Genomic DNA, 57,671 nt, shown 5'->3' on the forward strand with positions numbered 1-57,671 from the left:
CCGCCCCGGCCCGCCGAACCGCCCCGGCCCGCCGAACCGCCCCGGCCCGCCGAACCGCCCCGGCCCGCCGAACCGCCCCGGCCCGCCGAACCGCCCCGGCCCGCCGAACCGCCGCGGTAGGTCCGCCACCACCCCCGCCGCCATCGCGTCCCCCTCGACCACTCGGATGCGCCCTTGACAGGACGGCGGGGGTGCGCGGAGGTTGCGCCGGGGTCGGGACCGATCCGGGGCGGGCCGCTCGACGGGCACGCCCACGACGGGAGGCCGACGCGTACCGACAGCCCTCCGGGCTCACCCGGCCAGCGGTTCGCCGCACGCGCCGCAGAACTTGTACCTGCCCTCCCACCGCTGCCCGCACCTCGGGCAGACGAGTTCCGGCACGGCGGCCGCGGCCGGGTCGTCGGCGACCGGCGGCAGCTCGACCGCGGGGCTCATGCTCGACATCACCGAGCTCATCCCCACGTACAGCAGCTCTTCCGCCGTGAGCCCCGCCCGGATGCGGACGTTCCCGTCCGCCGGGTCGCCCACCACGTCGACCAGCCGCAGCAGCCGGCCCAGCACCTTCTCGTTGTTCAGCGACGTCGCCAGCGCCACCGCGCGCCCCCAGTGCCGGGCCGCCGCGTCCAGGTCGTGCGCGTCGTGCGCGTCGCAGCCCGCCATCACCGCCTGGCCCAGCTCGGTCTGCCGCGTCACGTGCGCGACCTTCGGGTCGATCACGCTGGACAGCTTCAGGTCGTTCGTCCACTGCGCCACCACGACGGCCGGGTCGCCGTCGCCCACCCGCACGAAGTCCGTCGACCCCGGCTTGCGCACCTCCAGGTCGACCCGCGCCAGCAGCACGTCGTGGTTCAGGGTCACCGTCCCGGCCGACGACACCGCGAGCCGCAGGAAGAACTCGCGGGTCTCGGCGCCCCACGACCCGGTCGCGAACGCCGTCTTGCGCTCCGCCAGCGGGTCGCCGACCAGCGCGGCCTCGGTCGGGAACGTCTGCCGCAGGAAGGCGACGGACGAGCGGAGCGTCGTGGACACCACGAGCCGCGCCTCGGGGATGACCTTCTCCATCGCGGTCCGGGTCATGGCCTCGAAGTCGGCGACGAGGTCCTCCGGCTGCCGCACGGCGTCCGCGGTGCCGTGCAACGCCTCGGCGATCCGCAGCAGCTCGCGCTTGTCCCAGTCCGCGCCGACACCGCGCGGGTCGCAGGTGTACATCCGCGAGCCCGCCGCCAGCTCCGCGTCCAGCTTCTCGTCGCCGGGGTTGTTCTGGCCGTCGGTGAGCAGGATGACGTGCCGCACCGCGGTCGGGTGCCCGGACAGCAACCGGCGCGCCAGCCCCAGCCACTCGCCCATGCGCGTGCCGCCGCCGGCCTTCAGCGCGCGCACGGCGTTCTTCGCGGCACGCCGGGTCTCCGGGGTCGCCGCGACCAGCCGGGGCCCGGTCGGGTACACCACCCGGGCGCCGTGCGTGCCCTCGACCACCGCGAACAACGCCCCGTCGCGCAACGCGTCGATCGCCGCGCTGGTCGCCCGCTGCGCCGCCGCGATCTTCTTGTGCGGGTAGGCCATCGAGCCGGAGCAGTCGATCGCGATCACCTGGGCCACCTCCGGCGCGGCGGCGCCGCCGACGAGGCCCTGCGTGGACACGGTCAGCACCGCGTCCATCTCGTCGTCGTCCGTGGACAGGTAGGGGTTCTGGCTCACCGACAACGAAAACCCGGACTCCATGGCTCCCTCTCAGCGGCTCGTGATCGGCCGGTGGTGGTTCGCGCGGTCGACCAGCAGCGAACGGTCCGCGCGGGTGGCGGCCTGCCGGGCCAGCGCGCGGTACGACTCCTCGACCCGCAACCGCAGCGGCGTGGCGTCCGCGCCCGCGGCCAGCGCGACGGCCAGCGCCGCCTCCCGCACCACGGTCTCCAGCCGCACGCGCGACTCGCCCGAGGGCGCGCCGCCGTCGAGGTACAGCTCCCGCAGGCGGGCGGTGGCGGCGGCGAGGTCCTCGTCGGTCGGCCGGACGACCCGGTCGCCGGCGCGGATGTGGCCGCTGAGCACCCGGACGGCCGCGATGTGGGCCGCGTCGAAGTACCGCGACGCCTGCGGCGTCTCGTCCAGCAACGCCACCGCGCCCGCCCGGTCGCCGCGCGCGAGCCGGACGCGGGCCAGCCCGAACACCGCGCTCACCACGGACCGGTCACGCCGCCACACCGCCTCGTACAGCGCCTCGGCCCGGTCGAGGTCCCGCTCGTGCTCCGCGCAGTACGCCAGCGCGAGCTTGGGCGCGTCCTCGCCGGGCAGCCACGAGTACACGTCGTCGAACGCCTGCCGCGCCGCGTCGACCTCCCCGTCCGCCAGCGCGATCAGGCCCTCGTGCCACCGCACCCGCCAGTCGCGGCCGAGCAGGCCGCGCGCCTGGGTCAGGCTCTCCCGGGCCGCGGCGACGTCCTGCGCGGCCAGCGCCGCCCGGCAGCGCACCAGCGCCGTCTCCGGCGAGGTCAGGTTGGCGCTGTCCAGTCGCGCGATGAGGCGTCGGGGGTCCTCGGTGTCGGCGGCGGCGAGCACGTCGGCGGCCGGGTCGCCCGCGGTGGCGCGCGGCACCGGCAACCCGACCGCGACCACGGCGGCCGCCGGCCTGCCGTCGGGCAGTTCGGCCTCGGCGAGCCGGTCGACCGCGCGGTCCGTCCACGTGGCCAGCGCCGGCACCGCGCCGAGCCCCGCGTCCAGCAGGGTCGTCGTGTGCACGAACACCGTCGACGGCTCCGGCCGCGCCACCCCGTCGCGCAACGACGCCACCTCGCGCAGCACGCCGCGCAACTGGTCGGCCATCTCCGCCGCCGAGCCGTAGCGCTGGTCCGGGTCGAGGTGCTTGGCCCGGTCGTAGGCGCGCTGGAACGAGTTCAGCCCCACCGCGAGGTCCGTGCGCTCGGGCTCGTCGTGGTCGGCGGTGGCGTAGTCCAGCCGCCGCAACATCACGCCGAGCGTGTGCAGGTCCGACTGCACGGTCAGGCCCCGCTCGGCGATCTCCCGCTCGTCCACCTGGTACGGCCGGGTGCCGACGATCTTGCTGGTGCGGTCGCCGATCCGGCGCACCGCGCCGAGGTCGATCAGCTTGACCCGGTTCGCGCGCTCGCCGTACTTGCCGGACCGGATGATCACGTTGTCCGGCTTGAGGTCGCAGTACAGGAAGCCGCGCTCGTGCAGGTAGTCGAACGCGGCCAGCAGTTGCAGCCCCGCGGCGATGACGTGCTCGGTGCGCAGCGGCTCGCCCAGCGGCACCCGGCCGCGCGCCGACAGGTCGGCGACCTCCTCCAGCACCAGGCCGTCCACGTACTCCATCACGATGTACGCGCGGTCCTCGCCGGTGTGCGCGTCCGGGTGGCTGACGAAGTTGTAGATCCGCACGATGTTCGGGTGGTCCAGCAGCGTCAGCGCCTGGCGCTCCTTGGTGGAGATGTCCAGGTCGGCGACGTCGATGAGGCCCTTGAGCACCACCGGGTTGTCGTCCAGGTGCGTGTCCCTGGCCAGGTAGATCCAGCCGAGGCCGCCGCGGGCGAAGCACCCCACCACGCGGTACTGGTCGGCCACCAGCGCACCCGGTTCCAGGCTGGGCAGGAACGAGAACGGCGTGCCGCAGGCCAGGCAGAACCCCGAGTCGCGCTGGGGCAGCGCGCTCCGGTCGGGGCACTGCTCGTTGGGGCACAGGCGGGTGCGCACCGGCACCCGCGGGTCGGTGATGATCCGGCTGGTCGGGTCCTTGAAGTCGAAGACGGGCAACGACATCGGGTCGCCGGTGTGCGTCCGGCGGCCGGTCGTCGCGGCGCTGCTCGCCGTCCGGCCCGACGCCCGGCCCGACGCCCGGGCCGCCGTCCGGGCGGGCGTGCCCCGCCGCACCGCCGCCGGTTCGCCGCAATCGACGCAGAACCCCGTGTCGTCCACGGTCCCGCCGCACTGCGCGCACGCCGTCATCCCCGATCCCCTCCCGTCAACCGCCGCCGCACCGCCGCCTCGCACGCCTGCACGGCGCCCAGCGCCACGGCCAGGTCGACCGGGTCGGCGTCGAGCGCCGCGTGCGCCCTGCGCAGGTGCCTGTCGAGTTCGAGGTCCTCGGCGAAGCCGGCCGCAGCGGCGCGCGCGTGCGCCGTCGCCAGCCGCCCGCGCAGCACGGACAACTCGTCCTCCACGTGCCGCCGCGCCGCGCGCTCGCGTTCGGCCCGCGTGATCGCCCGGTCGAACCGCGGCAACTTGTCCTCGACCAGCCGCCAGTCCGTCGCGGCGGCACGGCGCAACGCGCTCAGCCCGAGCCGCAGCTTGGTGGCCGCAGTGTCCGGCTCCTCCGCCATCAGCGCGGACACCCGGGCGACGAACCCGTCCAGCCGCGTCACGACCGCGGCCCGCGCCAGCTCCCGCGCCGCGGCCAGGTCCGCGGCGTCGCCGTCGCGGAAGCCCAGCACCAGCCGCGCGCCGCTGGCCACCATCGGCCGGCCCACGTCGTCCAGCAGCGACCGGGGATCGCGGGCCGCGTCGACGCCGTCGATCACGACGGTCATCGGCGGCGTGCCCGCCCGCACGCGGTCGGTGCTGGAACCGCGGCTCACCAGGCCGGCCCGGTCCACGATCCGGCGGGAGACCTCCTCGGTGGTCAGCCCCTCGACGTCGATCGCGAGGTCGGGCGCGGGCGACTCGCCGACCGCGGACAACGCGACCGCGTCCTTGAGGTGCAACAGGTCCTGGCCGACGACGAGCAGCACCGCCCCGCCGTCCTGCCTGCGCCCCAGCCAGTCCATCAGCGCCCGCACCCGGTCGTTGTAGTGCGCCGCGCGGTTCTTGAACCGGGCGTCGATGCCGTCGTCGCCGACCACCCAGCGCGACAGCACGGGCAGGTGGCGCTCGATCGCCGCGACCGGGATCATCCAGGACAGCCCGACCCCGTTCTCGTTGTACTCGCTGACCACGATGCCGAGCACGTGCCCGTTCTCGTCGTCGGCGACGCCCGCGCCGCTGAACCCGCGCTGCACCCGGTGCCCGCCGGCGCCGTTCATCTGCTGCCACTCGGCGCCCGCCATGCCGGAGAGCGTCATGGTCGCCCACGCGCCGACCTCTTCCAGGCCGCGCGGGTAGCCCTGGGCGTGCACGGACCTGTTCCACGACATGGCGACCTCGCGCAACGTCGCCGGGCGCACCCCGGGCTGCGGCGTCGCCAGGCGGAGCAGCGCCACGTCACCGCGCTCGTGCTGCGGCTCGACGTGCTCGACGATGTGGGCGCTGCTCGCGGGCATCCCCGGCAGGGCGACCATCTCGACGGCGAGGTCCTCGGCGGCCAGCGCGACGTGGGCGCACGTCAGCACGTGCTCGCTGTCCAGCAGCACGCCCGCGCCCAGCACGCCGCGCCGCCCGCGGCACCGAAGCCGCACCCGCCACTCCTCCGCTCCGTGGGGGAACGGCCCGGCACGGCCCTCACCGGCGATCATGGTCGAACCCTAGGCGCGGGCCCGGGGCGGCGATCACCCTTTGGTGGCAAAACGCCCGAACGGCCTAGGAACCCGCGCGGACCGCCGTTGACGAGGCGGTGTTCGGCCTGTGACGCAGGTCTCATCGCGCTGATGTGTATCAGCGCGTCGTCCGCGCGCTCTGGTCCAGTGTGCTCGATTCCTCGCGGGGTGGCATGGCCACCGGTGTCCGGTTTGGTGTGCGGCGTCCGTTCGGTCGCTCTTGGTGCGGACTTCCGAAGTCGTCCGGCGAACGGGGGAGCGGCACGGCTCGTCGGGCGTCTACCCGGGGTGGGGCGCACCCGGCGACCGGGGTGCTCCAAGTGGACGATCGCCGGTAACGGCGGTCCCGCGGCCGGCGACTCGGACGGGTGTGCGCGGTCGGCGCGCCCCACCGCCACTTCGTTGACGGTCGGGGAGGCGTCGTCAAAGATGCACAAAACGGATGATCCGTCGGCGCCACGAAAAGTGGTGCGACCGTCGCGATGGGTGGTCGCCGCTGTCGGTTCGACTTGGGGGGTTTGATGTCAGCGGGGTGTCCCGCGCTGTCCGAACGGGGGGAGCGCGGCCACCATTGTCCGGTCCACGTCGGACCGGGCGGTGCAGCAAGGGGAAATTATCCTCCATTGCCTGAAGGCCCTCAGGCAGCCGTCCAGGAATCCGTCCGCCCGAGCCGGGGCGGACGGGTGTTCCGCAACCTCTCCGCCGCGTGTTGCTGAAGATGGAAGGCTTGACGTGAGTAACGAAGTGCACTATCCCGGGGCCGGCGCCGCGTCGGTCTCGGTGCTGCCGTTCCGGGCCCGGTCCGCCGGGCGGGAGGTGTTTTCCGCCCTGCCCTTCGAGACGGGCTTACCGGGCGACCGCGCCACCTGGCGCACGCTGCTGGACCGGGTCGACCTGCTGTCGGTGCGCGAGCGGGAGGTGCTGCTCCTGCTCGGGGCCGGCGCCTCCAACCGGACGATCGCGACCAGGTTGAACGTCGCGGAGCGCACGGTGAAGGCGCACGTCGCCCAGGTGATGGCCAAGCTCGTCGTGGAGTCGCGGCTCCAGGCCGGGCTCGTCTCGCTCGTGTTCCAGTGGACCCGGGACGGTTCCGCGCTCGTCGGCTCGTCCATTCCCGGGGAGTCACCGACCGGGCACGGAGAGTCCGCCTGAGCGGGTTCGTTAATTGTTTCGCGAGTAGGTAAGACCCTCGTTGCAATGTGGCATCGGGGGTCGCCGCGGACCGCTCCCGTGCGGTAGTGGCGCATTGCGAAACCGCGGTCACCTGTATTGGACCAAAGTTCCATTGATCCGGCTCCGGTCGACCGGCAGGCTGGTCTCACGTTTGTGGAGTGGCGCGACCGGATGGGGGTCTCTTTGTCATGCGTTCCTACGGGTCCTATATCGCCGGTTCAGATGTTCCCTCCGAATCCTGGGTCTACACCGTCAGGGCGTCCGCGCTCCTGGACGACTTCATGCCGAACCTGAAGGTGAAGCGGGAACTCGAACGGGGCAAGCGCGACGACGGGGATTCGCTGCCCAGCATCGCGGCCCGCTGCGCGCTGACGAGCGACGACCACCTCCTGGAAGCCCTCGAACGGGCCAGGGAGGCGGCGCCCGCGTGGGGCGCGTTCCCGTTGGAGACCCGCATGCGGCTCGCGGAGCGCGTGCACGAAGAGGTGTTGCGGCGGCGGGAGGAGTTCGTCGACGTCCTGGTCGCCGAGGGGCACCCGCGCCGGTTGGCCGAGTGGGAGATCGCGGGCGTCCTGCAGGGCACCGCGCCCGAGACGCTCGACCTGTGGCGCAGGCAGATGCGCGAGGAGCGGCGGATCGGCCCGCGCACGCTCGTGCTGGTGCGCAAGCCCGACGGCGTCGTGGTGCTCAGCCCGCCGCAGAACGCCGCCGCGTCGAACTCGGTCCTCGGCGTCCCCGCGCTGGTCGCGGGCAACGCGCTGGTGGTCAAGGCGCCGCGCAGCTCGCCCTTCGGCGTGATGTTCGTGTGGCGCGAGATCGTCGCCCCGATCCTGGAGGAGCTGGGCGCGCCGGCCGGCACGCTCAGCCTGGTCTGCGGCCAGCCCAACAAGATCATGAACCAGTGGCTGGAGAGCCCGCTGGTCGACGACATCTTCTTCTTCGGCGGCAGCGAGCGCGGCATCCAGATCGGCCAGGACGCGGTGGCGCGCGGCAAGAAGCCCGTGCTGGAGCTGGCCGGCAACGACGGCTGCGTCGTGTGGAAGGACGCCGACCTCGACCTGGCCGCCGAGGCGCTGACCGAGAGCTTCTTCGGCTCCGGCCAGATCTGCATGGTGCCCAAGTACGCGGTGGTGCACCCCGAGGTGGCCGACCGGCTGCTGGAGCGGCTGGCGAGCCTGGCCGCGAAGATCCGGCCCGGCTACCCGGAGGACCCGGAGGTGCTGCTGTCGCCGGTGATGCGCACCGACGACTACTTCAACCACCTCAACGAGGCGACCGCGGCGGGCGCGCGGGTGATGACCGGCGGGCACCGCGTCGAGCTGGACGGCACCGTGTCGGACACCGGGCCGTTCATCGCGCCGACCGTGCTGCGCGTCGACGGCCTCGCCGGCGCGCGCGAGCTGTCGGCGGTGCGCGAGGAGACGTTCTTCCCGCTGCTGCCCGTGGTCGTGCCGACCGAGGACGACGGCACGCTGCTGGACCAGGTCATCACGTTCCTCAACGGCAACAAGTACGGCCTGCGCAACTCCCTGTGGACGACCGACCCGGAGGTGATCGAGGCGGTGGCGTCCAGGGTGACCAACGGCGGCCTGCTCAAGGTCAACGACTCGCACATCGGCTTCGTGCCGTGCCTGTCCACGCACGGCGGCACCGGCCTGACCGGCGGCCCGTTCGGCGAGCTGAACTACCCGCTGCTGCGCACGTCGCACCTGCAGGGCATCAGCATCGCCGAGGGCGTGCAGCCGCGCACCGCGGTGTTCGAGTCCGCGGCGTCGGCGGAGGTCGTGCGATGAGGCTGCTGTCGAGGGAACGCGAGGCGTGCGAGCGCCACCTGCCCGGCCTGGACGACAAGCTGGCGTCCATCCCGCTGATGGAGCTGGAGTCGCCGGACAGCCCCGGCATCGGCCTGTACCGGTCGGCCGGCGGCGCGGGGCTGCTCATCCCGACCGTGCACGGCGGCGGCGGGGCGTCCGCGGTGGACGCCGTCCGCGTCACGCGTGCCGTGGCCGCGCGCTCGCCGTCGCTGGCGGTCGCCACGACCATGCACCAGTTCTCGGTGGCGAGCCTCGTCGCGCTGGCCGAGTCCAGCACCGGCCTGGAGTGGATGCTCCTCGACGGCGTCGCCCGCGACCAGCGGCTCATGGCGTCCGGCTTCGCCGAGGGCCGCACGTCGAGCGGCATCCTGACGCCGACCATGAAGGGCGTCTGGGACGGCACGAACTGGCGGGTCAGCGGGCGCAAGCAGCCGTGCAGCCTGTCCCGCTCGATGGACCTGCTCACCGCGAGCGTCGCGCTGGAGCACCCGGAGGAGGGCACCCGCACGGGCATCGCGCTGATCCCGGCCGCCGCGCCGGGCATCTCCGTCACGCCGTTCTGGGGTTCCCCGGTGCTGGCGGGCGCGGAGTCCGACAGCGTGGTGCTGGAGGACGTCGAGGTCCACCCCGACCTCATCGTGGAGCTGACCACCGGCCTGGACGGCGAGCTGGACGACCTCCAGACGCTCGGCTTCGTCTGGTTCGAGCTGCTGGTGACGGCCTGCTACCTCGGCGTCGCGATGAACCTCGTGGAACGGGTGCTGACCGCGGCGCGCGGTCCGGCGCACGAACGGCTCGGGCTCGCCATGGCGGTCGAGGGCGCGGCCCTCGCGCTCGACGGCGCGGCCCGCAACCTGGACGAGGGCGACGGCGGCAACGACGGCCTGGCCCGCTCGCTGATCGCCCGCTTCACCGTCGCCGACACCGTCCGCGCCACCACGGCCAAGGCGGTGGAACTGCTGGGCGGCATGGCCTTCGCGGGCTCGCCCGAGGTCGGCTACCTGGCCGCGGCGTCGAACGCCATCGGCTTCCACCCACCGTCCCGGCACAGCTCGGCGGACGCCCTCCTGGGGTGGTTCTCCGGGCGTCCCGTCGTCATCGACTGACCGCCCACCCGGGACACCTGAGGAGAACACGTGACAGCCACAGTCGGGCAGGGGCTCGACCACCAGGAAGTGCTCGACCTCTACCGCCGCCACCTCTCCCGCGGCCGCGCGAAGATCTCCGAGGTCTTCGGCACGCAGATGGAGGTGGCCTCGCGGGGCGCGTGGATCGAGACCTCCGACGGCGGCCGCTACCTCAACGCCGGCGGCTACGGCGTCCTCATCCACGGCGCCCGCCACCCGCACGTCGAAGAGGCCGTGATCCGGCAGATCCGGACCAACCCCATCGCGAGCCGCATCCTGCTGGAGCCGGAGGCGGCGCGGGCCGCGGCGGCGCTCGGCCGGGTCGTGCCGGACGGCCTCGCGCACGTGCACTTCGCCGGGTCCGGCGCCGAGGCCACCGAGGCGGCGATCAAGCTCGCCCGCACGCTGGGCCGCACCCGCCTGGTGTCCACCACCGGCGGGTACCACGGCAAGACGCTCGGCGCGCTCTCCGTCACCGCCAACGGCCTCTACCAGGACCCGTTCCGCCCGCTGCTGCCCGACGTCGCGCACGTGCCGTTCGGCGACGCCGACGCGCTCGCCGCCGAGCTGGCCACCGGGCCGCAGGCGTGCGTGGTGCTGGAGCCGATCCAGGGCGAGGGCGGCGTGGTCATCCCGCCCGAGGGCTACCTGCGCGACGTGCGGGCGATCTGCGACCAGCACGGCGCGCTGATGGTCCTGGACGAGATCCAGACCGGCATGGGCCGGCTCGGCGCCTGGTGGGGCGCGGACCGGGAGGGCGTCACCCCGGACATCATGCTGGTGGGCAAGGGCCTGTCCGGCGGGATCGTCCCGGTGTCCGCGATGGTCGCGACGCCCGCCGTGTTCAAGGCGTTCGCCAAGGACCCGTTCATCCACACCTCGACGTTCTCCGGCGCGCCCATCGCGATGGCCGCCGCCCGCGCCGCCGTGGAGGCCATCGAGCAGGACGGCCTCGTCGAGCGCGCGGCCGTGCTCGGCGAGACCCTGCTGACCGGGATGCGGGAGGTCGTCGACCGGCGCTGCCCGCACCTGGTGCGGGAGGTCCGGGGCGTCGGCCTGCTCATCGGCGTCGACATGGCGGGCCCGGGCCTGGCCGGGGCGCTGCTCGCCGAGATGGTCGACCGCCACCTGATCGTGAACTACTCGCTCAACGCCGGGGCCGTGCTCCGGTTCACGCCGCCGGCCGTGCTGACCGACGACGACGTCGACTTCCTGCTCTCCGCGTTCGACGGTGCCTGTGCCGAGCTCTCGGCGCGCTACCCGACCGCCGATTCGACAGGAGCAAGCTGAAGTGCGCCACGTAGAGGTCCACGCGTTCATCCGGGGTGTCGACGCCGGGACCGTCTTCGACACCCTCGCCGACTTCCGCCACTACGCCGAGCTGGTGGACATCGTCCGCTCGGTCGAGATGGAGACGTCGCCCGACGGCTCCACCGTCAGCCACTGGGTCGTGGAGTTCCGCAACGGCCTGCTCCAGTGGACCGAGGAGGACTGGTTCCGCCGCGACGAGCTGCGGCTGGACTTCAACCAGACGGACGGGGACTTCGACGAGTTCTCCGGCGGCTGGGTGCTCGACCCCACGCCCGACGGCGTCCGGACCGCGTTCGTCACCGACTTCGACTTCGGCGTGCCCTCGCTGGCGAGCATCGTCGAACCGGTCGCCGAGCGCGTGCTGAGCGACGTCATCCAGCTGATCCTGATCGGCCTGTTCGGCGACGCCGCCGAGTTCCCGGAGGGGACCGTCGTCCCCGAGCGCCACGCCGCCGCCGTCAGCGCCTGACCGACCAACCGCAGGAGGGAAAGACCATGGGCAACGCCCGCAGCGACCTGTACCGGGCCCACGCCGCTCCGAACACGGTGCCGGAGGGCAAGCTGCTCACCGACCTCGCGCCGAAGCAGCTGTTCCGCGCCACCCAGATCGCCCTCGCCAAGTCCACCCTGTCGCGCAAGCGGCTGCCGGTGAAGCTCGACCTGGAGGAGTACCGCTCCCCGGAGTTCCGCTACGACACCGAGTCGGCCGAGCGCTGGCAGAAGCTGCTGGAGGACGTGCCGCTCAACAGCGACGGCGTCCGGTGGATCCACGAGGACGACGCCGTGCTGTTCTACGGCATCCGCCACTTCGAGATGGACTACGACGAGTTCGTGTCCCGGGTGGACATCAGCCGCGTCGGCGACGCGTTCCGCGACGTGCTGGGCATCAACACCCAGGTCCTGCACCGCGACTCGGCCGGCCGCCCGACGCTCCAGATCGAGCGGATCGCCGCGCTGGCGCAGCCGAACTACACGGCGTTCCTCGGCAAGGACGAGCTGGACGTCTACAAGCTCGAGCACATGACCTACGAGCCGGACGAGGTCCGCAACTGGATGCGGACCGTGTGCAGCCCCAACGCCTCCACCTCCGCGGACGACGGCTACCTCGGGTTCCGCCGCGCCGCGGGCGGCGGCACGGACATCGTGTTCGTGGCCCGCCAGGCGTTCCCGCGGCCCCGGATCATGGTCGCGCTGCGGCTGGACCGCTGGGAGTGGTTCCGCACCAAGCTCACCGAGGCCGCGTACATGGACTTCTGGAACGACACGGTCGACAACATCATCGCCCGCTACGAGGGCCAGGAGATCGGCATCGGCCGCCCCAACCGGGGCAAGGGCTCCGCCAAGCGCGTCGCGGCCGCGGTCGGCGTCGTCGGCGCCGCCCTCTACCTGCGCAACCGCCGTCGGGCCGCGAAGCGCCGCTGAGCGACCCCACCGGTGACGAGAGAGGAGGTCCTGATGGAGTACCCGTACGCGTTCCACATCGCCCTCGACGGCAACGGCCTCAACGGGCTGGAGGGACGGGCCGGCGTCTGCATCTTCCGGTACGACCCGCAGAGCGGCCGGTACGCCTACGACGTCGAGTACTACGACGGGATGGCGGGCGGCCACGCGGTCAGCGTGAGCCCGGACCGGCGGGTCGGCTTCCTCGGCAGCACCGGCCAGCACCTGATGTTCTACGACGCGGCGAACGGCGAGGAGATCCAGCGGATCTCCACGCTGCGGTTCGAGCCGACCGACTCGTCGATCAAGGGCAGCACGCACGTCGCGTGGATCAACGACACGCAGGCCGTCGCCGCGATGGGCGACGGCCTGTGGTTGACCGACCTCCAGCGGCTGGACAAGGCCGAGCGGCTCGGCGACCACGGCGTGAAGCTGCCGCACGCGATGAAGACCACGGCGTCCGGGCGCTACCTGGTCTACGGCGGCATGGACCACCCGGGGCGCGGCGAGGCGTGCGAGGTCGGCATCTTCGACCTGCACACCCGCACCGCGCGCCGGGTGGCGCTGCCCGCGACCTGCTGGCACGTGGTGGCGCACCCGGTGGAGGACCGCTTCTACGCCCTGTCGTTCCGGGTCAACCCGCAGGACGGCCGGGACTGGCACGAGTGGAGCATCGCCCAGTTCAAGGAGTACGCGTTCGAGATCGACGCGGAGACCGGGCAGGTGCTGCGGCACTGGTCCGCCGGGCACGACACGCCCGCGCACATCAACTCCGACGTCTGCATCTCCGACCGCGAGCTGATCTACTGCAACGGGGCCAGCGGGACGATCGTGATGATCGACCTGGCGAGCTTCACGACGTTCCGGGTGCTCGACGAGCGGCCGAGCCTGCGTGCCCAGCTCCGGGCCGGCCGCCAGGTCGCGCGCACGCTCGTGGACACGTTCAGCCGCGGGTCGGCCGTCACGCAGGGGCACCACTACCTGCGGGCGCTGCGCGTGGCCCGCGGCGCGATGGTGGACTCGGTGTACGCCTGCCAGCTCTCCGCCGACCAGTCGCTGCTGTTCACCGCGAACCGCGGGCTGAACCAGGTCACCGTCTACAACTACCCGGAGAACACCGTCCGGCTCCAGGTGCGGATGCCCGAGCTCCAGGAGTTCGACAGCGGTCTGCGGTGGTGGAGCGACCCCCGGCTCGGCTTCCACCACAGCACCCTCATCAGCCCCCCGAGTGTCGCGGCGGAGCCCCGCGACCGGGCACTGTTGACCACGCGGCCGACGGTGGCGACGCCGGAGCAGGTTCCGGCCAAGCCGCCGCGCGCGCCGCGGCAACCGCGGGCGAAGCAGCGCCCCGGCGCGCCGCGCTAGCGGCCGGACCACCACCGCGACCCACCAGGAGCCACCCCGATGGACCGCCTCACCGACTTCCTCTTCCGGAACGGCAAACCCGTGCTGGTCGCCTGGGTGCTGCTGGCCGTCGTCGGCGGCTTCTTCGCCCTCGGGCTGGAGGGCCGCGCGGTGCCGGGCGGCGAGGCGTCGGAGTCCAGCCAGGCGGAGGCGGTCGCGCGGGAGCTGAGCGCGAACGGCGTGCCCTCGCTGTTCGTCGTCGTGACGGGTCGTGCGGCGGGCGACGACGCGGCGGGGCGGGCCGCGCTGGAACCGATCAGCGCGGCCATCGCGGGCACGGAAGGCGTCCGCGAGGTCAAGCCGCTGCCGCTGCCCCCGCCCGACCCCGGATCGGGGCCGATCGTGGTCCTCGGGGTCTCCGCCACCGGCGGCGTCGACGGCTCGATCGACGTGGCGAACAAGCTGCTCAACGACGAGGAGGAGCTGACCGCCGAGGGCAGCGAGGTGTTCCTCGGCGGGTACGGCGCCCACCGGGAGGAGCTGGTCCAGCTCTCCCGCAGCGACCTGCTGCGGGCCGAGCAGGTGGGCCTGCCGATCGTCCTGGTGGTCCTGCTGCTCACCTTCGGCGCGCTGTGGGCCACCGTCGTCCCGCTCGTCATCGGCCTGTCCGCGCTGGTCGGCGGCCTGGGCGCGGCGGGCGCGCTGGCGTACGGCATCCCGTTCTCGGAGTACGTGACGAACGCGGCGTCGATGGTGGGCCTCGCGCTCGCCGTCGACTACGCGATGTTCCTCGTCCAGCGGGTGCGCGAGTCGCTGCTGCGCGGGATGGGCGTGGACGACTCGGTCCGGCACGCCATGCGCACCACCGGCACGGCGATCGCCTGGTCGGGGATCACCGTGGTGGTGGCCGAGGCGACCATGTTCCTGGTCGACTCGCGGGCCATCCGCACCGCCGGGCTCGGCATGATCCTGGTGACGGTGGCGGCGATCGTGGCCGCGCTCGTCGGCGCCCCGATCGTGCTGCGGATGCTGGGCCTGCGGGTGCTGCGCAGGAAGGACCGGCAGCGGCTGCTCGCGTCCGGCGGCGCGGTGGCGGTGGACGCCGAGGTGTCGGGCTTCTGGGCGCGCTGGGGCAAGCGGGTGACCGACCGGCCCGGCCGCTGGCTGGTCGGCGCGACCGTGCTGATGGCGTTGTTCTGCGTGCCCGCGCTGGACCTCGCGGACCGGGTGGACCTGCCGTCGGCGAGCGCGATGCCGTCCGACTCGCAGGTGCGGCAGGCCACCGAGGCCGCCGCGGCCGCCTACGGGCCGGGGGTGATCTCGCCCGTCGAGATCGTCGTGCGGGCGACCGCGGACACCGCCCGCACGCAGGCCGAACGGGTGGCACAGGTGCTGTCCGGCGACCCGGAGGTGCGCGCGGCGGCGCCCGTGCCGCTGGACCGGCCGGACGTCTACCGGGTGAGCGTGGCGACCGTGCACAGCCCGTCCGACGACCGGACCCACGACCTGGTGCGCAGCCTGCGCGACGGCGACCTGCGCGGGCAGCTCGACGGCGTGGTGTACGAGGTGGGCGGCGAGACCGCGATGCGCATCGACGCCACCGACGCCCTGTTCGCGAGCCTGCCGCTGATGTTGGCCGTGCTGCTCGGGCTCGTGCTGATCCTGCTCGTGGTGGCGATGCGGTCGATCGTGCTGCCGATCAAGGCCGTGCTGCTGGTCGTGGTGTCGCTGGGCGCGAGCACCGGCGGCCTGCTGCTGCTGTCCACCACCGAGGTGGGCGCGGCGCTGATCGGCTGGTCCGACCCGGCGGACCTGCACCCGATCGTGCCGATCACCATCGTCGCGATCGTCATCGCGCTGTCGACCGACTACGAGGTCATCCTGATCTCCCGGATCGCCGAGCTGTTCCGGGGCAGCGGGGACAACACGGGGTCGATCATCGACGGCGTGGCGCGCACCGGCCGGGTGATCAGCAGCGCCGCGGCGATCATGATCGCGGTGTTCTTCGGGTTCGCGCTGTCGGACGTGACGCCGCTCAAGCAGCTCGGCGTGGGGCTCGCGTTCGCCGTGCTGATCGACGCCACCGTGGTCCGCGGCGTCCTGGTGCCCGCGAGCATGCAGCTCATGGGCCGCTGGAACTGGTGGTTCCCGTCCTCCCCGACCCCGCGGCCCGCCCCGCCGGCGGAGCGCCGCCCCGAGGTCGTGAGCGGACGCGCGTCCTCGTCCGACGACCTGGTCTGACCCTCCCCGCACTCGAAGAAAGGTTCCGGGACCGTGCCCTCAATCCTCTCGGCCGTCGCCCGCGCGACGCGGATCGTCTTCGCCAAGCCCACGGTGGACCGGGTGGAGCCGTCCTTCGACATCGACCTGGGCCTCTACCACGAGGCCGACTACGAGAAGATCATCCCGCAGCTGGAGGACGTGGAGCGGCAGCTCTCGGCGGTGCCGCTGGACCGCCGGGGCATGCGCTGGGTGCACCTGGCCGACACCGTGCTGTTCTACGGCGAGCGGACGTTCGACGTGCCGTTCGAGGACTTCGTGTCCAGGGTGGACATCAGCCACATCGGCGAGTTCTACCGCGACTCGCTCGGCGTCACGACGAGGGTGGTCAAGCGGGACGGCGAGGGCCGGTCCGTGCACCAGGGCGTGCGCGTCGTCGCCCTGCCGCAGCCGAACTACGCGGCGTACTTCGGCAAGGACAACCTCGACGTCTACAAGCTGGAGAAGGTCGAGTACGGCCCGGACGAGCAGCGGGTGTGGATGCTGACCGTGCACAGCCCGAACGGCTCGGCCGTGTGCGACGACGGCTACACGTCGTTCCGCCGCACCCCCGACGGCAAGGGCACGATCGCCGCCTTCCTCGCGTGCCAGAACTTCCCGATCCCGCCGCTGATGGCGCTGACCCGGATGGACCGGTGGACCTGGTTCAAGACCCTGGTCACGGAAAGCGCCTACCGCCGCTTCTTCACCACCATGATGAACAGCCTGCTGTCCCGCTACCACGGCAACGACTTCCGCGTGGGGCGCGTGCGGTAGGGCGGTGCGCGGTCCTCCGGTGTGGTTCCGGAGCGATCCGTTCACCACGTCCATCCGCCAGGCGCCGGCGTGGGCGCGGTCGTCGCACGACGCCCCGCCGCCGTCCCCGACGGCAGGGCGGTGGTGTCCGATCCGACGCCGCGCAGGCCACTCCCGGGCGCGACCGCCGATGCGTGGCTCCTCGGTCCGGGGCTCAGTCGCCGACCTGGGCGCGGATGCCGGCCAGGACGGTGTCCAGGCCCAGGTGGAACGAGTGGTCGAAGTCGGTGTCCGCCACGGTGGAGTGCTCGGCCAGCACGGGATAGCGGTCCTGGTGGCGGGTCAGGTGGTGTTGGGTTCGGCGGCGCAGGTCGGTTTCCTCGGCCGGGTCGCGGACGGTGGTGCGCCAGGTGTTCTCGGCGGCCGTGAAGCCTTGGACGTAGTAGGTCAGCGCGCCGACGGCGGCGGTGAGGCGGGGGCCCGTCAGGCCCGCCCGGACGAGCAGGGCGTGGAGCAGTTCGGCGGCGGCCAGGGCGTGGGGGCCCAGCAGCGGACGGGTGGCGGTCAGGGCCGGTAGCCAGGGGTGGCGCAGCATGACCCGCCTGCTGCGGACCATCTGCCGGCGCAGGGCGTCGGGCCACGGCAGGTCGTCGTCGACGTCGAGTTCGATTTCGGCGAGGACCGCGTCCACGGCGAGGTCCAGCACGTCCTCGCGGCTGCCGACGTACTCGTACAGCGACATGGTGCCCGCGCGCAGGCGGGCGGCCAGGCGGCGCATGGACAGCCCGGCCACGCCCTCGGCGTCCAGCAGTTCGACCGCGGCGCGGGTGATCCGGTCCCGGGACAGGCGTGGCTTCCGCTCCGGCTCCTCGGCGAACCAGATCGCGGCCGGTCGCTGTCGGGGCACCTCGCCGACTCCTTCCGTGCGGTGTACGGGAAACCGTACAGCTAGCTTCGGCAGCACCCGAAGTGGAGGAGGAGAACGTGCGGGACTGGTTGCGGCGGTACGGGTTGTTGGCGTTGCGGCTGAGCCGGCGGATGACGGGCAGCGCCACCGGGCCGGTGCTCGTCTACCACGGGCCGCCCGGGTGGCGTGAGCTGGTGGAGCGCGAGGAGCCGCCCCCGGCCGGGCGGTTGGTCGAGGACGCCGAGGCGTTGGCGGAGCACGTGCCGTTCCCGCCGGAGCGCGCCCGGCACCTGGCGGCCGACGTCCGCGCCATGCGGGCCGTCGCACGGCGGTTGGCGGGCGAGCGCGCACCGCTGCCGGAGCACGCGCGCGAGTGCCTCGGGATCACCGCGCACCGGGTGCCGGAGGCGCTGTTCGAGCAGGTGCACGACCGCCTCGACGCCGCGCTGCCCGGCGGCCCCGGCTCCCTGGCCGAACGGCTGAACGCCTGGCGCACCGCCCACCTGCTGCCGCCGGACCGGGTCCACCGGGTGCCCGGCCTCGTGCTGCGCGCGGTCTCCGAAACGCGTCGGCGCACCGGCGGGATCGTGCCCCTGCCGGAGGACGAGCAGGTGCGGTGCCGCCTGGTGTCCGGCACGCACTTCCGCGCCGCCGGGGAGTACGAAGGCGGTCTGCGGTCGACCATCCACGTCAACCGGGACGTGCCGTTCAACCTGGCGGACCTGCTGTACGTGGTCGCCCACGAGGGCCATCCCGGGCACATCGCCGAGGCCGTGCTCAAGGAGCGCCTGCTCGGCCCGGAGCAGCGGATCAGGTTCCTGCTCACGCCCGGTTCCGTCGTCGGCGAGGGCCTCGGCCTGCACGCGCAGGACCTGGTCTTCCCCGGTGACGAGGCCCAGGCGTGGCTCGCCCGGCACGTGCTGCCCGAGTTCGGGATCGCCCCGGACGGCAGCGACTTCGCGGCGATCCACCGCGCCCAGAACGCCCTGTTCGGCGTCTGGGCGAACGCCGCCCTCCTCGCCGGCGAAGGCCGCCCGGAGGCGGAGGTGGCGGACTACCTGTCCCGCTGGTCCCTGCTCACCGAAGCCGAGGCGGCCGCCGCGCTGACCTCGCTGCGCGCGCCCGGCATGTCGCTCTACGTCCTGGCCTACTTCCACGGCTGGCGGCTGCTGGACGCCTGGCTGGACGTGCCCGACCGCACCGCGCGGGTCCGCCGCCTGCTCACCGAACGGGTCCTCCCGGCCGACGTGGGGGCGGAGGGGTGAGCGTCAGTCGGCGCGCGAGCCCCGCACGATCAGGCGACGCGCCCGGTTGTCGTAGGGCGAGGCGTCGAAGTCCCCGTAGCACTCGACGTCGGTGAACCCGACGGCCTCGAACATCGCGCGCAGCTCGGCCGCGCTGTAGAGGAACGACACGATGGACGCGTGGCGGGCGGCGCCGCCGCGCACCAACGTCCAGTCGGTGCGCAACCGCGTCCAGTCGTCGAGGATCGTGTCCCGCATGTAGACCGTGCCGCCGTCCACGTCCACCGCCTGCGGTCGGCCGACCCAGCCCGCCAGGACCTCCTTGCCCAGCACGTCGACCAGGAGCCGCCCGCCAGGCGCGAGGGAGGCGAAGGCGTGGCGCAGCACCGCGAGGTTGTCGTCGGGGTCGGCGAAGTACCCGAACGAGGTGTACATGTTGACGATCAGGTCGTAGGCCCGGGGCTCGACGTGGCGCCGCATGTCGGCCTGGACGAGGCGCGCGGTCACGCCCGCGCGGTCGCACGCGTCGCGGGCGCGGGCGAGCATGGCCGGGCTGAGGTCGACGCCGGTGACCCGCGCCCCGCGCCGGGCGAAGGGCACCACGTGCGTGGCCGGTCCGCAGGCCAGGTCCAGCACCCGCGCGCCGGCGGGGACCTCCAGCAGCGGCGAGCCGGCGACGAGGTCGGCGGCCTCCTCGTGCCGGCGTGCCGGGAACATGACCTCCGCGAACCCCACCCAGAGGTCGTCGTCCTCGTACCAGTGCATGGCGCTCCACCCCTTCGTGCGCGTCAGGTCCGTGTGCCGTCCCGGATCAGCGCACCCGTTCGGCACGCCGGGCCAGCCCGACCGCCACGGCCACCGCCACCGCGAACGCCGCGAGCCCCACCCACACCATCCACGGCTGGACCGACAGGCCGGCGCCGTGGTGCGCGCCGGGCGTGCGGCCACCGTCCCGACCGCTCACCACCACGGCGACGAGCACCCCGATCGTGGCGACGACCGCCAGGAGCGCCACCGCCCGCCGACCGGTGACCAGGGCGCCGCCCCCGCGCCCCAGCCGCTCGCTGGGACGGGCCGGTGCGAGCAACCGCGCCAGCAGCAGCACGGCGATCGGCAACTGCAGGAGCCACAGGGTGGTGCGCGGCCAGCCGTCGAACCACACATTGGTGCCGTAGAGCAGGGTGTGCCAGACGCTGAGCACGTACACGACGATCACGAACCGGTGCAGCGCCCGCCACACCCGCGCCCCGGTGCGGTGGCGCAGGTAGTAGGCCAACCCGAGCGGCAGGGCGAGGTAGAGCGCCAGCAGGCCGAGCAGGACCGCGACGCGGCCGGTGCCCGACGGGTACCCGCCCGGCACGAAGACCTCGACGAACGCGCTGCCGATCCGGCCCGCCCAGCCCAGGCCGTACTCGTTGACCCGCACCAGCTCGGCGAAGAACCAGAACGCGTGGGCGAACATCAGCCCGATCGTGGTCAGGCTGGTGGCGCGGTGCCACCGCTCGACCGCGACCGGGGAGAGCCGCGGCCGGTCGCTCGACCGGACGAGCCCGAGCATGGTGGTCAACCACGCCCACAGCAGCGCCGTCCAGCCGAACGCCTGGCACAGCCAGTACATCAGGTAGGCGTTCGCGTCGGCGAGGAACGGCATCACCGCGACGGTGGCCGACGTCCCCGACCGCACCCGCGCGTACAGCCACGCGAAGATCGCGAGGGTGATCACCAGTGCGGCGGCGGCGTCCAGCGCCGCCGTCCTCAAGTCGGCCCGCAGGCCCGGCCGGCGCCGAGCGCCGTCGAGCGTCGCCTTCGCGGAGACCATCGCGCCCCTACCTCCGTGGACGGGGACGACGCGCCCGTGCGTCCTCCTTGCTTGATTCAGTCGGATGCCGTGCCGCGGAAGTTCCCGCCCCCGGGCGGTCGGTTCGGCGCATCGGTGGACCGGACCGGCTCCGGGGTCGACCGGCGCCCCCGTCGGGCCGCCTAGGCGGTCGGGGGTCGGCGGGCGGTCACCGCGCCGAGCAGGTGGGCCGCGTCCCGGCCGACCCAGCCGAGCAGCGCCGAGCCCCGGTTGCGCTGGAAGGGCAGGCCGAGGAAGTGCAGGCCGGGGATCGGGCTGACGCCCGCCGCGTGGTGCGGCCGGCCGTCGGGGCCCAGCGCGCCGGGCAGGTCCAGCCAGCCGTAGTCCGGTCGGTACCCGGTCGCCCAGACGACGGTCGCGGGGGTGGTGTCGTGGCCGTCGGCGGTGCGGACGCGGTCCCCGTGCACCGCGACGACCCGGTCGCGCACCACCACGCCCCGGCGGCGCAGCCCGCGCAGCCCGACGCCGATCAGCGGGTCGCGGTGGCGCAGGCGGCGGCCGAGGCCGCTGTCGGCGGGCACGTCCACCACGCCGAGCGCGTCCAGCCACGTGAACAGGTCGCGGCCGAGCAGGCGTTGCGGGAGGGTCGGCTGCCGCGACCCGACCGCCAGGGTCACCCGGTGGGTGCGGGCGAGTTCGTCGGCGATCTGCACGCCGGAGTTCCCCGCGCCCACGACGAGCACCGGGCCGTCCGGCAGGCGGTCGGGGGCGCGGTAGTCGGCGGTGTGGAGCCGGGTGACGCCGGGGGCGAGGTCGCGGGCGAACGCGGGAACGGCCGGGCGCTGGAACGGACCGGTCGCCACGACGACGGCCCGCGCGGTGTGCGTGCCCCGGTCGGTGACGGCCCGGAACCGCCCGTCGTCGGTCCGCGACAGCCGGCGCACGGCGGTTCCGAGCCGCACCGGCAGGGCGAAGTGCCGGGCGTAGTCGGCGAGGTAGTCGGCGACCTCGTCCTTGCCGGGCAGGTGGTCGGCGGGTCCGGGGAACGGCAGGCCGGGCAGCCCGCTGTGCCGGGCCGGGGTGAACAGCCGCAGGGAGTCCCAGCGGCGACGCCACGACGCGCCGACCTCGGTCGCGGCGTCGAGGACGGCGAAGTCGCGCCCGGCGACGGCCAGGGCGCGGCCCATGGCGAGCCCGGCCTGGCCGCCGCCGATGACGAGGACGTCGTGGTGCGCGTCAGCGGACATCGTCGGCGGTCACGTCGAGGACGGCGGCGACCAGGGTCCGGCCCCGCGCGGTGAGCGCGTGCATCACCAGCCGCCCGTCACGGCGGGCCGTCACCAGCCCGGCGGCCTTGAGTTGGCGCAGGTGGTGCGAGGTGAGGTTCTGCGCCGCCCCGACCACCCAGGACGCGTCGCACACGCACAGCTCGCCACCGGTGAACAGGGCGGCGGCGATCGTCAACCGGGTGGGGTCGCCCAACGCCCGCGCCGCCGCGGCCGCCTGCTCCACCGGCGACGGCTCCGGCAGCCCGGCCCTGATCTCCTCCGCGTGCGGGAGGTCGAGGCACAACAGGTCGCAGGCGTCACGGTCCACGGCCGACATACTAACGTTCGTTGATATGTCGGGTGGCAACCCGGAACGACGACGGCCCCGTCCGCCGGGAGCGCGACAGCCGCCGCCGCACCGGTCACCTCGGCACGTCGTGCCCCCGCCGGAGGAGCCGTCGCCAGTAGGCGAGGTCGCGGCGGATGGTCGCCGTGTGGGGGTGGTCCGGTCCGAGCGCCCGCAGGTGGGCGGCGGCCACAGGTCGCGCAGGTCGTCCGGCTCCCGGTCTGGTGGACACCGCCCCGGTCCTCGCGTCGCGCGTCCACCGGCACACCGCCCTCCTGCCCGAGGCCGGCGCGGGGCCGGCACCCCGACGAGAACGCACTCCCGCCCCGCGGTCAACGCCCCCGTGCGGGCCGCCCGCGCGTCGCTGCGGCTGCCCGCACGGGGGCGCTCAGTCGGGGATCAGGCCCGACTCGTGGGCGATGATCGCCGCCTGGACGCGGTTGCGGACGCCCAGCTGCTTCAGGATCGTGCTGACGTAGACCTTGACGGTGCCCTCGACCACGTGGATCCGCGCGGCGATCTCGGCGTTGGACAGGCCCGCGCCCACCAGGCCCAGCACCTCCCGCTCCCGGGCGGTCAGGGGCGAGATCCGGGCCGTCGCGGCCGGGCGGGGGCGGCTGCGGGCCAGGTGGTCGACCACGCGCCTGGTGACGGAGGGGGACAGGTAGGCGGCGCCGGTCGCGACGGCGCGCACGCCGGAGATCAGCTCCTGCGGGTCGCCGGTCTTGAGCACGAAACCGGAGGCGCCCTCGCCGAGCGCCCGGCTGATGTAGCCGTCGTCCGCGAACGTGGTCAGCACCAGGGTCCGCGTCCCGGGGTGCCGCTCGGCGATCAGCCCGGCCGCGTCGAGGCCGTCCAGGCCCGGCATCCGGATGTCCAGCACGGCCACGTCGGGGCGGTGGCGCGCGACCTCGGCCAGGGCGTCGTGCCCGGTCGCGGCCTCGGCCACCACGTCGACGTCGCCGGCGGTCGCCAGCACCGCCTTGACCCCGAACCGCACCACGGGCTCGTCGTCGGCGAGCACCACCCTGATCAACCGGACCTCCTGACGAGCGACTCCTTGCGCACCAACCGGTCGTCCCGGAAGCAGAGCTGGTACAGGTCGTGCCGCGCGTGGTCGAACGGGTTGGCGTGCGTGCTGTAGTACCGGCACTCGACGCCCGCCGGCGCGCGGACGCCGAGCGGGTTGTCCACCCTCGTCCGCCACGGCAGGTCCAGTTCGTCCTCGTGCTGCCCCGGCCGCGCCCGGTCGAACGCGGCCGGCGTCAGCACGGACGTGGCCGCGTCGAACACCATGTACCCCGGCACGCCGATCGCGATCACGGCGCACACCGCGGACGTGATCAGCACCGTCCGCCGGGCGCTGCGCCGGAGTTCCTGCTCGGTGTGCTCCCGCCGCACGTGCGTGGGCGTCGTGCGCGGCAACGGCCGTTCCGGCAGCTCGGCCCGGACCTCGAACCCGCCGTCGCGGGTGGGACCGGCGTGGAACCGGCCGCCGACCAGCGCGACGCGCTCGGCCAGGCCCACCAGCCCCTTGCCGCTGCCCACGGCGTGCGCCTTCGGGGCGGGCCCGTTGGCGATCCGCAGCTCCAGCGCCGGGCTCAGCTCCACGGTGACCTCCGCGCCCGGCGCGTGCTTGATCACGTTCGTCAACGCCTCCGCCACCACCCGGTGCACGGTGCGCGCGATGATCCCGTCGACCTCCTCGGTGCGGCGGTTCACCAGCCGCACGGCGAGCCCCGACCGGCGGACGACCTCCTCGACACCCGCCACGGGCTCGTCCTCGTCGGCCCGCAGCACCTGCATGACCTCCGCGAGCCGCTCCGCCGCCGCGGTGACGCTGGCCCGCGCGGTCCCGGCGGCCTCCCGCTGCCGGCCGGTCAGCGTCGGCTCCAGCTCCAGCGCGCCCACCAGCAACGCCGCCCGCGCCAACTCGTGCCCGACCAGGTCGTGCATCTCGCCCGCCAACCGCGCCCGCTCGGCGTCACGCGCGCGGTCCAGGTCCCGCTCCAGCAGCGCGGCGTGCTCCCAGCCGACGTCGAGCAGCTCGGCGTACCGCCTGCGGAACCGCCCGAACGCCCACGGCACCACCCCGAGCACCCCGATGCCGGACGTGACGGCCAACGCCGTGTCCGACCCGCCGCGTTCGGTCAGCGCGACCACCACACCCGCCACCTCGGCCACGGCGAGCGCGATGGCGGTCGGCCGCGGGTCCGCCGCGTGCCGCCCGGCCAGGAAGCTGACGAGGGCCAACGCGGCGGCGAGCGCGACCACGCCGGTCCCGCTGTCCAGCTCGACGCGCACCAGGTAGCAGACCAGCCACGCGCCCAGCGCCAGCCCGAGCGCCACCGTGGGACGCCGGGGCACGATCGCGAACGCCACCGCCAGCACCACCAGGTCGAGCACGACCTCCCACACCGCGAGCCGGCCGGCCCGGGTGGTCACCCCACCCGCCAGCACCGGCACCGCCGCGCACACCCACAACGCGAACCGCCCCAGCACGGCACTCCTCGTCCCGGCCGTCACCGGAGTCGCCACCAGCCCTTGCGATCACCGCACCCGGTCCAGGACGACGGTCGGCGCGTCGGCGCGGGACCGCGCCCGCGGTCGGACCACCCGGGCGATCGCCCACGACACTACCGCCCCCAGCAGCAGCCCGGCCACGACGTCGTGCACGTAGTGCACGCCGAGGACGACCCGCGACGACGCCGCCGCCACCGCCACCACGAACGCCAACCACCCCAACCCCCGGTGCAGCGCGAACACCGCCATCGCCGACGCGCCCGCGATCGCCGAGTGGTTGCTGGGGAACGACCAGTCACCCGGGGCGGGGCACTCCACCAGCGCCGGCGCGGTGCGGCACGGCCTCTCCTCGGCCACCAGCAGCTTCACCACCTCGGAGATCCCGTAGGCCAGCACCACCCCCGCGCCCGCCAGCACGGCGCGCAGCCGGAATCGGAACCACAGCACCAGGAACATCACCGCGAACACGCCGAGCACCGCGTCGGTGCCGACCGCCAGGAATTCGATCACCCGCCCCAAGCTAGGCAGGCGGCCGGCCGCGCACCCCTGCCGAAAGGAACCGATCGCCCTTGACTTTCGACAGGGTCGGACGTGGTTGCCCGCCCGGCGGCGCACGGTGTAGAAGGGTGCCACGGGCGCGCGTCGCCGGAGCGGCACGCCGTCACCACACCGACCGCGGGACACCCGATGGCACACACCTCGATCAGACCGGGCCGGGTGTGGTTGGACACCGCCGGCCACCGGATCCAGGCGCACGGCGGCTCGATCCTGCACCTCGACGGCACCTTCTACTGGTACGGCGAGAACAAGGAGAAGACCAGGCCCGGCAACGGGATCTGGCACTGGGGCGTCCGGTGCTACTCCTCGACGGACCTCTACAACTGGACCGACGAGGGCCTCGTCATCCCGCCCGTCGAGGACGACGTCCGCTCGGCCCTGCACCCGTCGGCGCCGACCGACCGGCCGCACATCGTCCGCGACGAGCGCACGGGCAGGTTCGTGTGCTGGCTGAAGACCATGGGCGACGTGCAGACGGCGACGGTGCTCGTCGCCGACCACGTCCTGGGCCCGTACGAGGTGGTGCGCACCGGCCTGCGCCCGCTCGGGATGAGCGCGGGCGACTTCGACCTGGTCGTCGCGCCCGACGGCAAGGGGTACTACTACTTCGAGCGCGTCCACAGTGAACTGATCTGCGCCGACCTCACCGCCGACCTCACCGACGTGACGGGGTACTACTCGACCCACTTCCCGCGCCGCCGCCCGCCGGACGTGCGGGAGGCGCCGGCGCACTTCACCCGCGACGGGCGGCACTACCTGGTCACCTCGGGCACCACCGGGTACTACCCCAACCGCTCGGAGGTGGCCGTGGCGGACACCTACCACGGGCCGTGGACCGTGCTGGGCGACCCGCACCCCGGCGACCCCACGGGCACGTCGTTCCGGTCGCAGGTCAGCTCGGTCTTCCGGCACCCCGGCAAGGAGGACCTGTACATCGCGCTCGCCGACCGGTGGCTGCCCGGGGTCCCGGCGGAGGTCGCCCGGCAGGCGCCCGACGTGTTCCGGCGGGTCTTCGCGGGCGAGGCGGACGAGGCCGACGAGGCGTTCGCCGGGGCGCGCTTCGACACGTCCGTCGCCGACTACGTCTGGCTGCCCGTCCGGTTCGACGGCGACCTGCCGGTGCTCGACTGGCACGACGAGTGGCGGGTCGAGGACTACCCCTGACCGACCGGCTCCCCGGCCTCCGGCGGTGGCGGCGCGGTGCCGTCGATGTGCTGCCGGAGGAACTCGTAGGCGCGGTCGCCCACGCGCCTGCCCAGGTCGCGTCCCGCCTCGACGGCGGAGCGGAAGTGGACCCCGCCCAGGACCCTGCTCCGGGCGCACGCCTCCTCCCACTCGGTCAGCGTCTCCCACGGGCCGAGCGTGGTGTCGGCGCGCGGGGTGAGGCCCGGCTCGACCACCGACGCGCCCCGGGCGACGCGGATCGACAGGCCCAGCTCGTCCGAACCGGTGAACCGCCGGGCCGCCTGGGCGAACGCGCCGCAGAACGCGGCCGAGGTGGACGGGTACTCCGGGTGGTCGGCCGTGTCGAGGTAGCTGCGCCACTCGTCGCCCTTGATGTCGGTGACGGTGCCCCGGCCGGGCCCGCCCCACGCGGTGACGTCGCGGTCGCCGTAGAGGTGCCGGATCGCGGTGAACGGCCGGGGCGCGTCGTAGCGCACCTTGTGGTGCTGTCGTCGTCCGGGTCGAGCCCGGCCGAGACGAGCATCTCCCGCCAGTGCTCGCGGAACCGGGGGAGTTGGCTGGTGAGCACGCGATGACTCGCGTGCGTGATGGCGATGTCGCGTTCGCGGTTGGTCTTCCGCTCGGCCGCCGGTCGGCGGCCGAGCCGTGACGCGATGCCCAGTCGCTTCCCGGTGTCCGTGCCGGATCGCGATCACGTGATGTCGCGGCCCGCGGCCACGACGTCGTCCAGGAGGCGGGTGACGTCGGCCGGTGTGGCGCGGGGGTTGACGGTGCACAGCCGCAGCGCGCGGAGCCCGTTCACGGTGGTCGTGGCGATCAGGAACCGGTCGCCCCGGTTGACGGTGTCCGCGATCCTGGTCTGGACCGCGTCCGGGTCGGTGGCGCGGTCGGCGCGCGGCCGGTAGCGGAGGCAGACGATGCCCAGGCTGGGACCCGCGACCAGGTCCAGCTCGTCGTGCCGCGCCACGAGGTCGGCGGCGTGCTCGGCCAGGTCCAGCCCGTGGTCGACGGCCGCGCGGAACGCGGCGACCCCGAAGCCCTTGAACGACAGCCACAGCTTGAGCGCGCGGGCCTCCGTCGTGAACTGCACGCCGTGGTCGGACAGGTCCGCCTCCCCGGGCGCGGGCCGGGCGAGGTCGAGGTAGCCGGCCCGCGCGCGGAACCGGTCCAGCGCGAACGCCCGGCGCAGCGCGGCCGGGTCCCGCACCAGCAGGCAGCCGATCTCGTAGGGCTGGAACAGCCACTTGTGCGGGTCGATCACGATCGAGTCGGCCTCGGCCAGCCCGGCCAGGGCGACGCGCCCCCGTGCGGTCAGCGCGGCCGCCGCGCCGTGCGCGCCGTCGACGTGCAGCCAGAGCCCGTGCTCCCGGCACAGGCGGGCCAGCTCGGGCAGCGGGTCGATGGCGCCGGCGCCGGTGGTGCCCGCGTTGGCCAGCACCAGGAACGGCCGGCGGCCGGCCCGCCGGTCGGCCTCGACCTCCCGCCGCACCAGGTCCGGGTCGAGGCGGTGGTCGACGGTGGGCAGCACCCGCAGCCCGTCTCCGAGGCCCAGCACGTGACCGGCGCGCAGCACCGCCGGGTGGGTCTGGTCGGAACAGTAGAGGACCGCGCCGGCGGCGTCGTCGCCGAGCCGGTCGTGCCGGGCCGCGGCGATGGCCGTCAGGTTGGCCACCGTCCCACCGGGGGTGAAGGCGCCGCCGCTGCCCGCCGGCATCCCGAGCAGCTCGGCGAGCCACCGGGCGGTGACCTGCTCGACGGCCGACGCCCCCGCGCCGACGAACCACGCGCCGGGCGAGACGTTGAACCCGGAGGCGAGGAAGTCGCCCAGGACGCCGAGGAAGTTGTTGGCGCTCGGGATGAACGCGAAGCAGCCGGGGTGCCCGAGGTCCAGCGACCGGGGCAGCACCTCGGCGGCGAGGAGGTCGAGGAGCCCGGCCGGGTCCGCCGGGTCCTCCGGGATCGCCTCGGCCAGCAGGCGTCCGACGTCCGCGCGGTCCGCCGGCCGGCGCACGGGCCGGTCCCGTTGCCCGGACAGGTGGTCCACCACGAGGTCCACCACCCGGTGGCCGAGGGCGCGCATGTGCTCGCGGGTGAGGGCCAGCTCGTGCGGGGCGGGGGTGGTCACCGCGGTCGTCCTCCGAGGGTCGTGGCCCGGCGGACCGCGTGGACCCAGGCCAGCGCGTCGGGGTCGAGCGGGGGCCGCTCGCCGACCGCGGCCACGCGGTGGGGCAGTTGGACGAGCACCAGTTCCTCGCCCGGGCGCACCGGGTCGCCGGGCCGGGCGTGCCGCCACAGCAACGCCTCGCCGGGGCGCAGGTCGGTGAGCCGGCGCCGGCCGAGCGGCCGCAGCCGCCCCGCGTCGAGCCGGTAGCCGCCCGACTCCGGGATCGCGTGGAGGACGCCGTGGTCGGTGGCGGGCACGACGAGCTGGCTCAGCGCCAGGCACGCGGCGCGGACCCGCCGCACGGGCACGGACGGCAGCAGCGAGGCGAGGGCGTGCGCGCCGAGCATGGGCAGCAGCCCCGCGGCCTCCTCCTGCGCCTGCACGAGCGACACCACGGTCTGGAACCGGGGGTTGATCTCGACGGCGAAGACCGCGCCGGCGCCGGTCGCCACGAGGTCGAGGCCGAACGCGCCGCGGAAACCCAGGTCGCGGAGCCGGTCGCCGACCCGTTCGCAGGCGCTCCGGCACGCCGCGGCGACACCGGCGGGCAGCTCGTCGTCGGCCACCAGCTGGTTGCCGCAGTGCGCGCCCCAGTACGGGGTCAGCTCGGGCAGGCCGACCAACTGGTGCGACAGCGCGGACGCCGCGGTCGCGCCGCCGGTGACGCACCCGCTCACGGTCAGCGGGATCCCGGGCACGTACGCCGACACCCGCAGCCGCTCGCCCCGCCACCCGGCCAGCACCGCGCGCAGCCCGGCCCGGTCGGTCACCAGCCGGGTGCCCTTGCCGGTGAGGTTGTTGGCCCGCCGCTGCACCACGACCGGGCGGCCACCGCCCGCCGCCCAGCAGGAGTCCGCGTCGTCGGGATCGGCCAGCACCACCCTGGGCGTCGGCACGGCCACGCCGGCGCGCCGGAACAACCCCAGCGCGTCGACCTTGTCCGCGGCGACCGCCACCGCGGCCCCGGCCGGCGCGAGCAGCCGCAGGCCGCGGTCGGCCGCCCAGGCGCGTGCGCCCGCGCCGTCCTCGGGGGCGAAGCTGATCCCGGCCCGCCCGGCGGGCACGGACCGCGCCAGGGCCGGTGGGGCGGGCGACCCGGCGGCGGCCTCCGCGCGGTGGTCCCGGTGCTCGTACCGCAGCCACGGCAGGGCGGCGCGGGCCGAGTCGCCCAGGAACGGCGAGCGGTCGTGCCACCACAGCTCGGGAACGAGGTCGCGCAGCCGGGCCGCCGCCCCCGCCGCGACACCCGCGAGTTCCACCGGGGCGGTCGGGGTCACAGGATGACGAACGTGCCGTGCGCGGTCTGGCTCCGGACGCCCTGCCCGAGGCACTGCAGGAGGTCGAGCGTCGGGGCGGCCTGGGTGGCCTGCGCCGGGCGGCCCGCGAACGCGCCCGCCGTGATGGCGCCCGTCTTGGTCACCACGTCGAGGCCGGGCAGCGAGCTGACCGTGACCGTGTAGTCGAACGTGCTGGTCCGGCCGTCGTCCCAGGTGATCACCCGCGTCTCGGGCACGGCGGCGACCGGTTCCAGGCAGCCCGCGTCGCGCTCGACGGTGAACGTGCCGGAACCGCCCGTGATGCCGCTGTCGGCCGGCGACGCGCACGAGGTGTACCGGTCGTGCACCCGCGTGACGATCGGCCGCGGCAGCAGCACGACGCCCGGCGAGTACGTCCAGGTCGAGGTCGTCGTGCACGCGACGACACCGGTGGCGGGCTCGGGGTCCGCGACGGCGGCCGGCGCGACCGCGAGCAGCACGGCGACACCGCACACGACGGCGGCGCAACGGCGGCGCAACGGGTCCGGGCCCACGGTCGCGACCACCTCCGGGAAGCACGTGCCGGGCGGAATGGCGCGGGCCAGCCTAACCGCTCCGGGGGCGTTCCCCCGACGATGTCACCCGACCAGGTGGTGCTGCTCGACACCGCGGACCATCCGCTCCCGGCCGACTTGCCCGGCCCCGGTCCCCGGGCCGCCGGCGGGTTTGTCCCCCGAGCGAGCTACACGCGAGTGTCCACCGCGTGGTGACGATTCCGGGCCCGCCGATCCCTAGCGTTGCGGTGTCACCGCGGCGCACGGGGCCGCGAAGGATCTCGTGAAGGAATGGTCATGCGACTGTTGATCCAGCTCGGAGTGGTCGCGCTGGTCGCTTTCGGCGGCAGTGCGATCGTCGCCGCGATGCGGTGGAACGTGCCCGCCACGCTGGTGGCCGGCTTCGCCGTGGCGGCGCTGTCGCTGTGGGCGTACGCGTGGGTGGTGCGGCGCACCGAGCGGCGGACACCGGTCGAGGTGGCGGTCGGCGGAGCGGCCCCGGCGTTCGGGCGCGGGCTGCTGATCGGCGTCGGCATGTTCGCCGCCGTCATCGCGAACATCGCCTTCCTGGGCGGCTACGAGGTGCTCGGCTGGGGTTCGCCGGCGGGCGCGGTGGCGTTGCTCGGGTTCACCGCCGCCGCCGTCGTCGTGGAGGAGCTGATGTTCCGCGGCGTCCTGTTCCGCGTCATCGAACCGCGCCTCGGCACGTGGGCGTCGCTCCTGCTCACCGGGGCGCTGTTCGGCGCGGCGCACCTGTTCAACGACCACGCGACGCTGTGGAGCGCGACCGCCATCGCCGTGGAGGCCGGGTTCATGCTGGCCGCCGCCTACGCCGCGACGCGCACCCTGTGGGTGCCCATCGGCGTGCACTTCGGCTGGAACTTCGCCCAGGGCGGCATCTTCGGCGCCAGCGTCTCCGGCACGGACGCGCCGAAAGGGCTGCTGGACGGCGTGACCTCCGGCCCGCTGCTGCTCGGCGGCGGCGGGTTCGGGCCGGAGGCGAGCGCGTACTCGGTGCTGGCGGGAGTGGTGGTGACGGCCGCGTTCCTGTGGCTCGCCCGGCGGCGCGGCAACCTGGTGCCCCCGCGCCGCCGCCTCGCGGCCGTCGCCGCCGGGTGACGTCCCCGCGGACCGCCCGGCCCGACCGGGGCGGTGCTCCGCCTGCGCCCGGCGGTCCGCCCGGTCAGGACGTGCAGGGGACGTCGTCGAGGGTGACGTTGGCGACGGTCACCGGGTTCGGGGTCGCGTTGCTCCCGTTGAAGATGATGTCGGTGGACTGGCCGGTGTCCCGGGCCGGCGCGGCGGCGGCCGGGCCGGCCGGGGCGACGACGCCCGCCGCGGCCGGCAGCGCGCCGGGTGAAGCACGTCGGAGCTGCACGGTTCTCCTCCGGGGTGACGAGCGGAAGTCCTCGTCGGCACGGTGACGGCCGGCCGCGAGCCCGCGCATCGCCCGTTCGGAAGCCTCGGGGGCCGACGCGTGTCAGCCCTTCGTGGAGCCGAGGGTGAGCCCGTCGACGAACTGCCGTTGCAGCACGAAGAAGACGACCAGCGTCGGCAGCGCCACCAGCAACGACCCCGCCGCCACGAGGTTGTTGTCGGTGAAGAACGTGCCCTTGAGGTTCTGCAACGCCGACGTGACCGGCATCTTGTCGCCGGTCTGGATCAGCACCAGCGCCCACAGGAAGTCGTTGTAGATCCAGGTGAACTCGAGCGTCGCCAACGCGGCCAGGGCCGGGCGGCACAGCGGGAGGATCACCTGCCAGTACTGCCGGAACACGCCCGCGCCGTCGACCCGGGCCGCCTCGCCCAGCTCGTGCGGGATGGTCTTCATGTAGTTGCTCAGCACGAACACGCAGAACCCGGACTGGAACGCCACGTGGATCAGCACCAGCCCGAGCCGGGAGTCCAGCAGCAGTCCGGAGCCCGACACCCACTCGGGCACCTCGACCAGGAGGAACATCCGGTACAGCGGGGTGACGATCACCTGCTGCGGCAGCAGGTTGCCCGCGGTGAACAGCATGAGCAGCGCGAGGTTGAACCGCAGGCTGAACCGCGAGACGCCGTAGGCGACCATGGAGCTGAGCAGCAGCACCAGGACCAGCGCGGGCACGGTCACCAGCAGCGTGTTGAGGAAGTAGTGCGGCAGGTCGGCCCGGGTCCAGGCGTTGGCGAAGTTGTCCAGGGTCAGGCTCTCCGCCCACGAGAAGTAGCCGTTGCGGGCGGTGTCGTCGTAGGTGCGCAGGGACGCGTAGAGCGCCCACAGCAGCGGCGCGAGCGTCATCAGGCAGGTCAGCGCCAGGAACACGTGCAGGGCGATGCGCCCGGGTCGCGAAGTCATGCCCGCTCCTCCTCCCGGAACACCTGGAACAGGTAGGTGACGATGAACCCGAGCGAGATGAGCAGCAGCACCACGGCGAGCGCGGAGCCCCACCCGATCCGGCTCGACTCGCCGATGATGTTGTCGGTCACGAGCACGGACAGCAGCTCCAGCCCGTTGCGGCCCTTGTTGATCACGTACACGATGTCGAACGCCCGCAGCCCTTCGATCACGGTCACCACGAGCACGACCACGTTGACCGGCTTGAGGACGGGGAACGTGACCCGGAAGAACGTCTGCCACGCGGTCGCGCCGTCCAGCGCGGCGGCTTCGCGCAACGACGGGTCCACCGCCTTCAGCCCCGCCAGGTACAGCAGCATGATGTACCCGGTGTGCCGCCAGCCGGCGGCGACGAGCACCGCGTACAGGTTGACGTCCGGGTCGCCCAGCCAGTTCACCGGGTCGGTGGACGCCGTGCCGAGCAGGTGGTTCAGCAGCCCCTGCTCCGGCTGGTAGACGAGCTGCCAGATGAACCCGACCAGGGCGAGCGACAGCACCATCGGCAGGTACAGCACGCTCTGGTACAGCCGCCCGAACCGCAGCCGGCGGTCCAGCAGCACGGCCAGCAGCAGCCCGGCGACGGTCGGCACGACGAGCAGGAACAGCAGCCAGACCACGTTGTGCCGCAGCGCGGGCCAGAACCGGGGGTACCGGGTGAGGATGTCGACGTAGTTCCGGAAGCCGACCCACTCGATGTCGGCGAACCCGCCGATGCCGTCCCACGAGCTGAACGACAGGGCGACCGAGCCGAGCGCGGGCACCCAGACGAACAGGAGGTGCACCAGGGACGGGACGCCGAGCATGAGCCCGAGCACGAGCTTGTCGCGCGGCGCGAGCGCGGTCGCGCGACGCCGGGGTCGGCGGGCCGGCGGGGGAGGAGGGGGCCGGCCGGGGTCGGCGCGGCGGGGAGGCTGGTCGCGCACCTGGGTCACGGCGGTCACCCCGTGAAGATCGTCTTCGCCTGGTCGGCCATGCCCTTGAGGATCGAGTCGAGGTCGTCCGGGTTCTGGATGAACGCGTTGAGCCCGTTGGTGGCCGCGTCGCTGGCGAAGCGCGGGTCGGTGTCGCGGTCGAGGAACTGCGTGATGTGCGCGGCGTCCTTGATCACCTGCGCCGCCTTGCGCTGCAACGCGGTGTAGCCCGACGTGTCGGCGTCGGAGGAGGTGGCGACCGCCGTCGGGTCGGCCTTGAGGTACGCCAGCTGCGCGGCGGGCGTCGACAGGTACTCCAGCAGCCTCTTGGCGCCGGCCTCGTTGGCGGGCTTGCGCGCCATGAGGTAGCCGTCGATCGGCGCCTCGACCGTGTCCTGGCCGTGCTCCGGGTTGATCTCGGGGTAGGGGAAGAAGTCGAGGTCGTCCCGCTCGGGACCGGTGAACTGCTGCGCGACGAACGAGCCGAGCAGCACCATGCCCGCCTTGCCCTGCTGGAGGGTCTGCGCGGCCTCCTGCCACTCCCGGCCCAGCGCGTTCTCCTGGTGGAACGGCAGCAGCCGCTTCCAGGTGTCGAACACCTCGCGCACCTTCGTGCCCTGCCAGTCCTCCTTGCCCGCCATCAGGTCGACGTGGAACCGGTAGCCGTTGAGGCGGAAGTTCAGCTGGTCGAACGTGCCCATGCCGGGCCAGCCCTGCTTCTGCGCGAACGCGATGGGCACCAGGCCGTCGGCCTTCATCCGGGTGGCCAGGGCGACCAGCTCGTCCAGGGTCCCGGGCACCTCGTACCCGCGCTGCTGCCAGACGCTCCTGCGGTAGAAGACGCCCCACGGGTACTGGGTGAACGGGATGAGGTACTGCCTGCCGTCCGAGCCGGTGGACGCCTCCTTGAGCGCGCCGGAGTAGCCGCCGCCGACCTTCGACCACACGTCGGACAGGTCGCCGGTGAGCCCCTTGCCGGCGAAGAACCGCATCCGGTAGCCCGCGAACCAGGCCAGCACGTCGTCCGGCTTGCCCTGGAGGTAGTTGTTGATCTGCTCCTGGTACTGCTCGTGCTGCTTGGTGTTGATCGCGACCTTGAGGCCGGACTCCGCCTCGAACGACCGCAGCGCCGCCGTGATGGCGTCCTTCGGCACCTGGTCGGAGAGGTTGTTGCCGAACGTGACGGTGTCGGTCGCGGCCCCGCCTCCCGACCCGCCGCACGCGGAGAGGCCGGGGAGGACGGCGAGGCCCGCGCCGGCGGCGATCGCCTTCAGCAGGGTGCGCCGGCCCGGGAGCGGGAAGGACGCCGGTGTGTCGAACCTTGTCATGTCGCTCCTCCGAGTGGCACACGACCGAACACAAGACCCAACAGAGCGGCCCATAATGTGTCCTGAACCACACCGGCTGTCAAGCCCGAAGTGGTTGTGATCCGGCTCGGGAACGACTGGGTATCGGCTGGTGGGGCCGATCGGGGGAGGAACGGGGCGAGACTTCGGCCGAACACACTTCAACGATCGGTTCTGTTCGCCTCTGTTGACGGACCACGAACCCGACCGGTGTCCGGCACGCCCGGCGACGCGGTGGCCGGAGCCGCCCCGTCCCCGTGGACCGTCGCTTGTGGACGTTGCCGGGAGAGGGGTGGCGGGCGTTCCCCGCCACCCCTCGCACCGTCACCCGCGGACGGTCAGCGGCACGTCGACGAAGTCGCCGCCGCCCGCCGCGAGGGTCGTGAGACCCGGCACGAAGCGGCGCAGCTTCGGGTCGCCCGCGGGGGTGCGGAAGGCGATCACCCACGTGTCGGCCGCCAGGGACAGCGTCGGGTCGGACGCGGTTTCGTGCTCGTAGTGCGTGACCTCGGACCACGGCAGCCAGGTGGCGCTGCCGGGGTTGGCCTGCCCGGTGCGGTAGACGAAGCCGTCCGTGCCGCGCACGACCACCTGCACCGTGCCGTTCGGCGCCATGATCGCGCTCGGCGCGCCCGCCGCGGCCATCCCCGGCAGCGGCGCGGCCGGCAGCACGGTCCACGCGGCCGCGCCCGTCCGCCTCGTCCAGACCTGGCCGTCGTCGCCGCGCACGAACCGCAGCACGTCGCCGTTCGGCATGGTCACGGCCGCCGCCAGGCTGCCCGCCGGGTTGCCGAGCGACTCCCACGGCGACGGCGGGACCATCGCGGTCACCACCGGCTCGGCGGCGATGGAGTAGGTGTAGTTCACGCCGTCGACGCCGAGCGCGGTGAGCCGGATCGTGGTGCCCGTCGCGACGGCGGCCAGCGGTCCGGCGGGCGCCACCGGCAGCGGCCGCTGGTAGGTGTTGCGGCGCCACGCGTGGATGGAGCCGTTGACCACCCGCTGCGGCCGGGTCCAGATGTAGCCGTTGGCGTCCAGCGCCACGAACGTCACCAGGTCGTTGGCGGTGCGCACCAGTTGCGGGTCGGTGCGCATGCGGCCCCGGAAGTCCACGATGTCGGTCCACGTGCCCGGCGCGCTCTGCAACGCGCCGCGCGTGTCGGAGTCCGTGCCGTGGGCGTAGAGCCGGAGCTGCCCGTCCTGGTTCTCCGCGTACGACGGCTTGCCGGTGAACCCCGCGTACCCCGGGAACGCGGCGAAACCGTTGGGGTCGACGTTGTACAGGTCGCGGATCTCGCCGTGCACCAGCCGGCCCTCGTTGTCGACGTACCCGTACTGCAGGTAGCCGTTGGAGGTCTTGGCCAGCGCCGCCCCGGCGGTCCGGTCCACCGGCACGAACGGGCGTTGCGGGTCGTTCGCCGCGGTCCACCGGCACGCGTCGGTGGTGGCGACGGTGGCCGGGTCGGTGCCCCAGCCGCCACTGGCGACCTCGCGCCCCGACCCGGCGACCAGCGACTGCGTCGACGGGTTGTAGCGGTACCACAGCATCTGGCCCGTGGGCCGCACGGCGTACAGCACGTCACCGCCGGGCGAGAACACCTTGGTGAACCCGCCCCAGTCGCCGCTGCCCACCATGGTCGAGCCGGACAGGCGTTGCGACCCGTGGTGGTACTCGTAGCGGTAGAGGAACCCGGAGGTGGAGCGCGCGTAGATCACCCCGTTGCCCGCGGCGGTGATCATGTCGTAGCCGTTCCACCCGGCGTCGAGGATCGCGGTGGCCGACGTGCCGGTGGTCTCGTTGTAGGCCCGCCACCGCAGGAAGCCGCCGGTGTCGATGTAGTAGAAGTGCCCGAGCGAGTCCACGGTGAACCTCGGGCGGTACGCCGGGGCGCGGTACGTGGCGAACCCGGTCCCGATCACGGTGTAGGCGCCGGGCCCGCCGCCCTCCCACGACGTGCCCTGCCACCGGCGCCGGTGCAGCTCGCCGGTCTCGCTGATGGTGTAGATCCGCCCGTCCGGCCCGCCCCAGGTGGCGGAGCCCCAGCCGGTCCCCAGCTCCGACCCGGCGCGCCAGCTCGGCGCGCCGGTCTCGGGTTCGTCGTGGTGCCACAGGAAGAGCCTGCCGTCCGGGACGGCGGTGAAGACGGACGCGCTCGCGGCGCACTGGATCGCGTCCTCGGCCGCCGCGGTGGCCGGCGAGGTGACGGCGGACGTGGCGCCCGCCGCGGCCGCCAGCGCCAGCACGGCGGCGAAGTGCCCGCCGAACCGGCGCGCGGGTCTGTGTCGCATCGCTCCCCCAAGGAGACCGGGCAGCCGGGTCGCTGCCGCGCCGGAGCATGCGGCGTGCGCGCGTCGGGCACAAGCTTTTGTCCCGCCGCGGGACGAAAGCTTGCCGGGCAACGGAAAACGCGCCCATGCTGATCGCGGTTCACCGCCGGTCCGCGGGGTCGGCAGGGTAGTCCGGGGGGAAGGATCACGTGGTGAGACCACGTCTTGCTGCTCTGCGCGCGTCCCGTCGCGGCGTCGTCCTGGCCCTCGTGGCCGCGCTCGTCCTCGGCGCCGTGGGCACGGCCCTGGCGGTCGTGTTCGTCGAACAACGCCAGCGGTCGGAGGTCGCCGCGCTGCCGGGCCACGGGCCGGCGCAGCAGTGGGGCGACGACCCCGGCGCGGTCGACGGGCAGGCGGTGAACAAGGCCGAGCCGGTGTCGCTGCAGGCGCAGTTCCCGCCGATCGGGGGACAGCCCGAACCCGGGCCGCAGTCCAACGACGCGCGCGTCGCCGACGCCGCGCCCCGCGAGGTCCGCGGCTTCGAGGAGGGCGTCAGCCGCGAGCTGGTCGACCGCCGCACGGACCGGTCGCGCACCTACGCCAACGCCGACGGCACGGAAACCACCGAGGTGAGCCAGGACCCGTTGCACCACCGCGCGCCCGACGGGTCGTGGGCGCCGGTCGACCCGACCGCGGTGCCGGTCGGCGACGAGGGGTGGCGCAACGCCTCCGACGGCGTGGACGTGCGGCTGGCGCGCACCGCCGACGCCGCGCCGCTGGTGCGGATGGCGTTGGGCGACGGCCTCGGCTTCGGGTTCTCGCTCGCGGGGGCCGCCGGCCGCACCGGTGTGGCCGAGGCGTCCCGGGTCACCTACCCGTCCGTGCGGCCCGACGTGGACCTGCGGCTCGACCTCGGACCGGGCGCGGTCAAGGAGACCCTGGTCCTGCGGTCCGCGGCCACCCCGCGCAGCTTCGACTTCCCGCTGCACCTCGACGGGGTCACGGCCAAGGCGGTGGACGCGGGCATCGAGCTGGTCGACGCCGAAGGGCGGCGGCGCGCGCTGATCCCGTCCGGGCACATGGAGGACTCGCACGACGGGCCGGCGGGTCCCGCGTACTCCGCGGGCGTGCGCTACGAGCTGGTCGGCGACGTGCTGCGGGTGCGCCTGGACGACGCGTGGCTGGCCGACCCGGCGCGCCGCTACCCGGTCCTGGTCGACCCGACCGTGACCACGGCCGAGTCGCCCGCGAGCATGTACGTGCAGCGGCAGAGCGACAACCAGAACTTCGGCAACGCCGCCGGGCAGGAGTTGCGCGTCGGCACGGTCCGCGACGGCGGCGTGACCATCCACGCCGCGAGCTACCTGTCGTTCCCCGGCATCGAGAACAGCCTCCGCAACCACAAGGTCTTCGGCGCGTCGCTGGCCCTGACCAACTTCCACTCGTACTCGTGCAACGCCCGCCCGGTGACGGTGCACCCCGTGACCGTGCCGTGGACGGCCGGCAGCGGGCACACGTTCCCCGGCCCCGCCTACGGCGGCGAGCTGAACAACGCCTCGTTCGCGTACGGCTACATCGCGCCCGGCGCCACGTGGTCGAACTGCCCGCAGGCCACCGCCGCCATCCCGCTCGGCGCGGCGGGCCGGGACCTGGTGCAGCGGTGGGTGAACGGGCAGGAGGCCAACTACGGCCTGACCGTGCGCGCGTCGGAGAGCGACCAGTACGGGTGGAAGAAGTTCTACGGCCACGGCACGGCGAACAAGCCGCGCCTGTTCATCACGCACTCCCCGTACGACGCCGCGTACCGCATCGACCGGCCGGTGCCGCAGCCCGCGCTGCTCAAGGGCGGGCAACCCGGCAAGGTCGCCATCACGGTCACCAACAACGGCGCGACGACGTGGACGCCCGGCGAGTACGTGCTGTCCTACCGCCAGTTCTCGGCCAACGGCGCGCCCATGGTGCAGGTCAACGACTCCGCCGCGCTGCCGCACGACGTCGGGCGCGGGCAGTCGGTGTCGCTGGAGGCGGCGATCACCCCGCCCGCCGACTGGGGCCGGTACACCTTCGAGTTCAGCATGCACCGCAAGGGCCACGCGTACTTCGTGGACGAGCAGGTGCCACCCGCGGTGCTGGTGCTGGAGATGAAGAACGTGCCGCCGGTGCTGCGCGCCCAGTACCCGCCCAACGGCTACTCCGCGCCCACGCTCACCCCGACGTTGTGGGCCAACGGCCTGGACGTCGACAACGGCGGCGCGGGGCTCCAGCACCGGTTCGTGGTGTGCGACAAGGCGAACCCGACCGCGTGCACCGACTCCGGCTACCACGACGATCCGTCGTGGACGGTCCCCGCCGGCGCGCTGCGGTGGAGCAAGACCTACCTGTGGAACGCCTACGTCAAGGACTCGGGCGGCGCGGAGAGCGCGCCGGTGCAGGGCAGCGCGCTGCTGACCGCCGTGCCGCAGCCCGAGATCACCGCGCACCTCGGCAACTCCCCGTACAGCGGCAAGGCGGGCGACGTGGACGCCCAGGTCGCCAACTACCGCACCAGCGCCATCGACGCCTCGGTGGGCACGACCGGGCCGCCGCTGACCGTCACCCGGACCTACAACAGCCTCGACCCGCGCCGCGACCTGCTCTTCGGCGCCGGGTGGACCACCCAGTTCGACATGCGCGCCGTCGAGGACCAGGACGGCACGGGCAACGTGGTGATCACCTACCCGGACGGCGGGCAGGTCCGCTTCGGCCACCACGGCGACGGCACCTACGCCCCGCCGCCCGGCCGGTTCGCCACGCTGTTCCGCAACGCCGACCGCGGCTGGACGCTGGTCGACAAGAACGCCACCGGCTACTACTTCCGCGCCGACGGCAGGCTCGCCCGCGTCACCGACAACGCCCTGCGCGCGGTCGAGCTGACCTACGACACCGCGGGCCGGCTGAGCCAGGCCCGCAGCCCGCTCACCGGCCGTCACCTGACCTTCACCTGGACCGGCGCGCACGTCACCGCCGTCGCCACCAACCCGGTCGACGGCGTGACGCCGACCTGGCGCTACACCTACGACGGTGACAAGCTCACCCGGGTGTGCGACCCGGAGGACGGGTGCGCCACCTACGGGCACACGACCGGCTCGCACTACCGCAGCGCCGTGCTCGACAGCAGGCCCGAGTCGTACTGGCCGCTGGGCGACACCGGCGACAAGGCCGCGAGCCAGGTCGGCGTCAACCTCGCCAAGGACTTCGGCACGTACGTCGCCGTGCAGCGGGGGCGTCCCGGCGCGCTCGCCGGGTCCGCCGACGCGGCCGCGGGCTTCGACGGGGTCGGGTCCCGCCTCACCCTGCCCGACCACGCGATCGGCAAGAACCGCAACGCCGCCGTGGAACTGTGGTTCCGGACCACGAAGTCCGGTCCGCTGCTGGCGTTCCAGGACAAGCCGTTCGACCAGACCGGCCACACCGCCACCGCGCCCGTCCTGTACGTCGGGACGGACGGCCGGCTGCGCGGCCGGTTCCGGACCGACGGCGCCGCCCAGTCGCCGCCGATCACCACGGGGTCGGCGGTCAACGACGGCCGGTGGCACCACGTGGTGCTGTCGGCCTCGGTGGCCTCCCAGGCGCTGTTCGTGGACGGCGCGAAAGTGGGCGAGCTCGCCGGCGTGGTGGACAACGAGGTCCTGGCGCACGGCCAGGTCGGGGCGGGCATCTCGGTCAACCCGGCGGTGGACTGGCCCGCGTGGGGCGACCGGCGGACGTGGTTCTTCGAGGGCGACGTGGACGAGGTCGCCGTCTACGCCCACCCGCTCGGCGCGAACCAGGTCGGGGCGCACCACGCCGCCCGCGCCGCCGCCGACCAGGTCGCCGAGGTCACCCTGCCCACCGGGCGCGTCGCGGCCCGACTGCGCTACGACACCGTGCAGGACCGCGTGACCGAGTACCTCGACGGCGACGGCGGCACCTGGAGGTTCGGCACGCCGGTCATCACCGGCGAAGGCGTCAACCTGGTCCGCACCGTCCGGGTGACCGACCCGGCGAACCGCAACCACTTCTACGACTTCGACCCGCTGCGCGGGCGCGTGCTGCGGCAGCTCTCCCCGCTGGGCGTCTCGACCCGCGCCGAGGACACGCCGCCCGACCCGGACGCGCCCACCACGACGCCCACCACGTGCGCGCCGGTGCCCGGCGGCAGCTTCTGCGACGTGCCGATCGGGGGCGGCGGCGGGTTCGTCGACGTCGAGTTCCAGGGCGTGCGCACGTTCGGCTACGACGAGTCCGGCTTCCGGACCACCGTCACCGACGAGACCGGCCGGCAGGTCGTGCTGGCGCACGACGAGCGCGGCAACGTCACGGCGCGCACCACCTGCCGCGGCATCTCCAACTGCCAGACCGCGCGCTACGGCTACCACGTGAACCCGGCCGACGCGACCGACCCGCGCAACGACCGGCTGCTGGAGCACCGCGACGCCCGCTCGTCCGGCCCGACCGACAACCGCTACCGCACCTCCTACGCCTACGACACGCGCGGCAACCTGCTGTCGCAGACCACCCCCGACGGCGGCGTGGTCACCCACGCCTACACCGACGGCAACGAGCCCGGGTTCGCGGGCGGCAACCAGCCCGCGGGCCTGGTGAAGCTCAGCCGCGACGCCGAGGGCGGCGAGACCCGGTACTCCTACTACCGGACCGGCGACCTGGCCGAGGTGCGGACGCCCGCCGGCCTGCGGACCGTGCACACCTACGACGCCCTGGGCCGCCGGCTCACCACCACGGTCTTCTCCGACTCCCACCCGCAGGGCCTGACCACCGCTTACGCCTACGACACCCGGTCGCGCCCGGTCCGCGTGACCGAGCCGCCGACGGTCGACGCGATCACCGGCGTCACCCACACCGTGCGCACCGACGTGGAGTACGACGCCGACGGACGCCGGGTCCGGGTCGAGACCAGCGACCTGACCGGCGGCGACGAGCCGCGCGTCGTCACCACCTCCTACGACCGGCACGGCCGGCCCGAGCGCGTCACCGACCCGCTGGGCGGTGAGACCAGCCACGGCTACGACGCCTTCGGCAACCGCACCTGGACCGTCAACGCCAACGGCGTGCGCTACGAGTTCGCGTACACCGCCCGCAACGCCCTCTCCGAGGTCCGCCTGCGCGGCTGGCAGGGCGACCCCGAGGGCGCGCCGCCGATGCCGCACGGCTACCTGGTGCTCGCGACCCACTCCTACGACGGCGCGGGCAGGCTGGTGCGCAGCACCGACGCGATGCGGCGCACCGAGGTCCGCGAGTACTACGACGACGACCTGCTGCGGTCCCGGAAGTTCCTCGGCTACGCCCCGGCCGGCGGCACGAAGCCGCAGGTCGAGGTCGAGCGCAACACCTACGACGCCGCGGGCAACCTCACCGAGCAGGTGCTGGCCGGCGGCCGGGTGACCACCTACGAGCACGACGCGGTGGGCCGCCGCACCGCCGCCACCGACGACCCCGCCGGGCTCAAGCGGCGCACGGGCGTGGACTACGACCGCAACGGCAACGTCAAGCGCGTCACCCGGACCGGCGACGAGTCCAACACCGGCGGCGTCGCGAGCGCGGCCGAGGTGGTCGACTACACCTACGACCCGGCGGGCCGCCGCACCGCCGAGGCCACCCGCCTCGGCACCACGTCCCTGGTCACGACGTTCGGCTACGACCAGCGCGGCCTGGTCACGTCCGTGACCCCGCCCCGCGGCAACGAGCCCGGGGCCGACCCGGCCGCGCACACGACGTCCTACGCCTACGACGCGGCCGGCCGGCCGACCGTCGTCCGGCTCCCCCCGGTCGAGGTGGAGTCCGGCGGCGGCGCGCCCGCGGTCACCCGGCCGGAGACCAGGACCGGCTACAACGCGTTCGGGCAGGTCACCGGCGAACGCGACGCGAACGGCTCGGTCACCCGGTTCGAGGTCGACCGCCTGGGCCGCGTGGTCCGCGCGCACGGACCCGCCTACACCCCGCCGGGCCGGACCACGCCGGTCACCGCCACCGACGAGACGGCCTACGACGCGCTGGGCAACGTCGTCCGCACCACCGACGCCCGCGGGGCGGTCGTCGACTACCGCTACGACCAGCTCGGCCGGCTGGTCGAGGAGACGGTGCCGAGGCCCGACGCGCCGACCGAGCCCGCCGGCTCCTGGCGCTACACCTACACCCGCGCCGGCGAGGTGCTGTCCGCCTCGGACCCCTCGGGCGGGCGCACCGAGTCCACCTACGACGGCTTCGGTCGGATGACCACCGCCACCGTGCTGGAGCGCTACCCGGCCACCACGCTGACCACCGGCTACGAGTACGACGACGCGGGCCGCGTCACCCGGATCACCTCTCCGGGCGGCAACACCAGGACGTTCGAGCACGACGCCGTGGGCCAGGTGGTCCGCGCGACCTCGGCGGCGGGCGTGACCACGCACTACGGCTACGACCTCGGCGGACGGCTCGTCCGCGCCTCCGACGCGCTCGGTCGCACGTCGCGGGCGGGCTACGACACCGCGGGCAGGCTCACGTCCGCCCGGCGGCTCGGCGCGAGCGGCGCGCTGATCGGCCGCGCCACGTTCGGCTACGACGCCGACGGCAACCTCACCACCGCCACCGACCCGCTGGACAAGCGGACCACCTACGCCTACGACGCGCTGGGCCGCCTCGTCCGCCAGGTCGAGCCCGTCGCCGACGGGCAGACCACGACCACGACGTTCGGGTACGACGCGGCGGGCCACGTGACCCGGTTCACCGACGGCCGCGGCCACACCACCGCCTACGCCGTGAACGCGCTGGGGCTGCCGGAGTCCGAGGTGGAGCCCGCCACGGCGGCCCACCCGGACGCCGCGGACCGCACGTGGACCACGACGTACAACGCGGCCGGTGACGCGGTCGGCCTGCGCTTGCCCGGCGGTGTCACCCGGACGCGCGAGTTCGACGCGCTGGGCAGGCTGACCCGGGAGACCGGCGCGGGCGCGGAGGCGTCCACCACCGACCGCGTGTTCCGCTACGACGTGCTCGACCGCCTGATCGGCGTGCAGGGCGTGGGCGGCGAGAACACCTACGCCTACAACGACCGCGGCTCGCTGATCGGCGCGACCGGCCCCGCCGGCGCGTCGACCCGCCAGTACGACGCCGACGGCAACCCGACCTCCCGCACCGACGCGTCCGGCGCCACCGTGACGACGTACGACAGGGGACGTCCCGCCACCGTCACCGACGGCCTGACCGGCCTGACGCAGACCTACGGCTACAACGCCGCGGGCCAGCTGGAGAAGGTCGGCTACGGCGGCGGCCGGGAACGGGTCTTCGGCTACGACGACGCGGGCCGGCTCGCGTCCGACACCGTCGCCGGCGGCCGGACCACCTACGGCTACGACAAGAAGAACAGGCTGACCGCCAAGACCACCCCGGCCGGGGCCAACACCTACGGCTACGACCACGCGGACCGGCTCACGTCGTGGACCTCGCCCGCGGGCACGGTCGCCTACGAGTGGGACGCGGCGGGCAACCGCACGCGGGCGGGCGACCAGGTCTCCACCTACGACGAGCGCAACCGCCTGCTCACCGAGGGCGGGCGGGCCGTCGCCCACACCGCCCGCGGCACGAGGGCCGGCGACGACGTCGCCTTCGACGCCTTCGACCGCATGACGAAGGACGGCGCGCGGACCTACGCCTACGACGGCCTGGACCGCGTCGCCACCCGCGACGGCCAGGTCCTCACCTACGGCGGCCGGTCCAACGAGCTGGTCGCGGACGGCTCCTCCACGTACTCGCGCGGCGCGGGCGACCAGCTGCTCGCGCTCGGCCGCGACGGCGTCGCACGCCTGGCCGTGACCGACGCGCACGGCGACCTCACCGCGACCCTGGACCCGGCCGGCGACCTGACCGCGCCCGCGGACACGGCGACGTTCGACCCGTTCGGCCGCGTGGTGGGGACGACGGGGGTCAAGCGGTCCATCGGCTTCCAGGGCGACTGGACCGACCCGGACACCGGGCGGGTCAACATGACGGCCCGGTGGTACGACCCCGGCAGCGGCGGCTTCGCGTCGCGCGACGACTACCCGCTGCCCGGCACGCCGTCCGGCATGGCCAACCGCTACGCCTACGGCCTCGGCTCGCCGCTGGACCACTCCGACCCGAGCGGCCACCTGCCGGACGACTGGTGCCTGTGCGGGCCCCGGCCGGACGGCGACTTCGGCGACGGCTGGTTCGACAACCTCGACGACCTGTTCTGCGGCCTGTTCCCCGTCCTCTGCGGTGGCGGGTCGGACTCCTCGACCCCGCCGCCGCCCACGGAGCGCGACGGCGGCAAGGGCGACCACACCGGCCAGGGCACCGGTTTCGGCAAGGGCGATCCCTCGAACGGCAGGAACTCCGGCACCGGCAGGGGCAACGGCAAGGGCAACGGCCCGAGCCCGACCGACATCGCCCGCGAGCGGGCCAGGGAGTTCGGCCGCGCCAACCCGCTGCCCGTGCCCGAGGCGCTGACCCAGCCGCTCTACGGCACCGACAGCACCCCGCCGGTGTCGTCCTCGCCGAACCTCCCGTCCCAGGTGGCCGGCGACTTCGCGAACCCGGTGGACGACGTGAACGACGCGTACGCGGCGGTCTACGCGAACCTGCTGGAGCAGAACGGGTCGGTCGTCCAGAACGTGTCCGCGTCGCTGCGGTCGCCGACGTGGCTGACCGGCGGCGGGTGCTGGGACTGGCTCCAGAGCGCGTGCGACGCGGGCGACGACCTCGTGTTCGAAGCCGACAAGGCGTTGTCCGACGTCGAGCACTACCTGGACGCGCACACCGACGACATCGGCGGCATGCTGTTCGGCGCGGGAGCGGTCGTCGGCGGCGCGGGCCTCGTGTCGCTGAGCGCCCCGCTGGTGCTCGCGCCCGTGTCGTGCGGCACGGGGGTGCTGTGCCCGCCGGGGCTCGCCGCCGGGGCGCTCGGCCTCTCCGGCGTGGCCGTCGGCGGTGGCCTGGTCCTCGGTGGCGGCGCGCAGTTCCAGCAGAGCCTGGGCGGGATGTTCGACGGCGACTCCGGCTACGAGAAGCGGCCGGACGGCACGCCCGAGCCGGTGGGCGTGCCGAAGAAGCGGGACGACAAGTGGTTCAAGCGCCACGGCATCGACCCGCACAAGGAGAAGTACGAGGTGTTCGGCGAGCACGGCGCGCAGTACGACCTGTACGTGGACCGCGCGGGCAACGTCTACGGCGTCCGCAAGGGCGAGGACTCCCGCTCGGGCGAGTACATCGGCATCGTGGATGATTTCTAGTGCGACGGAGGGGGTGGACGAATGGTGACGGGTGACGACGACGCGAACCGGACCGGGTACCCGGGCTTCCGGGTGGACGACCCGCCCCGGCTGCGGCCCCTTCCGGTCACGCTGCGGCGGATCGCCCTGGCCAAGCTGTCCTCGGTGGACTCCTTCAGCGCGTCGTTCGGCGGCGAGGGCTTCGGGTTCGCCCCCTGGTTCACGGTGCTGGTGGACTACGACGACGTGCTGCGGTTCGTCGGTGTGTACCGCGGTGAGACCGTGCGGGACATCGGCGAACGGGAGCCCTCGCCGGAGGACGAGCGGCGGTTGTGCGTCCGGCACTCGGAGTGGGACCGGGCGGCCGACGTCGCCCGGGCCCCCATGACGGCGGAGCTGGGCGACTACCTCGCGTCCGGCCCGCAGATCACCGACCGCTACGCCTTCACCACGACGCACGAGTCGGCGGACCTGACCGGGGCGACCGCCGGCCTGCTGGCCGACCTCGCCCGGGGGTTCGCGATCAGCGCGTCGCCGCCGCGGCGGTCGCCGTGGCACCACCTGTCGGTCGACGTCGCCGACGACCTGTTCGTCACCGCGTTCCGGTACTCGCCCCGGCTGGCGCGCTGCGACGTCCTCGAAGCCGGCCTGCCGCCGTGGCTCGACCGGGCGCTGGCGGTCGCCGACCGGGGCGGGGCGGAGCCGGACGAGCCGATCCGCCTCCACGTCCGCCACTCGGTCCGGGAGCTGGTGAACGCCCCGATCCGGCCGTCGCGCCGGCCCTGATCCGACCCCTCGGGGCGGATATCCCGGGATTTTTCCCGCGAGGTGTCGATCCGGGCCGTCGCCGTTCGAGGAGAAGGTGACGGACACGATCGAGGACCTCGGGAGACGACGATGAGGGCAGGACGACGCGAGTGGTCGGGGCTCGCGGTGCTGGCGCTGCCGACGCTGCTGCTGTCGCTGGACATGAGCGTGCTGCACCTGGCGGTGCCGCACCTGGCCGCCGACCTGCGGCCGACCGGCACCCAACTGCTGTGGATCATCGACGTCTACGGCTTCATGATCGCGGGGTTCCTGGTCACCATGGGGACCCTCGGCGACCGGATCGGCCGGCGGAAGCTGCTCATGACCGGTGGCGCTGCCTTCGGCGCGGCGTCGGTCGTGGCGGCGTTCAGCACCAGCCCGGAGATGCTGATCGCCGCGCGGGCCGTGCTGGGGATCGCCGGGGCGACGCTCATGCCGTCCACGCTGGCGCTGATCGGCAACATGTTCCGCGACCCGAGGCAGCGCGGCACGGCGATCGCGGTGTGGATGAGCTGCTTCATGGGCGGCATGGTGATCGGTCCGGTGGTCGGCGGCGTGCTGCTGGAGCACTTCCGCTGGGGCTCGGTGTTCCTGCTTGCCGTGCCGGTCATGGTGCTGCTGCTGGCCACCGCGCCGAAGCTGCTCCCGGAGTACCGCGACCGCGGCGCCGGGCGGCTCGACCCGGCGAGCGTGGCGCTGTCGCTGGGCGCGATCCTGCCGATCGTCTACGCGCTCAAGGAGACGGCGAAGGACGGCGTGTCGGCGGTCGACGCGGTCGTGCTCGTCGCGGGCGTGGCGGTCGGCGCGGTGTTCGTGCGCCGGCAGCGCGGTCTGGCCGACCCGGTGCTGGACCTGCGGCTGTTCCGGGTGCCGGCGTTCGGCGCGGCGTTGAGCATCATGCTCGTCGGCGCGTTGACCATGGGCGGGGTGTTCCTGCTGGTGAGCCAGTACCTCCAGCTGGTCGCCGGGCTGTCGCCGGCGCGGGCCGGGCTGTGGCTGGCGCCGCAGGCGGGCGCGGTGGTCGTCGGGTCGCTGCTCGCGCCGCGGCTGGCGCGGCGGTTCCGGCCGGAGTTCGTGCTCGGGTTCGGGATGCTGGTCGCGGCGGCGGGGATCCTGCTGTTCACGCGGGCCGACGCGGTCGGCGGGATCGGGTTCGTCGTGGTCGGGCTGTCCGTCGCGGGCTTCGGGATGGGGCCGCAGGGCGTGCTGTGCACGGAGATGGTGGTGGGGTCGGTGCCGCCGGCGAAGGCCGGTGCGGCGTCGGCGATGTCGGAGACCAGCGGCGAGTTCGGCATCGCCATGGGGATCGCGGTGTTCGGCAGCCTCGGCACGGCCGTCTACCGCGACCGGGTCGAGATCCCCGCGCAGGTGCCCGCCGAGGCCGCCGCCCTGGTGACCGACGGCATCGCCGGCGCGCAGCGCGCCGCGGCGTCGCTCCCGGCCCCGCTGGCGGACGACGTGCTGGCGACCGCGCGCGACGCCTTCTCGTCCGGCCTGCACACGGTGTCCGTGGTCGGCGCGGCGGTCGTCGTGGTGTTCGCGGTGGTCGGCATGGTCGCGCTGCGCCGGACCCGCCCGGCGGCCGCCGAGGAGCCCGAGCCCGCGCCCGTCGGGGCGTGAGCCGGCGAGACGGACGCGTCGGCACAGGTGCGGACGGAGCCGGTGCCGTTGGGGCGTTCGGGCTAGTCGAACGGGTCGGTTTCGCGCGGGGCGGACCCGACCCCGGATTTTTCCCGAGTCGTGACATCGATGCGTAAGCGCAGGTCAACGGCCGGTTACGTGGTCACTGTCCGTCGCGGCGCGGAACCGCGCGCAACCATTACCCAAAGTTTCGTTGAAGTTTCGCTCAGTGACAGATAGGCTCAGGACCGCTCTGGGAGCGCTCCCAGCGAAACACCGCCGCTCAACCATCCGAAGAGTGGAGGCCCTTCCATGCGTATGCGCAGCAGCTCCGGGTCCGCAATGAAGCGCCGGGGCGCAATCGCGCTGGCCCTCGGTCTGTTCGCAAGCATGTTCCTCTGGACCCCGACGGCGTCGGCGCACGGCACCATCGTGGGTCCCGCGACCCGCGCCTACCAGTGTTGGCAGTCCTGGGGCAGCCAGCACACCAACCCGGCCATGCAGCAGCAGGACCCCATGTGCTGGCAGGCCTTCCAGGCCAACGCCGACACCATGTGGAACTGGATGAGCGCGCTGCGGGACGGCCTGGGTGGCAACTTCCAGGGCGCGACGCCCAACGGCACCCTGTGCAGCAACAACCTGTCGCGCAACGCCTCGCTGAACAAGCCGGGCAACTGGCGGACCACCAACGTCGGCGCCAGCTTCAACATGCACCTGTACGACCAGGCGAGCCACGGTGCCGACTTCTTCCGGGTCTACATCAGCAAGAACGGGTTCGACCCGAAGACCCAGACCCTCGGGTGGGGCAACCTCGACCTGGTCACCACGACCGGTCGCTTCGCCCCGGCCAAGGACATCAACTTCACCGTCAACACCAACGGCTCGTACCGTGGTCACCACGTGGTCTTCACGATCTGGCAGGCCTCGCACCTGGACCAGGCGTACATGTGGTGCAGTGACGTGAACTTCGGCTGAAACCCGGTCGCCTGACCGAGAGCACGCAGTTAGCCGGCCCGGTGCCGCCCCAGCGGCACCGGGCCGGCGCGCGTCCGGGCCCGATCGCCAACGCCCGCCCGGCCGCACCTGTCCGACCGCGCTTGCCGGGCCGCATCGGCCCAATCGCTCTTGCCCGGCCGCGCTTGCCGGGCGGCGGCGGCTCCATCGCTCTTGCCCGGTCGCTCTTGCCGGGCCGCGTCGGCTCGATCGCGTTTGCCCGACCGTGCTTGCCCGACCGCGTTTGCCCGGCCGTGCTTGCCCGACCGCGCCCGCTTGGGCGTGCCCTCCGGACCGGACCGCCCGACCGGCCGCCGAGCGCCCCGCCCGCCGGCCCGCCACCCGTGTCAGCGCCCGTGTCAGGAGCGTGTCAGGGGCGTGGCGGGCCCGCCGCCGACAGTGGTCCCATGACGAGTTCGGCGATAGCGGTTTCGGGGTTGCGGAAGGCGTACGGGGACAAGGTGGTGCTCGACGGCATCGACCTGGACGTCCCCGCGGGGTCGGTCTTCTCCCTGCTCGGCCCCAACGGCGCGGGCAAGACGACGACGGTCAACGTGTTGACCACCCTGGCGGCGGCGGACGGCGGGACGGTGCGGGTCGCCGGGCACGACGTCGGGACCGAGGCCAAGGCGGTCCGCCGGGCCATCGGGGTCACCGGCCAGTTCGCGGCGGTGGACGAGCTGCTGACCGGCCGGGAGAACCTCCGGCTGATGGTCGACCTCCGGCTCGGGGCCGACCGGCGGGTCGTCGGCGAGCTGCTGGAGCGGTTCGACCTCGCGGACGCGGCGCGCAAGCCCGTGTCGACCTACTCCGGCGGCATGCGCCGCAAGCTCGACCTGGCGATGACCCTGGTCGGCGGCCCGCGGATCATCTTCCTGGACGAGCCGACGACGGGGCTGGACCCGCGCAGCCGCCGCACGATGTGGACGATCATCCGCGAGCTGGTGGCCGACGGCGCGACGATCTTCCTCACCACCCAGTACCTGGAGGAGGCCGACCAGCTCGCCGACCGCGTCGCGGTCCTCGACCGGGGCCGCGTGGTCGCCGAGGGCACGCCCGACGAGCTGAAGCGGCGCGTCCCCGGCACGCACGTCCGGCTGCGGTTCGCCACCGCCGCCGGGCTCGACGCGGCCGCGCGGGTCCTCCCCGGCGCCACCCGCGACGACGAGGCGCTGGTCCTGCGCGTCCCCGGCGACGGCGGCACCGGGTCGCTGCGGGGCCTGCTCGACCGGCTGGACGAGTACTCGCTCCCGGCCGAGGAGCTGACCGTCCACACGCCGGACCTCGACGACGTCTTCCTCGCCCTGACGGGCCACGACACGGAGGTGGTCGCGCGATGAGCGCCCGATCCCACTCGGCGGTGATGCTGCGCCGCAACGTCCGGCACCTCGCCCGGAACCCGACCTCGGTCTTCAACGCGGTCCTGATGCCGATCATCGTCATGCTGATGTTCGTCTACATGATGGGCGACGCGTTCGACGTCGGCGTCGACTACATCGACTACGCGACACCGGGTCTGGTGCTGCTGGCCGTCTGCTACGGCCTCGGCGCCGCCGCCACGGCGGTGAACTCGGACATGACCAAGGGCATCATCAACCGCTTCAAGGTCATGGACGTCTCGCGCGGCGCGGTGCTGACCGGTCACGTCGTCGCGAGCGTGCTGACGAACCTGGTCGCCGTGGCGGCGCTGGTCGGGGTGGCGTTCCTGCTGGGGCTCAGCCCGGCCGCGGGCCCGCTCGACTGGCTCGGCGTGGTGGGCGTGGTCGTGCTGCTCGGCTTCGCGACCGGCTGGCTCACCGTGGCCCTGGGGCTGGCGGCGAGGACGCCGGAGACGGCGGGCCTCGCGTCCGTGCCGCTGGTCATGCTGCCGTTCTTCAGCAGCGCCATCGTGCCGGCCGAGAAGATGGGGCCCGGCCTGCGGGAGTTCGCCGAGCACCAACCGTTCACGCCGGTCATCGAGACGCTGCGTGGCCTCCTGGCCGGCGCGCCGGACCCCACCGTGGCGACCACCGCCGTCGCGTGGTGCGTCGGGATCGCCCTCGGCGGCTACCTGTGGGCGCGCGCCACGTTCACGAAGCGAGCGTGACGGCGACCAGCTCGCGCCACCCGGTCACCGCGCCCTCCCCGGCCGCCTCGGCGAACCGCGTTTCGCCGAGGCGGTCGCGCGCCGCCCGCTCGATCCGGGCGACGTCCGGGTGCGAGCGGTCCGGCAGGCCGAGCACGGCGGCGCTCGCCGCGAGCAGCCGGGCCCCCTCGTCGGGCCGGTCCCGGCGCAGCGCCAGGTCCGCGACCCCGACCAGGACGCGCGCGATCGTGGGCGCGTGCCCGCCCTCGGCCGCCGCCTCGCACGCCGCCGCCCGGTGCCGACGGGCCTCTTCGAGGTCGTCGGCGAGGTAGCCGAGCAGGTCGCGGGTCCCGGCGCGGACGTACGCCTGCTCCGCGTCGTCGCCCAGCAGCTCCGCCACGACGCCGAGCTGCCGGCGGGCCTCCTCCGCGTCGCCCCGCCACCGGGCCAGCTCCGCCTTCGACAGGGCGAGGTGGGCGAGCGCGCCCGGCCAGGTGACCCGTCGGGCGCACCGCTCCGCCTCTGCCGTGGCGGTCGAGGCCGCGTCCTCGTCGCCGAGCAGCCAGTACAGCTGGGCCTGCCGCGACCGCAGCCGGATGACGTCCTCGGTCGCGCCGACCTCGGTCACCACCACGACCGCCTGCCCGTACAGCTCGCACGCCTCGGCGAACCGGCCCCGGGTGGCGATCCGGTCCGCCAGCTCCGTCAGCGCGAACGACGTGCCGAACCGCTCGCCGAGCGCGCGGAACTCGGCCAGCGCCGTCCCCAGGTGCTCGTCCGCCTCCGGCCCGCCCTGGCCGAGCACGACCCGCGTCTTGCCCAGGTGCAGCCGGGCCAGCGCGCGCACCCAGGGGTCCTCGTCGGCCAGCAGCGACTCCCACGCGGGCAGGACCGCGTCCGGGTTCCGGATCATGTGCTCCAGCGGCACGACGAGCCTCAGCGCCGGGTGCCGGCTGCGCACGCGCAGGCCGATGTCGTAGGCGCGGTGCACCCACTCCGCCACCTGGTGCTCGCCGGCCGGCCCGGTCGTGACGAACATCGAGATGAGGCCGCACACGATGCCGCGGATCTCGTCGGGCACCTCGCCGGGCGTGGCGTTGGCCGCGCCGATCAGCTCCATGCCCTCGGACTTGTGCCCGGCGAGCCACCAGTACCAGCCGGCGGCCGCGGCGAGCCGCATCGCGCCGTGCGCGTCGCCGGCCGCGAGCGCGCCGCGCATCGCCGCGCCGAGGTTGTCGTGCTCGGCCGCCAGGTCGGCGAGCCACGCCAGCTGCTCGGCTCGGCGCAGCCGCGGCTCGGCGGTCTCGGCCAGCTCGGTGAAGAACGCGAGGTGCGCCTGCCGCGCCCGGTCGGTTTCGCCGGCCTCGACCAGCCGGTGTGCGGCGTACTCCCCGATGGTGCCGAGCATCCGGTAGCGCGGCGCGCCGTCGCCGTCGGCGACCAGCAGCGACTTCTCGGTGAGCGCGGTGAGCAGGTCGGGCACCTGCCACGGCTCGACGTCCCCGCCGGCGCAGACCCGCTCCGCCGCCTCCGAACGCGCGCCGCCCGCGAACACCGACAGCCTGCGCAGCACCGCGCGTTCGGCGTCGCTCAGCAGTTCCCAGCTCCAGTCGACCACCGCGCGCAGCGTCTTGTGCCGGGGCAACGCGGTGCGGCTGCCGCTGGTCAGCAGGCGGAACCGGTCGTCGAGCTGGTGGGCGAGCTGGTCGAGGGTCAGGGTGCGCAACCTGGCCGCGGCCAGCTCGATCGCCAGCGGCATCCCGTCCAGCGCCCGGCAGACGTGCGCCATGGTGGACCACGTGCGGGCGTCCGGCACGAGGTCGGGGCGCACCGCGGCGGCCCGGTCCCGCAGCAGCCGGACGGCGGGGGAGGACTCGACCTCCGCGGCGTCGGCGTCGGGCGACGGCAGGGCCAGCGGCACGACCGGCCACAGCGCCTCGCCGGTGATGCCGAGCGGTTCCCGGCTCGTCGCCAGCACCCGCAGCCGCCGGCACTCGCCGAGCACCCGGTGGGCGAACGCGGCGGCCGACTCGATCACGTGCTCGCAGTTGTCCAGGACCAGCAACGCCTCCCGGTCGCGGATGGCGGCGATCACCCGGTCGGTCGGCTCCGCGTTCGGCGCGTCGCCGAGCAGCGCGTCCCGCAGGCCCAGCGCGGCCAGCGCCGCCTGCGCGACGTCGTGCCGGCCGCTCCCGCCGGCCTGGTCGCCGTCCGCGCCGAGCGGCGCGAGTTCGACCAGCCACGCGCCGTCGGGCAGGTCGCCGAGCAGCGTGCGGGCGGTCTCCGCGGCCAGCCTGGTCTTGCCCGAGCCGCCCGGCCCGATGAGGGTCGTGAGCCGGTGCTCGGCGACGAGCCCCCGCACCGCGGCCACGTCGGCGTCCTTGCCGATGTAGCTGGTCAGCTCGGCGCGCAGGTTGGTCTTGCGCCGCTCCTCGCGCCGTCCCCGGCCCAGCTCGCCGCGCAGCAGCGCGACGTGCAGCGCGGACAGCTCCGGCGAGGGGTCCACGCCCAGGGTCTCGGCCAGCGCCTCGCGGGTGCGCTGGTACACCAGCAGCGCCTCGGTGTCGCGGCCGGCCGCGACGTGCGCGCGCATCAGCGCGGCGACGAGCCGTTCCCGCAGCGGGTGCGCGGCGACCGCGTCGGTCAGCTCGGTGACCAGCCCGGCGGCGTGGCCCAGCTCGACCTCCGCGTCGAAGCGGTCCTCCGCGGCGGTCAGGCGCAGCCCCTCCAGCCGGGTCACCGCCGCGTCGAACGCCGCGCTGTCCACCAGCCCGACGTCCTGCAGGGCCGCGCCGCGCCACAGGTCGAGGGCCTCGCGCAACAGCGCGACCCGGCGCGGTCCGTCGTCGTCGCGGGCGCGGGCGAGGAGGCGTTCGAACCGGACGGCGTCGACCGCGTCGGGGTCCACCTCCAGCCGGTAGCCGTCCGGCTGCCCCTCGACCGACCCCTCCGGCAACGCCTTGCGCAGGCGGGAGACGAGGCGCTGCAACGCGTTCGCGGCGTCGGCGGGCGGGTGCTCGCCCCAGATCCAGTCGACCAGCGCCGCCTTCGCGACCACGCGGCCGGGGTCGAGCGCGAGGGCGGCCAGCAACCCGCGCAGCCGCGCGCCCGGCACGTCGGCGCGGACGCCGTCGTCCGCGCGCACCTCGAACGGCCCCAGCATCCCGATCCGCACCGGGCCGATTTTGTCATGAGCGCCCGTCACGTCTCCGGCACGTCTCGCGCGCCGCGTGGACGGCCGGCCCGCCGTGCCCGGCTCGTCGGCGTTCGCGCTTTCTCCCGTGAATTAGGGTGAACGGCCAAAATGTGAGTGGCACACCCCGTCGCTGAATCCGGACTATTCGGGTGCGATCGGCTCGGTCTACCCGTTGCCACCTGCGGTGACTTTTATATCGATGCCCCGGTCAAGTGGTTCGATGGGTAATTAATGAATCGCCCAGCGTGTGTGATTGCGATCACATTTCCTCGTGAGGGGGACTAGGTCGCAGGTCGCGGATTTACAGTCGGCAGCGATTCGCCAGGCCGCGTTTCGAACCCCTCCGGCACCGCCGCCGCGTTCCCGGCCTGATCGACATCACGTCCGACCCGGGGGAAACGACGCACGTCCACGCGCGCCCGTTCGCGGGCGGCTCCCCCCTGCCGTGCCACAGACAGGAGGCGCTTCGGTGCAGCCCGCGTTCTCAGTCCTGTCCGGAACCGACCACGCGGGGAAGTCCGTCGTGATGCGCGCGTTGGCGGCCGAGGAGCCGACGTGGCGACTGGTCTCGGTGGACGACGACTTCCTCGCCCCCGAGCACGGGGTCGTGTCCCGGCTCAAGTCCGACCTCGTCCGGGAAACCCTGCCCGGCCTGGGCAAGCACCACTCGCCCGACTTCGTGGCGAGCCTCCTGCAGACGGCGGTCGTGCACCTGCGCGACCAGCTCGTGGACGTCGGTCCACACCGACCGGTCGTCGTGGACTCGTACTACTACAAGATCCTCGCCAAGTGCCGCCTGATCGGCGCGGACGAGGAGATCTTCGGCTGGTGGCGGGGGTTCCCGCAGCCGAGGCGGGTGCTGTTCCTGGACGTGGACCCGGCCGAGGCGTGGCGGCGCAGCGGTGAGGGCGCGCGGGCCAACCGGCTGGAGTTCCACGGCGAGCACGTCGACCGCGACGCGTTCGCCTCCTTCCAGACCGAGCTGCGCGCCCTGATCCTGGCCGAGGTCGCGCACCTGCCGGTGGACGTGGTGCCGCCGGGCGACGTGGCGACCGCCGTCCGGCGCGTCCGCGAGGCGGTGGCCTGTGAGCACGGCTGAGCGCGGGTGGGGCGACGCGCACGTCAAGGCGTACCGGGAGCGCGTGTTCCGCGAGCGCGACCTGCTCACCAGGGCGGCGGGCGAAGCGGCGCAGTGGCAGCAGCGCGTGCTGGAGGACCTGCTGGAGTTCAACGCGGGCACGGAGTTCGGCCGCGCGCACGGGTTCGGCCGGATCCGGACGGTGGACGACTTCCGGCGCGCGGTGCCGGTGCACGGCTACGACGACCTGGAGCCGTGGATCGAGCGGATGGCGGCGGGCGAGCGGCACGTCCTCACCGCGGACGCGCCGGTCGTGTACTTCACCAGCAGCGGCAGCACCGGCGCGCACAAGAAGGTGCCCGTCACGCCGAGGTTCATGGCCACCACGTTCTTCCCCTTCTTCTACGCCGCGTGGGCGCCGATGGTCGAGCACCACCCCGACGTGGTCGGGCCGGACGCGGTGCTGAACCTCAAGCAGGACCCGCTGCCGGTGCCCGGGACCACCCAGGACGGCCGGCCGCACCTGGGGGCGAGCCAGGTCGACTTCGGGGCCGCGTTCGGCGAGCCGCTGTCGGCCGAGCCGGGCACGCGGGCGCGGTGGGCGGCGCTGCCGGTCGACGTGGCCGCCGACGCGCACCTGGAGAAGGCGTACCTGCGGCTGCGCCTGGCCGTGGAGCACCCGGATCTGCGTGGCGTGATCGGCATCAACCCGGCCGCGGTGGCGGCCCTGCCGCACCAGCTCACGACCTGGTGGGACCGGATCGTCCGGGAGATCCGGGACGGCACGGTCGGCGGCGCGCGGGTGGTCGACCCGAACCCGGCGCGGGCCGCCGAGCTGGACGCGCTGACCCGTCGCTTCGACCCGGTGCGGCCGGCGCACGTGTGGCCGCGCCTGCGCGTGGTGTTCTGCTGGACCGGCGGCGTCGCCGCGCTGTACCTGCCCCGCCTGCGCGAGGAGTACGGCATCGGGGTCGAGGTGCTGCCCGCGCCGATCGCCGCGTCCGAGGGGCCGACCGCCGTGACGCTCGACCGGCACCCGCGCGCGGGCAGCCTGGTCGTCACCGCGTCGCTGTACGAGTTCGTGCCCGCGGACGAGCCGGTCGGGCCGGACGTGGAGACGCTGCGGGCGCACGAGCTGGAGCCCGGCCGCGAGTACCAGGTGATCTACAGCCACGTGGGCGGGCTCTACCGGTACGCGGGCGGCGACGTGGTGCGCGTGGTCGACGCGCTGGGCGGGGTCGCGCGCGTCGGGTACGCG

41 protein-coding genes and 1 pseudogene (1 of these 42 only partly in view) are annotated in these 57,671 nt (G+C 73.9%); 20 read left to right on the forward strand and 22 right to left on the reverse strand.

The features are described from left to right. Positions 1–291: 291 nt before the first annotated feature. Genes ACWEFJ_RS22875 through ACWEFJ_RS22885 form a run of 3 tightly spaced genes read right to left on the reverse strand, consistent with a single transcriptional unit; the run spans position 292 to position 5,459 of the window. Positions 292–1,722, reverse strand: coding sequence for a VWA domain-containing protein (locus ACWEFJ_RS22875; protein ID WP_449714972.1), 1,431 nt, complete (start codon positions 1,720–1,722; stop codon positions 292–294). 9 nt (positions 1,723–1,731) lie between these two features. Further along, positions 1,732–3,957, reverse strand: coding sequence for a tetratricopeptide repeat protein (locus tag ACWEFJ_RS22880; RefSeq protein ID WP_449714973.1), 2,226 nt, complete (start codon positions 3,955–3,957; stop codon positions 1,732–1,734). Continuing rightward, positions 3,954–5,459 (reverse strand): S1 family peptidase, encoded by a 1,506-nt coding sequence (locus tag ACWEFJ_RS22885; RefSeq protein WP_449714974.1) that lies wholly within the window; start codon positions 5,457–5,459, stop codon positions 3,954–3,956. Before ACWEFJ_RS22885 ends, ACWEFJ_RS22880 begins: the two co-directional genes overlap by 4 nt. 753 nt (positions 5,460–6,212) lie before the next feature. Here ACWEFJ_RS22885 and ACWEFJ_RS22890 point away from each other — a divergent pair. The 9 genes from ACWEFJ_RS22890 (at position 6,213) to ACWEFJ_RS22930 (ending at position 16,725) form a co-directional block, all read left to right on the forward strand. Continuing rightward, entirely contained in the window at positions 6,213–6,632 is a 420-nt protein-coding gene (locus tag ACWEFJ_RS22890) for a helix-turn-helix domain-containing protein (RefSeq protein WP_449714975.1), read from the forward strand. 209 nt (positions 6,633–6,841) lie between these two features. Continuing rightward, positions 6,842–8,446, forward strand: coding sequence for an aldehyde dehydrogenase family protein (locus ACWEFJ_RS22895; protein ID WP_378088745.1), 1,605 nt, complete (start codon positions 6,842–6,844; stop codon positions 8,444–8,446). Then, a complete protein-coding gene (locus ACWEFJ_RS22900) occupies positions 8,443–9,573 on the forward strand; it encodes an acyl-CoA dehydrogenase (protein ID WP_378088743.1) in 1,131 nt (376 codons plus the stop codon). The genes ACWEFJ_RS22895 and ACWEFJ_RS22900 overlap by 4 nt, the downstream gene beginning before the upstream one ends. Before the next feature lie 30 nt (positions 9,574–9,603). Continuing rightward, positions 9,604–10,884, forward strand: coding sequence for an aspartate aminotransferase family protein (locus ACWEFJ_RS22905; RefSeq protein WP_449714976.1), 1,281 nt, complete (start codon positions 9,604–9,606; stop codon positions 10,882–10,884). A gap of 1 nt (position 10,885) precedes the next feature. Then, positions 10,886–11,374 carry a type II toxin-antitoxin system RatA family toxin gene (locus ACWEFJ_RS22910; RefSeq protein ID WP_378088739.1) on the forward strand — a complete coding sequence of 163 codons (489 nt, stop codon included), beginning with the start codon at positions 10,886–10,888 and terminating at the stop codon, positions 11,372–11,374. A gap of 26 nt (positions 11,375–11,400) precedes the next feature. Continuing rightward, the gene (locus tag ACWEFJ_RS22915) at positions 11,401–12,327 is read left to right on the forward strand and encodes a hypothetical protein (RefSeq protein WP_378088737.1); all 927 of its coding nucleotides are present in this window, start codon (positions 11,401–11,403) and stop codon (positions 12,325–12,327) included. A 33-nt stretch (positions 12,328–12,360) separates the two neighbouring features. Further along, the gene (locus ACWEFJ_RS22920) at positions 12,361–13,710 is read left to right on the forward strand and encodes a hypothetical protein (protein ID WP_378088735.1); all 1,350 of its coding nucleotides are present in this window, start codon (positions 12,361–12,363) and stop codon (positions 13,708–13,710) included. Positions 13,711–13,749: 39 nt separating this feature from the next. Next, the gene (locus ACWEFJ_RS22925; protein ID WP_449714977.1) at positions 13,750–15,930 is read left to right on the forward strand and encodes an MMPL family transporter; all 2,181 of its coding nucleotides are present in this window, start codon (positions 13,750–13,752) and stop codon (positions 15,928–15,930) included. Positions 15,931–15,963: 33 nt separating this feature from the next. Then, complete coding sequence (locus tag ACWEFJ_RS22930) at positions 15,964–16,725, forward strand: hypothetical protein (protein WP_378088731.1); 762 nt, start codon at positions 15,964–15,966, stop codon at positions 16,723–16,725. A gap of 193 nt (positions 16,726–16,918) precedes the next feature. On the opposite strand, the gene ACWEFJ_RS22935 is transcribed toward ACWEFJ_RS22930, so the two are convergent. After that, a complete protein-coding gene (locus ACWEFJ_RS22935; protein WP_378088729.1) occupies positions 16,919–17,611 on the reverse strand; it encodes a TetR/AcrR family transcriptional regulator in 693 nt (230 codons plus the stop codon). A gap of 77 nt (positions 17,612–17,688) precedes the next feature. On the opposite strand from ACWEFJ_RS22935, the gene ACWEFJ_RS22940 reads away from it, so the two are divergent. Further along, positions 17,689–18,876, forward strand: coding sequence for a hypothetical protein (locus ACWEFJ_RS22940; RefSeq protein ID WP_449714978.1), 1,188 nt, complete (start codon positions 17,689–17,691; stop codon positions 18,874–18,876). Between the two features lie 3 nt (positions 18,877–18,879). On the opposite strand, the gene ACWEFJ_RS22945 is transcribed toward ACWEFJ_RS22940, so the two are convergent. The 7 genes from ACWEFJ_RS22945 to ACWEFJ_RS22975 all read right to left on the reverse strand — a co-directional run bounded on the left by ACWEFJ_RS22945 (position 18,880) and on the right by ACWEFJ_RS22975 (position 25,300). Continuing rightward, on the reverse strand, positions 18,880–19,620 hold the full coding sequence (locus ACWEFJ_RS22945) for a class I SAM-dependent methyltransferase (RefSeq protein WP_378088725.1): 741 nt from the start codon (positions 19,618–19,620) through the stop codon (positions 18,880–18,882). Positions 19,621–19,666: 46 nt separating this feature from the next. Continuing rightward, positions 19,667–20,674 (reverse strand): iron reductase, encoded by a 1,008-nt coding sequence (locus ACWEFJ_RS22950; RefSeq protein ID WP_378088723.1) that lies wholly within the window; start codon positions 20,672–20,674, stop codon positions 19,667–19,669. Positions 20,675–20,835: 161 nt separating this feature from the next. Continuing rightward, positions 20,836–21,900, reverse strand: coding sequence for a flavin-containing monooxygenase (locus tag ACWEFJ_RS22955; protein WP_449714979.1), 1,065 nt, complete (start codon positions 21,898–21,900; stop codon positions 20,836–20,838). Beyond that, positions 21,890–22,258 carry an ArsR/SmtB family transcription factor gene (locus ACWEFJ_RS22960; RefSeq protein WP_449714980.1) on the reverse strand — a complete coding sequence of 123 codons (369 nt, stop codon included), beginning with the start codon at positions 22,256–22,258 and terminating at the stop codon, positions 21,890–21,892. The genes ACWEFJ_RS22955 and ACWEFJ_RS22960 overlap by 11 nt, the downstream gene beginning before the upstream one ends. Positions 22,259–22,655: 397 nt before the next feature. Then, positions 22,656–23,303, reverse strand: a complete 648-nt coding sequence (locus ACWEFJ_RS22965; protein ID WP_378088717.1) for a response regulator — start codon at positions 23,301–23,303, stop codon at positions 22,656–22,658. Next, complete coding sequence (locus ACWEFJ_RS22970) at positions 23,300–24,769, reverse strand: sensor histidine kinase (RefSeq protein ID WP_378088715.1); 1,470 nt, start codon at positions 24,767–24,769, stop codon at positions 23,300–23,302. The genes ACWEFJ_RS22965 and ACWEFJ_RS22970 overlap by 4 nt, the downstream gene beginning before the upstream one ends. A gap of 48 nt (positions 24,770–24,817) precedes the next feature. After that, positions 24,818–25,300 (reverse strand): phosphatase PAP2 family protein, encoded by a 483-nt coding sequence (locus ACWEFJ_RS22975; RefSeq protein WP_378088713.1) that lies wholly within the window; start codon positions 25,298–25,300, stop codon positions 24,818–24,820. Positions 25,301–25,477: 177 nt separating this feature from the next. Between ACWEFJ_RS22975 and ACWEFJ_RS22980 the strand changes: the two genes are divergently transcribed. Continuing rightward, positions 25,478–26,512, forward strand: a complete 1,035-nt coding sequence (locus tag ACWEFJ_RS22980) for a family 43 glycosylhydrolase (protein ID WP_449714981.1) — start codon at positions 25,478–25,480, stop codon at positions 26,510–26,512. On the opposite strand, the gene ACWEFJ_RS22985 is transcribed toward ACWEFJ_RS22980, so the two are convergent. From ACWEFJ_RS22985 to ACWEFJ_RS23005, 5 genes and pseudogenes are all read right to left on the reverse strand, one after another. After that, positions 26,503–27,009, reverse strand: a complete 507-nt coding sequence (locus ACWEFJ_RS22985) for a hypothetical protein (RefSeq protein ID WP_449714982.1) — start codon at positions 27,007–27,009, stop codon at positions 26,503–26,505. The two genes, ACWEFJ_RS22980 and ACWEFJ_RS22985, sit on opposite strands and share 10 nt — an antisense overlap. Positions 27,010–27,068: 59 nt before the next feature. Next, positions 27,069–27,194, reverse strand: a pseudogene (locus tag ACWEFJ_RS22990) (DUF6851 domain-containing protein); the annotation flags it as partial. Between the two features lie 30 nt (positions 27,195–27,224). After that, positions 27,225–28,658, reverse strand: a complete 1,434-nt coding sequence (locus tag ACWEFJ_RS22995; protein ID WP_449714983.1) for a pyridoxal phosphate-dependent decarboxylase family protein — start codon at positions 28,656–28,658, stop codon at positions 27,225–27,227. Continuing rightward, entirely contained in the window at positions 28,655–29,974 is a 1,320-nt protein-coding gene (locus ACWEFJ_RS23000; RefSeq protein WP_449714984.1) for an ATP-grasp domain-containing protein, read from the reverse strand. The genes ACWEFJ_RS22995 and ACWEFJ_RS23000 overlap by 4 nt, the downstream gene beginning before the upstream one ends. Next, positions 29,971–30,519 carry a hypothetical protein gene (locus ACWEFJ_RS23005; protein WP_449714985.1) on the reverse strand — a complete coding sequence of 183 codons (549 nt, stop codon included), beginning with the start codon at positions 30,517–30,519 and terminating at the stop codon, positions 29,971–29,973. The genes ACWEFJ_RS23000 and ACWEFJ_RS23005 overlap by 4 nt, the downstream gene beginning before the upstream one ends. A gap of 285 nt (positions 30,520–30,804) precedes the next feature. On the opposite strand from ACWEFJ_RS23005, the gene ACWEFJ_RS23010 reads away from it, so the two are divergent. Beyond that, positions 30,805–31,626 carry a CPBP family intramembrane glutamic endopeptidase gene (locus ACWEFJ_RS23010; RefSeq protein ID WP_378088703.1) on the forward strand — a complete coding sequence of 274 codons (822 nt, stop codon included), beginning with the start codon at positions 30,805–30,807 and terminating at the stop codon, positions 31,624–31,626. Positions 31,627–31,690: 64 nt separating this feature from the next. Here ACWEFJ_RS23010 and ACWEFJ_RS23015 read toward each other — a convergent pair whose 3' ends face one another. The 5 genes from ACWEFJ_RS23015 to ACWEFJ_RS23035 all read right to left on the reverse strand — a co-directional run bounded on the left by ACWEFJ_RS23015 (position 31,691) and on the right by ACWEFJ_RS23035 (position 37,430). Further along, entirely contained in the window at positions 31,691–31,885 is a 195-nt protein-coding gene (locus ACWEFJ_RS23015; RefSeq protein WP_449714986.1) for a hypothetical protein, read from the reverse strand. A 102-nt stretch (positions 31,886–31,987) separates the two neighbouring features. Beyond that, entirely contained in the window at positions 31,988–32,845 is an 858-nt protein-coding gene (locus ACWEFJ_RS23020; RefSeq protein ID WP_378088699.1) for a carbohydrate ABC transporter permease, read from the reverse strand. Then, entirely contained in the window at positions 32,842–33,825 is a 984-nt protein-coding gene (locus ACWEFJ_RS23025; protein WP_378088697.1) for a carbohydrate ABC transporter permease, read from the reverse strand. The genes ACWEFJ_RS23020 and ACWEFJ_RS23025 overlap by 4 nt, the downstream gene beginning before the upstream one ends. Next, positions 33,822–35,123, reverse strand: a complete 1,302-nt coding sequence (locus ACWEFJ_RS23030) for an ABC transporter substrate-binding protein (RefSeq protein ID WP_449714987.1) — start codon at positions 35,121–35,123, stop codon at positions 33,822–33,824. The genes ACWEFJ_RS23025 and ACWEFJ_RS23030 overlap by 4 nt, the downstream gene beginning before the upstream one ends. 342 nt (positions 35,124–35,465) lie before the next feature. After that, on the reverse strand, positions 35,466–37,430 hold the full coding sequence (locus tag ACWEFJ_RS23035; RefSeq protein WP_449714988.1) for a tachylectin-related carbohydrate-binding protein: 1,965 nt from the start codon (positions 37,428–37,430) through the stop codon (positions 35,466–35,468). A 191-nt stretch (positions 37,431–37,621) separates the two neighbouring features. On the opposite strand from ACWEFJ_RS23035, the gene ACWEFJ_RS23040 reads away from it, so the two are divergent. The 6 genes from ACWEFJ_RS23040 to ACWEFJ_RS23065 all read left to right on the forward strand — a co-directional run bounded on the left by ACWEFJ_RS23040 (position 37,622) and on the right by ACWEFJ_RS23065 (position 52,160). Next, positions 37,622–46,675 (forward strand): DNRLRE domain-containing protein, encoded by a 9,054-nt coding sequence (locus ACWEFJ_RS23040; RefSeq protein ID WP_449714989.1) that lies wholly within the window; start codon positions 37,622–37,624, stop codon positions 46,673–46,675. A 21-nt stretch (positions 46,676–46,696) separates the two neighbouring features. Beyond that, complete coding sequence (locus ACWEFJ_RS23045; RefSeq protein ID WP_449714990.1) at positions 46,697–47,440, forward strand: hypothetical protein; 744 nt, start codon at positions 46,697–46,699, stop codon at positions 47,438–47,440. A 111-nt stretch (positions 47,441–47,551) separates the two neighbouring features. Beyond that, positions 47,552–49,081, forward strand: coding sequence for an MFS transporter (locus tag ACWEFJ_RS23050; RefSeq protein WP_449714991.1), 1,530 nt, complete (start codon positions 47,552–47,554; stop codon positions 49,079–49,081). A gap of 312 nt (positions 49,082–49,393) precedes the next feature. Continuing rightward, complete coding sequence (locus tag ACWEFJ_RS23055; protein ID WP_378088685.1) at positions 49,394–50,056, forward strand: lytic polysaccharide monooxygenase auxiliary activity family 9 protein; 663 nt, start codon at positions 49,394–49,396, stop codon at positions 50,054–50,056. 425 nt (positions 50,057–50,481) lie between these two features. Further along, the gene (locus ACWEFJ_RS23060; protein ID WP_449714992.1) at positions 50,482–51,414 is read left to right on the forward strand and encodes an ATP-binding cassette domain-containing protein; all 933 of its coding nucleotides are present in this window, start codon (positions 50,482–50,484) and stop codon (positions 51,412–51,414) included. Next, positions 51,411–52,160 carry an ABC transporter permease gene (locus ACWEFJ_RS23065; protein ID WP_449714993.1) on the forward strand — a complete coding sequence of 250 codons (750 nt, stop codon included), beginning with the start codon at positions 51,411–51,413 and terminating at the stop codon, positions 52,158–52,160. Before ACWEFJ_RS23060 ends, ACWEFJ_RS23065 begins: the two co-directional genes overlap by 4 nt. Here ACWEFJ_RS23065 and ACWEFJ_RS23070 read toward each other — a convergent pair. Next, on the reverse strand, positions 52,144–55,314 hold the full coding sequence (locus ACWEFJ_RS23070) for a BTAD domain-containing putative transcriptional regulator (RefSeq protein WP_449714994.1): 3,171 nt from the start codon (positions 55,312–55,314) through the stop codon (positions 52,144–52,146). The two genes, ACWEFJ_RS23065 and ACWEFJ_RS23070, sit on opposite strands and share 17 nt — an antisense overlap. A gap of 490 nt (positions 55,315–55,804) precedes the next feature. On the opposite strand from ACWEFJ_RS23070, the gene ACWEFJ_RS23075 reads away from it, so the two are divergent. Both ACWEFJ_RS23075 and ACWEFJ_RS23080 read left to right on the forward strand, forming a co-directional pair. Further along, on the forward strand, positions 55,805–56,434 hold the full coding sequence (locus tag ACWEFJ_RS23075; RefSeq protein WP_449714995.1) for a hypothetical protein: 630 nt from the start codon (positions 55,805–55,807) through the stop codon (positions 56,432–56,434). Continuing rightward, positions 56,421–57,671 carry the 5' portion of a GH3 auxin-responsive promoter family protein gene (locus ACWEFJ_RS23080; protein ID WP_449714996.1) on the forward strand. Its footprint extends 537 nt past the window's final position, so the window shows 1,251 of its 1,788 coding nt (coding positions 1–1,251); its start codon is at positions 56,421–56,423; the stop codon falls past the right edge of the window. Before ACWEFJ_RS23075 ends, ACWEFJ_RS23080 begins: the two co-directional genes overlap by 14 nt.

Source organism: Actinosynnema sp. NPDC004786, from assembly GCF_053601135.1.

Excerpts from the sequence above, each read along its gene's own strand:
- ACWEFJ_RS23050 (WP_449714991.1), top strand. The coding sequence starts at position 47,552 with ATGAGGGCAGGACGACGCGAGTGGTCGGGGCTCGCGGTGCTGGCGCTG.
- ACWEFJ_RS22900 (WP_378088743.1), top strand. The coding sequence starts at position 8,443 with ATGAGGCTGCTGTCGAGGGAACGCGAGGCGTGCGAGCGCCACCTGCCC.
- ACWEFJ_RS22925 (WP_449714977.1), top strand. The coding sequence starts at position 13,750 with ATGGACCGCCTCACCGACTTCCTCTTCCGGAACGGCAAACCCGTGCTG.
- ACWEFJ_RS22895 (WP_378088745.1), top strand. The coding sequence starts at position 6,842 with ATGCGTTCCTACGGGTCCTATATCGCCGGTTCAGATGTTCCCTCCGAA.
- ACWEFJ_RS22875 (WP_449714972.1), bottom strand. The coding sequence starts at position 1,722 with ATGGAGTCCGGGTTTTCGTTGTCGGTGAGCCAGAACCCCTACCTGTCC.
- ACWEFJ_RS23020 (WP_378088699.1), bottom strand. The coding sequence starts at position 32,845 with ATGACTTCGCGACCCGGGCGCATCGCCCTGCACGTGTTCCTGGCGCTG.
- ACWEFJ_RS23030 (WP_449714987.1), bottom strand. The coding sequence starts at position 35,123 with ATGACAAGGTTCGACACACCGGCGTCCTTCCCGCTCCCGGGCCGGCGC.
- ACWEFJ_RS22915 (WP_378088737.1), top strand. The coding sequence starts at position 11,401 with ATGGGCAACGCCCGCAGCGACCTGTACCGGGCCCACGCCGCTCCGAAC.
- ACWEFJ_RS22885 (WP_449714974.1), bottom strand. The coding sequence starts at position 5,459 with ATGATCGCCGGTGAGGGCCGTGCCGGGCCGTTCCCCCACGGAGCGGAG.
- ACWEFJ_RS22980 (WP_449714981.1), top strand. The coding sequence starts at position 25,478 with ATGGCACACACCTCGATCAGACCGGGCCGGGTGTGGTTGGACACCGCC.
- ACWEFJ_RS23035 (WP_449714988.1), bottom strand. The coding sequence starts at position 37,430 with ATGCGACACAGACCCGCGCGCCGGTTCGGCGGGCACTTCGCCGCCGTG.
- ACWEFJ_RS22920 (WP_378088735.1), top strand. The coding sequence starts at position 12,361 with ATGGAGTACCCGTACGCGTTCCACATCGCCCTCGACGGCAACGGCCTC.
- ACWEFJ_RS23045 (WP_449714990.1), top strand. The coding sequence starts at position 46,697 with ATGGTGACGGGTGACGACGACGCGAACCGGACCGGGTACCCGGGCTTC.
- ACWEFJ_RS22960 (WP_449714980.1), bottom strand. The coding sequence starts at position 22,258 with ATGTCGGCCGTGGACCGTGACGCCTGCGACCTGTTGTGCCTCGACCTC.
- ACWEFJ_RS22950 (WP_378088723.1), bottom strand. The coding sequence starts at position 20,674 with ATGGTCTCCGCGAAGGCGACGCTCGACGGCGCTCGGCGCCGGCCGGGC.
- ACWEFJ_RS22955 (WP_449714979.1), bottom strand. The coding sequence starts at position 21,900 with ATGTCCGCTGACGCGCACCACGACGTCCTCGTCATCGGCGGCGGCCAG.
- ACWEFJ_RS23065 (WP_449714993.1), top strand. The coding sequence starts at position 51,411 with ATGAGCGCCCGATCCCACTCGGCGGTGATGCTGCGCCGCAACGTCCGG.
- ACWEFJ_RS23060 (WP_449714992.1), top strand. The coding sequence starts at position 50,482 with ATGACGAGTTCGGCGATAGCGGTTTCGGGGTTGCGGAAGGCGTACGGG.
- ACWEFJ_RS22880 (WP_449714973.1), bottom strand. The coding sequence starts at position 3,957 with ATGACGGCGTGCGCGCAGTGCGGCGGGACCGTGGACGACACGGGGTTC.
- ACWEFJ_RS23055 (WP_378088685.1), top strand. The coding sequence starts at position 49,394 with ATGCGTATGCGCAGCAGCTCCGGGTCCGCAATGAAGCGCCGGGGCGCA.
- ACWEFJ_RS23010 (WP_378088703.1), top strand. The coding sequence starts at position 30,805 with ATGCGACTGTTGATCCAGCTCGGAGTGGTCGCGCTGGTCGCTTTCGGC.
- ACWEFJ_RS22945 (WP_378088725.1), bottom strand. The coding sequence starts at position 19,620 with ATGCACTGGTACGAGGACGACGACCTCTGGGTGGGGTTCGCGGAGGTC.